The sequence below is a fragment of the Streptomyces sp. NPDC053755 genome, assembly GCF_040677675.1.
Classification (GTDB): domain Bacteria; phylum Actinomycetota; class Actinomycetes; order Streptomycetales; family Streptomycetaceae; genus Streptomyces.
The window spans coordinates 232,278-277,228 of sequence record NZ_JBFASK010000003.1; the positions used below are offsets into that span (position 1 = coordinate 232,278).

General features: G+C 73.2%; 42 protein-coding genes (1 of these 42 only partly in view). 25 read left to right on the forward strand and 17 right to left on the reverse strand.

Annotated elements, in window-relative coordinates; genetic code table 11:
• Together AB0K65_RS05650 and AB0K65_RS05655 are read left to right on the forward strand one after the other, a co-directional pair.
• Window positions 1-91, forward strand: the 3' end of a protein-coding gene (locus AB0K65_RS05650) for a hypothetical protein (RefSeq protein ID WP_365714437.1). 230 nt of this gene lie to the left of the window's left edge; the window shows 91 of its 321 coding nt (coding positions 231-321); its start codon lies off the left edge, out of view; the stop codon is at window positions 89-91.
• A complete protein-coding gene (locus AB0K65_RS05655; RefSeq protein WP_365714438.1) occupies window positions 88-669 on the forward strand; it encodes a DNA-3-methyladenine glycosylase I in 582 nt (193 codons plus the stop codon). Before AB0K65_RS05650 ends, AB0K65_RS05655 begins: the two co-directional genes overlap by 4 nt.
• Window positions 670-734: 65 nt before the next feature.
• Here the strand turns inward: AB0K65_RS05655 and AB0K65_RS05660 are convergent, their stop codons facing one another.
• Window positions 735-1,538, reverse strand: a complete 804-nt coding sequence (locus AB0K65_RS05660; protein WP_365714439.1) for an enoyl-CoA hydratase-related protein — start codon at window positions 1,536-1,538, stop codon at window positions 735-737.
• A gap of 322 nt (window positions 1,539-1,860) precedes the next feature.
• Here AB0K65_RS05660 and AB0K65_RS05665 point away from each other — a divergent pair, with 322 nt between their 5' ends.
• The gene (locus AB0K65_RS05665) at window positions 1,861-2,028 is read left to right on the forward strand and encodes a DUF3117 domain-containing protein (RefSeq protein WP_006346801.1); all 168 of its coding nucleotides are present in this window, start codon (window positions 1,861-1,863) and stop codon (window positions 2,026-2,028) included.
• Between the two features lie 263 nt (window positions 2,029-2,291).
• On the opposite strand, the gene AB0K65_RS05670 is transcribed toward AB0K65_RS05665, so the two are convergent.
• Entirely contained in the window at window positions 2,292-2,957 is a 666-nt protein-coding gene (locus AB0K65_RS05670; protein ID WP_365714440.1) for an O-methyltransferase, read from the reverse strand.
• Between the two features lie 141 nt (window positions 2,958-3,098).
• Here AB0K65_RS05670 and sigE point away from each other — a divergent pair, with 141 nt between their 5' ends.
• From sigE to AB0K65_RS05695, 5 genes are all read left to right on the forward strand, one after another.
• The gene (gene sigE, locus AB0K65_RS05675) at window positions 3,099-3,857 is read left to right on the forward strand and encodes an RNA polymerase sigma factor SigE (protein ID WP_365714441.1); all 759 of its coding nucleotides are present in this window, start codon (window positions 3,099-3,101) and stop codon (window positions 3,855-3,857) included.
• The gene (locus AB0K65_RS05680) at window positions 3,854-4,840 is read left to right on the forward strand and encodes a zf-HC2 domain-containing protein (protein ID WP_365714442.1); all 987 of its coding nucleotides are present in this window, start codon (window positions 3,854-3,856) and stop codon (window positions 4,838-4,840) included. Before sigE ends, AB0K65_RS05680 begins: the two co-directional genes overlap by 4 nt.
• A gap of 239 nt (window positions 4,841-5,079) precedes the next feature.
• Window positions 5,080-6,990, forward strand: coding sequence for a trypsin-like peptidase domain-containing protein (locus AB0K65_RS05685; RefSeq protein ID WP_365714443.1), 1,911 nt, complete (start codon window positions 5,080-5,082; stop codon window positions 6,988-6,990).
• Window positions 6,991-7,081: 91 nt separating this feature from the next.
• The gene (locus AB0K65_RS05690) at window positions 7,082-7,549 is read left to right on the forward strand and encodes a sec-independent translocase (RefSeq protein WP_365714444.1); all 468 of its coding nucleotides are present in this window, start codon (window positions 7,082-7,084) and stop codon (window positions 7,547-7,549) included.
• A gap of 80 nt (window positions 7,550-7,629) precedes the next feature.
• Window positions 7,630-8,259, forward strand: coding sequence for a hypothetical protein (locus AB0K65_RS05695; RefSeq protein ID WP_365714445.1), 630 nt, complete (start codon window positions 7,630-7,632; stop codon window positions 8,257-8,259).
• Window positions 8,260-8,418: 159 nt separating this feature from the next.
• Here the strand turns inward: AB0K65_RS05695 and AB0K65_RS05700 are convergent, their stop codons facing one another.
• Genes AB0K65_RS05700 through AB0K65_RS05710 form a run of 3 tightly spaced genes read right to left on the reverse strand, consistent with a single transcriptional unit; the run spans window position 8,419 to window position 11,460 of the window.
• Window positions 8,419-9,552: an Mrp/NBP35 family ATP-binding protein gene (locus tag AB0K65_RS05700; protein WP_365714446.1), complete on the reverse strand. Its 1,134-nt coding sequence runs from the start codon at window positions 9,550-9,552 to the stop codon at window positions 8,419-8,421.
• A gap of 44 nt (window positions 9,553-9,596) precedes the next feature.
• Entirely contained in the window at window positions 9,597-10,199 is a 603-nt protein-coding gene (locus tag AB0K65_RS05705) for a DUF1003 domain-containing protein (RefSeq protein ID WP_365714447.1), read from the reverse strand.
• Window positions 10,189-11,460, reverse strand: coding sequence for a CBS domain-containing protein (locus AB0K65_RS05710; RefSeq protein WP_365714448.1), 1,272 nt, complete (start codon window positions 11,458-11,460; stop codon window positions 10,189-10,191). The genes AB0K65_RS05705 and AB0K65_RS05710 overlap by 11 nt, the downstream gene beginning before the upstream one ends.
• 188 nt (window positions 11,461-11,648) lie before the next feature.
• On the opposite strand from AB0K65_RS05710, the gene AB0K65_RS05715 reads away from it, so the two are divergent.
• Window positions 11,649-12,431: a hypothetical protein gene (locus tag AB0K65_RS05715; protein WP_365714449.1), complete on the forward strand. Its 783-nt coding sequence runs from the start codon at window positions 11,649-11,651 to the stop codon at window positions 12,429-12,431.
• A 33-nt stretch (window positions 12,432-12,464) separates the two neighbouring features.
• Here the strand turns inward: AB0K65_RS05715 and AB0K65_RS05720 are convergent, their stop codons facing one another.
• Entirely contained in the window at window positions 12,465-12,977 is a 513-nt protein-coding gene (locus AB0K65_RS05720) for a hypothetical protein (RefSeq protein WP_365714450.1), read from the reverse strand.
• Window positions 12,978-13,038: 61 nt separating this feature from the next.
• Window positions 13,039-14,166: a magnesium and cobalt transport protein CorA gene (locus AB0K65_RS05725; protein ID WP_365714451.1), complete on the reverse strand. Its 1,128-nt coding sequence runs from the start codon at window positions 14,164-14,166 to the stop codon at window positions 13,039-13,041.
• 425 nt (window positions 14,167-14,591) lie between these two features.
• Between AB0K65_RS05725 and AB0K65_RS05730 the strand changes: the two genes are divergently transcribed.
• From AB0K65_RS05730 to AB0K65_RS05745, 4 genes are all read left to right on the forward strand, one after another.
• Window positions 14,592-15,176, forward strand: coding sequence for a suppressor of fused domain protein (locus AB0K65_RS05730; RefSeq protein ID WP_365714452.1), 585 nt, complete (start codon window positions 14,592-14,594; stop codon window positions 15,174-15,176).
• 306 nt (window positions 15,177-15,482) lie between these two features.
• Window positions 15,483-16,121: a DUF6758 family protein gene (locus AB0K65_RS05735; protein ID WP_365714453.1), complete on the forward strand. Its 639-nt coding sequence runs from the start codon at window positions 15,483-15,485 to the stop codon at window positions 16,119-16,121.
• Window positions 16,122-16,307: 186 nt separating this feature from the next.
• A complete protein-coding gene (locus AB0K65_RS05740) occupies window positions 16,308-17,168 on the forward strand; it encodes a PHP domain-containing protein (RefSeq protein WP_365714454.1) in 861 nt (286 codons plus the stop codon).
• 656 nt (window positions 17,169-17,824) lie between these two features.
• Window positions 17,825-18,430, forward strand: coding sequence for a MarC family protein (locus tag AB0K65_RS05745; RefSeq protein WP_365714455.1), 606 nt, complete (start codon window positions 17,825-17,827; stop codon window positions 18,428-18,430).
• 104 nt (window positions 18,431-18,534) lie between these two features.
• Here AB0K65_RS05745 and AB0K65_RS05750 read toward each other — a convergent pair whose 3' ends face one another.
• Window positions 18,535-18,687 (reverse strand): hypothetical protein, encoded by a 153-nt coding sequence (locus AB0K65_RS05750; RefSeq protein WP_086024648.1) that lies wholly within the window; start codon window positions 18,685-18,687, stop codon window positions 18,535-18,537.
• A 277-nt stretch (window positions 18,688-18,964) separates the two neighbouring features.
• Here AB0K65_RS05750 and AB0K65_RS05755 point away from each other — a divergent pair, with 277 nt between their 5' ends.
• Window positions 18,965-19,798 carry an NYN domain-containing protein gene (locus tag AB0K65_RS05755; RefSeq protein WP_365714530.1) on the forward strand — a complete coding sequence of 278 codons (834 nt, stop codon included), beginning with the start codon at window positions 18,965-18,967 and terminating at the stop codon, window positions 19,796-19,798.
• A 33-nt stretch (window positions 19,799-19,831) separates the two neighbouring features.
• Here AB0K65_RS05755 and AB0K65_RS05760 read toward each other — a convergent pair whose 3' ends face one another.
• A complete protein-coding gene (locus tag AB0K65_RS05760; RefSeq protein ID WP_365714456.1) occupies window positions 19,832-20,689 on the reverse strand; it encodes an alpha/beta hydrolase in 858 nt (285 codons plus the stop codon).
• A gap of 80 nt (window positions 20,690-20,769) precedes the next feature.
• On the opposite strand from AB0K65_RS05760, the gene AB0K65_RS05765 reads away from it, so the two are divergent.
• Complete coding sequence (locus AB0K65_RS05765) at window positions 20,770-21,774, forward strand: endonuclease/exonuclease/phosphatase family protein (protein ID WP_365714457.1); 1,005 nt, start codon at window positions 20,770-20,772, stop codon at window positions 21,772-21,774.
• A gap of 121 nt (window positions 21,775-21,895) precedes the next feature.
• Here the strand turns inward: AB0K65_RS05765 and AB0K65_RS05770 are convergent, their stop codons facing one another.
• The gene (locus tag AB0K65_RS05770; RefSeq protein WP_365714531.1) at window positions 21,896-24,007 is read right to left on the reverse strand and encodes a DEAD/DEAH box helicase; all 2,112 of its coding nucleotides are present in this window, start codon (window positions 24,005-24,007) and stop codon (window positions 21,896-21,898) included.
• A 516-nt stretch (window positions 24,008-24,523) separates the two neighbouring features.
• Here AB0K65_RS05770 and AB0K65_RS05775 point away from each other — a divergent pair.
• On the forward strand, window positions 24,524-25,258 hold the full coding sequence (locus tag AB0K65_RS05775; protein WP_365714458.1) for a ferritin-like fold-containing protein: 735 nt from the start codon (window positions 24,524-24,526) through the stop codon (window positions 25,256-25,258).
• 32 nt (window positions 25,259-25,290) lie between these two features.
• Here AB0K65_RS05775 and AB0K65_RS05780 read toward each other — a convergent pair whose 3' ends face one another.
• From AB0K65_RS05780 to AB0K65_RS05795, 4 genes are all read right to left on the reverse strand, one after another.
• Complete coding sequence (locus tag AB0K65_RS05780; protein WP_365714459.1) at window positions 25,291-25,560, reverse strand: hypothetical protein; 270 nt, start codon at window positions 25,558-25,560, stop codon at window positions 25,291-25,293.
• A 221-nt stretch (window positions 25,561-25,781) separates the two neighbouring features.
• The gene (locus AB0K65_RS05785; protein WP_365714460.1) at window positions 25,782-26,009 is read right to left on the reverse strand and encodes a DUF3107 domain-containing protein; all 228 of its coding nucleotides are present in this window, start codon (window positions 26,007-26,009) and stop codon (window positions 25,782-25,784) included.
• Window positions 26,010-26,177: 168 nt separating this feature from the next.
• On the reverse strand, window positions 26,178-26,837 hold the full coding sequence (locus AB0K65_RS05790) for a TetR/AcrR family transcriptional regulator (protein WP_365714461.1): 660 nt from the start codon (window positions 26,835-26,837) through the stop codon (window positions 26,178-26,180).
• A 147-nt stretch (window positions 26,838-26,984) separates the two neighbouring features.
• Window positions 26,985-27,200 carry a hypothetical protein gene (locus tag AB0K65_RS05795; protein WP_365714462.1) on the reverse strand — a complete coding sequence of 72 codons (216 nt, stop codon included), beginning with the start codon at window positions 27,198-27,200 and terminating at the stop codon, window positions 26,985-26,987.
• Between the two features lie 136 nt (window positions 27,201-27,336).
• Here AB0K65_RS05795 and AB0K65_RS05800 point away from each other — a divergent pair, with 136 nt between their 5' ends.
• The 7 genes from AB0K65_RS05800 to moeZ all read left to right on the forward strand — a co-directional run bounded on the left by AB0K65_RS05800 (window position 27,337) and on the right by moeZ (window position 36,452).
• The gene (locus AB0K65_RS05800) at window positions 27,337-28,410 is read left to right on the forward strand and encodes an alpha/beta hydrolase (protein ID WP_365714463.1); all 1,074 of its coding nucleotides are present in this window, start codon (window positions 27,337-27,339) and stop codon (window positions 28,408-28,410) included.
• 8 nt (window positions 28,411-28,418) lie between these two features.
• Window positions 28,419-29,858, forward strand: coding sequence for a DUF3152 domain-containing protein (locus AB0K65_RS05805; RefSeq protein ID WP_365714464.1), 1,440 nt, complete (start codon window positions 28,419-28,421; stop codon window positions 29,856-29,858).
• 325 nt (window positions 29,859-30,183) lie between these two features.
• Window positions 30,184-31,854, forward strand: a complete 1,671-nt coding sequence (locus AB0K65_RS05810; protein ID WP_365714465.1) for a DUF3492 domain-containing protein — start codon at window positions 30,184-30,186, stop codon at window positions 31,852-31,854.
• A 13-nt stretch (window positions 31,855-31,867) separates the two neighbouring features.
• Window positions 31,868-33,226, forward strand: coding sequence for a hypothetical protein (locus tag AB0K65_RS05815; protein WP_365714466.1), 1,359 nt, complete (start codon window positions 31,868-31,870; stop codon window positions 33,224-33,226).
• 296 nt (window positions 33,227-33,522) lie between these two features.
• Window positions 33,523-34,482 carry an NAD-dependent epimerase/dehydratase family protein gene (locus AB0K65_RS05820; protein ID WP_365714467.1) on the forward strand — a complete coding sequence of 320 codons (960 nt, stop codon included), beginning with the start codon at window positions 33,523-33,525 and terminating at the stop codon, window positions 34,480-34,482.
• Complete coding sequence (locus AB0K65_RS05825; protein WP_365714468.1) at window positions 34,470-35,210, forward strand: spherulation-specific family 4 protein; 741 nt, start codon at window positions 34,470-34,472, stop codon at window positions 35,208-35,210. Before AB0K65_RS05820 ends, AB0K65_RS05825 begins: the two co-directional genes overlap by 13 nt.
• A gap of 63 nt (window positions 35,211-35,273) precedes the next feature.
• Window positions 35,274-36,452, forward strand: a complete 1,179-nt coding sequence (gene moeZ / locus AB0K65_RS05830; RefSeq protein WP_365714469.1) for an adenylyltransferase/sulfurtransferase MoeZ — start codon at window positions 35,274-35,276, stop codon at window positions 36,450-36,452.
• A gap of 90 nt (window positions 36,453-36,542) precedes the next feature.
• Here moeZ and AB0K65_RS05835 read toward each other — a convergent pair whose 3' ends face one another.
• From AB0K65_RS05835 to AB0K65_RS05845, 3 genes are all read right to left on the reverse strand, one after another.
• Window positions 36,543-38,090, reverse strand: a complete 1,548-nt coding sequence (locus AB0K65_RS05835; protein WP_365714532.1) for an alpha/beta hydrolase — start codon at window positions 38,088-38,090, stop codon at window positions 36,543-36,545.
• A 115-nt stretch (window positions 38,091-38,205) separates the two neighbouring features.
• Window positions 38,206-39,780, reverse strand: coding sequence for an alpha/beta hydrolase (locus tag AB0K65_RS05840; protein ID WP_365714470.1), 1,575 nt, complete (start codon window positions 39,778-39,780; stop codon window positions 38,206-38,208).
• A 121-nt stretch (window positions 39,781-39,901) separates the two neighbouring features.
• Window positions 39,902-42,574 (reverse strand): lysylphosphatidylglycerol synthase domain-containing protein, encoded by a 2,673-nt coding sequence (locus tag AB0K65_RS05845; protein WP_365714471.1) that lies wholly within the window; start codon window positions 42,572-42,574, stop codon window positions 39,902-39,904.
• Window positions 42,575-42,775: 201 nt separating this feature from the next.
• Here AB0K65_RS05845 and AB0K65_RS05850 point away from each other — a divergent pair, with 201 nt between their 5' ends.
• Window positions 42,776-43,132 carry an MGMT family protein gene (locus AB0K65_RS05850; protein WP_365714472.1) on the forward strand — a complete coding sequence of 119 codons (357 nt, stop codon included), beginning with the start codon at window positions 42,776-42,778 and terminating at the stop codon, window positions 43,130-43,132.
• A 173-nt stretch (window positions 43,133-43,305) separates the two neighbouring features.
• The coding region (locus AB0K65_RS05855; RefSeq protein WP_365714473.1) for an ATP-dependent helicase at window positions 43,306-44,951 on the forward strand (1,646 nt) is incomplete at its 3' end.

The following is a 44,951-nucleotide window of genomic DNA, read 5'->3' on the forward strand; positions in this document are numbered from 1 at the left end:
CGCAGAGCTCGCGGAGCGGGACGCGCGCATCGCCGAGCTGGAGGCCGAGCTGGCCGAGACGGCCCGCCGCGGCGGGGAAGAGGAGCGGTGAGCGGCGAGGCGGTCGCGGGCCCGGACGGAGCGCTCCGCTGCCCCTGGGGGCTGTCGACCCCGGACTACGTCACGTACCACGACGAGGAGTGGGGGCGACCCGTCCGCGGCGACGACGCCCTCTTCGAGCGGCTGTGCCTGGAGGCCTTCCAGTCGGGGCTCTCGTGGATCACGATCCTGCGGAGGCGCGACGGCTTCCGGCGTGCCTTCGCCGGCTTCGAGATCGCCGCGGTCGCCGCGTTCGACGAGACGGACCGCGAGCGGCTCCTCGCCGACGAGGGGATCATCCGCAACCGCGCCAAGGTCGACGCGACCCTCGCCAACGCCAAGGTGCTCGCCAGGTGGGAGCCGGGCGAACTGGACGCGCTGATCTGGTCGCACGCCCCGGATCCGGCGACCCGCCCCGCCCCGCTCACCACGGCGGACGTCCCGGCCGTCACCACCGAGTCGACGGCCCTGTCGAAGGACCTCAAGAAGCGCGGCCTCCGCTTCATCGGCCCGACGACCGCCTACGCCCTGATGCAGGCCTGCGGCCTGGTCGACGACCATCTGAAGGACTGCGTCGCCCGAGGAGCGTAAGCGGCCCCTCTCCCGGCCTCACGGGCGGGGGAAGGGCCGGTACGGCAGGCTCGTGATCAATACATCTAGCGGCCCAGGTACTTCGGACGTTCCTTCGCGACGAACGCCTGGACCGCGATCGTGTGGTCCTCCGACGCGCCCGCCCTCGTCTGGAGTTCGTCCTCCTTCTCCAGGGCCTCGGCCAGCGAGTGGTCCGCGCCGTACGCCAGGGACTCCTTGAGCGCCGCGTACGCCACCGTCGGCCCCTCCGCCAGCTTCCGGGCCACCGCGGCGGCCTCCTCGGCCAGGGACTCCGCCGGGACCAGTCTGTTCACGATGCCCAGCTCGTAGGCCTCCCGCGCGCCGATGGAGCGGGGGAAGAGCAGCAGGTCGGACGCCCGGCTCGCGCCGATCAGCCGGGGCAGCGTCCAGGACACCCCGGAGTCGGCCGTCAACGCGACGCCCGCGAACGAGGTGTTGAACGCCGCCGTCTCCGCGACCACCCGGTAGTCGGCCGCCAGCGCGAAACCGAAGCCCGCCCCGGCCGCGACGCCGTTCACGCCCGCCACCACCGGCTTCCGCATGCCGGTCAGCGCCCGCACGATCGGGTTGTAGTGGTCGCGGACCGTGTTCATGGTCGCCCGCGTGCCGGACTCCTTGTCCGTCATCAGCAGACCGATGTGCTCCTTCAGGTCCTGGCCCACGCAGAAGGCCCGGTCGCCCGCCGCCGTCAGCAGCACCGCCCGTACGGCCGCGTCCGCCGCGGCGGTCTCCACCGCGTCCCGCAGCGCGACCTTCGCCTCGACGTTCATCGCGTTCATGGCCTCGGGCCGGTTGAGCGTGATCGTGGCGAGTCCGTCGCTCACTTCGTACAGCACGGTGTCGGCCATCGGCTTCCCTTCGCGTCTTCGCGTCCTTGACCCTCCCCCCGGCGTCGGCGGGGGGACCCCCAGCATGGCGGAGATCACCCACCCCGCACATGTGACCTGCGTCAAAGACATGTGGCGAAGCGGCGGCGAAGTATCGCAGGCCGATCGCCGAAATAGGTGGTTTTGAGAGAGCGCGTTGCACAAGCGATGCATCCCGATGTTGGTCATCGGGTCCTGTGATGCGGGATAATGACCTGGAAGCAATGTGTTCGATGCCGGTGACGCATGCTCCCCAACAGGAGCCGTCGGCTGAGATGAGCTGGTTTCAGGAAGGGGAACGAGCATGGCGGCCATGAAGCCGCGGACGGGCGACGGCCCGCTCGAGGTGACCAAGGAGGGGCGGGGCATCGTCATGCGGGTTCCGCTCGAAGGCGGCGGTCGGCTTGTCGTCGAGCTGACCCCGGACGAGGCCGAAGCCCTCGGCGACGCCCTGAAGCAGGTAGTCGGCTGACGCGACAACGCCAGGATTTCCCGCCTCTGCCCCGGCCCGGTGCCCACCGCGCCGGGGCAGAGGCGTCTCACCGCACGCCTCCGCGGGCGATCGCCCCGGGTGCGACTGACACGACAGCCGGTGACCGGCGCCTCGTCCGCCCCGGGGGGAGAAGCACCCCGTGCTGCGGATCCGGCCGTAGGCGTCCCGCGCTGGGGATCCGCCCAACCCGCCCCGGCGTCCGGGACGGAGCCCTCTCGTGCGCTGGGCGGACCGGGCAGGGCTCAGCCCCGGCGCACCGCGCACAGCAGGCCGTCCCCGACCGGCAGCAGGGTCGGCAGCAGCTCCTGGCTCTCCCGGACCGCCCGCAGCAGCTCCCGTACCCGCAGGACCTCCGCCGGCTGAGCCGCCGAGTCGACCGTACGGCCGTCGGCGAAGACGCCCTCGAAGCAGACCAAACCCCCCGGTCGGAGCAGGCGCAACGATTCAGCGAGGTAGTCCATGCACTCCAGCCGGTCGCCGTCGCAGAACACGAGGTCGTATCCGCCGTCCGCGAGACGCGGCAGGACGTCCAGGGCTCGCCCGGGGATGAACCGCGCCCGGTTCCCGGCGAAGCCGGCCGCGCGGAACGCCGTCTTCGCGGACTGCTGGCGCTCCGGATCCAGGTCGACCGTGGTCAGTACCCCGTCCGGCCGCATCCCGTGCAGCAGATAGATCCCGGACACGCCCGTGCCCGTGCCGATCTCCGCCACCGCCTTGGCGTCCGCCGCGGCCGCCAGCAGGCGCAGAGCGGCGCCGGTCCCCGGTGACACCGAGGGCAGCCCTGTCTCCCGGGCCCGCTCACGGGCCCAGCGCAGCGCTTCGTCCTCGGCGACAAAGGCGTCGGCGAACGCCCAGTTCGTCTGCCGGTTGGCGGTAATGGCCCTCTCCTGTCCCCGTAGTTGGCGCAACGGTGACTGTATCCGCTGCGTTCGGGAACCCGCAGATGGGACCGGGCGTTCCCCAAGGGTGAGGACGCGGAGGGAGCGGCCGGCGAGCCGTCCCCAAATTCGCGTAAAGATTCTTATCCGGAGCTAACGGGCGAGGTGGCTATGGTAGGGGCTCCACTGGACACCACCAGAGCCGACAGGGGAGGTGCGGCTGCGCCTGTGGATCGGGGAGGAGTGCTTCGGCGTCTTCTCAGGTCGGCGGGTGAGCCGAAATCCGTGACCGACACCGCTGACCGTTTCCACACCGCCGACTCCGCACCCACCACCGCGACCTTCGCATCGGATGCGGAATCGCAGGCGTGGACTCCGCCCACATGGGAGGAGATCGTCAGCACGCACAGTGGCCGGGTCTATCGCCTCGCCTACCGGCTGACCGGCAACCAGCACGACGCCGAGGACCTCACGCAGGAGGTCTTCGTCCGCGTCTTCCGCTCGCTGTCGACGTACACGCCGGGCACCTTCGAGGGCTGGCTGCACCGCATCACCACCAACCTCTTCCTCGACATGGTCCGCCGCAAGCAGCGGATCCGTTTCGACGCGCTCGCCGACGACGCCGCCGAGCGGCTCCCCAGCCGGGAGCCCTCGCCGCAGCAGGTGTTCAACGACACCCACTTCGACGCCGACGTGCAGCAGGCCCTCGACACCCTCGCGCCCGAGTTCCGGGCCGCGGTCGTCCTCTGCGACATCGAAGGGCTCTCGTACGAGGAGATCGCCGCCACGCTCGGCGTGAAGCTCGGCACCGTGCGCAGCCGCATCCACCGCGGCCGCTCGCACCTCCGCAAGGCGCTGAAGCACCGCTCGCCCGAGGCCCGGGCGGAGCGCGCGCTGGCCGCCGTCGGCTGGGAGGGCGGGACGGCGTGAGCGGTACTCGTCCTGTCGGCCCGACCCCCGCGGAGCAGCACCTCGGAGACCGGCTCGCCGCCCTTGTCGACGGCGAACTGGGCCACGACGCGCGCGAACGGGTCCTCGCGCACCTCGCGACCTGCGCCAAATGCAAGGCGGAGGCAGACGCCCAGCGCAGGCTGAAGAGCGTCTTCGCCTCCGCGGCCCCCCCGCCCCCCTCCGCCGGGCTTCTCGCCCGCCTCCAGGGGCTGCCCGGCGGGCCGGGTGATCCGGGGGGTGACGACCGTCGGGGGGGACCCTTCGACGACCTCTTCGACCTGCGCGGAACAGGCCCCGGCGGCGGGGTCGCCGGGATGGCGTCCGACGGCTTCGCCACCGCGGCGGCCGTCTCCCCGCACTCCGGCTTCCGCATCCACGAGGTCGGCCCCCGGCACGACCACGACCGTTCCCCGTGGCGGGGGCGGCGCTTCGGCATCGCCGCGGCCAGCGCGGTCTCCTTCGCCGCCATCGCCCTCGGCGGCGCCCTGCCGCTGGAGGCGTCGGTGAACGCCGGTGCGCGCGGGGAGGGCACGGGGAACACCGTGACCCCGCTGCGGGCCGCCGCCACGGGCACCGGCGGCATGGGTTCGGGCACGGGCGCCGGTACGAACGCCGGCACCGCTCCCGGGCGCGGGGCCCGCTCCGGGGAGAGGTCCGCCCCCTATACGGCGACCACCCCGGGAGGCGTGACCTCGGCGCCCGGCACGGTCGTGCCCGGGCCGCTGGTGCCCGGCGAGGCGGCGACCGACGGGGTCCCGGTGCCCGTGGTGGCCGTGCGGCTCCAGGCGCCGCACACCCAGTCGCTGCTGGCGCTCTCGCCGTTCATACGCCCCACGGGGCCCGCCCTCCAGCTGGCCTTCGCGCCGGGACCGCTCCCGGCCGCAGGCCCGACGGTCACCCCGCCCGCGACCTCCCCGACGGGCCCCGGCCCGTCCCCGGCGCCGCTCATCGCACACCGCTGAGGGCTGTCCCGCCCTTCCCGGCGGGCACACGGCGACCGCTACGGCACCTCGCCGCCTTGTCGGATCGCCCGAATACGCCCCCTATGAGGGCGGCCCTCCGCCTTGCGAGGCACCGCATCCGACGCCGAGCGCCGATCCACCGGGGACTACGGCCCTGTCCTGAGGCCCGGACCTGGTTGAATCCAGGCAGGGGCGCCCGACGCAGGGGGCGCGGACAGGTCAGCTGTTGCGGGGAGAGCATGGACGACGGGAAGCCCACCGGCCAGAAGCCGAAGTGGTGGAGCCGGCCAACGAGCACGCCGGACGCGCCGACGGCGGCACCGGCGCCACCGGTCGCGGACGAGGGGGACTTCACCCTCGCCGCGCCCACGAACCCCGACCGGCCCGCCGGAGCGCCGGACGACGAGGGGACCGCGCCGGACGTCGGGGCGACGGCGCCCGGGGGCGTTCCGGCCACACCGGGCGACTCGGCCACGGCCTCGGACGGCCGGCCGGTGGACCTCTTCGGGAAGCCGGACGTGCCGCCGGCGGCCGCAGAGGTCCCGGCGGCGGCCGAGCCGCGGGACGCCCGCCCGGTGGACCTCCTCGCCAAGCCGGAGCCGCCGATGGAGACGGCGACCGCCTCGGCCGAGGCTCCGTCGGACGCCGTGGCGCCGGCCGCCGACGCGCACGTACCGCGGCAGAGCCCGCCGCATCCGGAGCCCTCGGCGCAGCCGCTGCACGAGCCGGACGAGTACCGCACCCCGCCCTACGGCGGACCGGGCCCCTGGGCGCCCGCCCCCCCCGTACAGCGCCCGGCCCCGGCCCAGGCCCACGCTCCGGCCCAGGCCCACGCTCCGACGCCCCCGCAGGCCCAGCCCCACCCCCAGGCCCACTCTCATCCCCAGGCCCAGGCCCCCGTTCCGGCCCCGCCTCCCGCCGGCGCCTCCGTACCGGCGCCGCAGCCCATGGCCCCCCGGCCCGCGGGGCAGTGGGTGCAGTACGACCCCTGGTCCTCGCCGGGCTCGGCCACGGCCGTGGCGACGGCCGGCAAGCGCCGGTCCCGGCGGACGCTGGGTCTCGTCGGCGCGCTCGTGCTGGCCCTGACGACCGGTGTTCTGGGCGGCGCGGTCGGCGCGTACGTCGAGCGCAACGGCGGCATCACCACCGTCGAGCTGCCCCAGGCCGGCGCCGAGGACTCCGGCCGCGCCCCGGACAGCGTCGCCGGCATCGCCGCCAGCGCCCTGCCCAGCGTGGTCACCCTGCACGTCAGCGGCGCGGGCTCGTCGGGCACCGGCACCGGGTTCGTCCTGGACACCAAGGGCCACATCCTCACCAACAACCACGTCGTCGACTCGGCGACCTCCGCCGGCGACATCTCGGTCACCTTCAGCAGCGGCGAGACCGCCCGCGCCAAGCTCGTCGGCAAGGACAGCGGCTACGACCTCGCCGTCGTCCAGGTCACCGGCGTCTCGGGGCTCAAGCCGCTGCCGCTCGGCAACTCCGACAACGTCCGCGTCGGCGACCCGGTCGTCGCCATCGGAGCCCCCTTCGACCTCCAGAACACCGTCACCTCCGGCATCATCAGCGCCAAGGAACGGCCCATCACGGCGGGCGGCGAGAAGGGCGACGGCAGTGACGTCAGCTACGTCGACGCCCTGCAGACCGACGCCCCGATAAACCCCGGCAACTCCGGTGGCCCGCTGGTCGACTCTAAGGCCCGCGTGATCGGCATCAACAGCGCCATCCGCGCCGCCGGCGACGGCACGGGCGGCGAGGGCGGCGGCCAGTCCGGGTCCATCGGCCTGGGCTTCGCCATCCCGATCAACCAGGGCAAGCGCGTCGCCGAGGAGCTCATCAACACCGGCAAGGCCACCCACCCCGTCATCGGTGTCAGCCTCGACATGCAGTTCAGCGGTGACGGCGCCCGCGTCGGCGAGAAGGGCAAGGACGGCTCTCCGTCGGTCACCCCCGGCGGCCCGGCCGCCAAGGCGGGCATCCGTCCCGGTGACGTCATCACCAAGGTCGACGGCCAGCGGGTCCACAACGGCGAGGAGCTGATCGTGAAGATCCGCGCCCACCGCCCGGGCGACCGGCTGGAGCTGACCGTTCTGCGCGGCGGCGAGGAACAGACCAAGACGTTGACGCTCGGTTCCTCGCAGGGCACCTGAGCGCCATGTGGCGGACGCCGCACGGTACCCGCCCGGCAGTTTCGGCGGGTACCGTGGAGCGGGCCCCGGACCCCGTGTAAGGAGCAGCAAGGTGTTCAACGACCTAGGCATACTCGAGCTCGTGACGCTCGTGGTTCTCGCCGTGCTCATCTTCGGACCGGAAAAGCTGCCGAAGGTCATCCAGGACGTCTCGCGCTTCATCCGCAAGGTCCGCGACTTCTCCGAGAGCGCGAAGCAGGACATCCGCACGGAGCTGGGGCCGGAGTTCAAGGACTTCGAGTTCGAGGACCTCAACCCGAAGACCTTCCTCCGCAAGCAGCTGGAGGACAGCGAGGACTTCAAGGAGCTGAAGGAGCTGCGCGGCAGCTTCGACCTCAAGAAGGACATGAACGACGTCGCCGACGCGGTCCACGGCCGTGAACAGGCGACGGCGTCCGCCTCCTCCGTCCCGGCCGGAGCCGTCCCCGCCGCGGTCAACGGCTCCGCCGACGCGCTGACCAAGAAGCAGGACAAGCCGGACTCGACCGAGCGACCTCCGTACGACTCCGACGCGACCTGACACAACCTGGTGCAACCCGGTCGCTATCCTCCATCTGTTGTCCGCCGACGCGGACACGACGGATCGAGGAGGCGGCCGAGATGGAGACCACGAGTCGGGTGGAGGGGAAGCCCGCGGCCCGGCGCACGGCCGAGGGCTATCAGCGCGCGCACTTCGCCTGGTACGGCCTTGACGACGCGTTCACCGGCGAGCGGTGGCTGATGCAGGTCGGCACGGCGGCGGACGGGACCGTCCAGCACGGGTCGATGGGCCACGGCGACGAGCCGTCCATAAAGTCCGACGCGAGCGGGACCGAGAAGGAGCGCTTCGCGGTCGTCGTCACGGTCGCCGCGAGCCCCGTGCGCCGCACGGGTGACGGTACGGGAGTGCTGGACGCCACCACGGTCTCCTCCGCGGCCTGGCTGGCCGGCTCCGGGCTTCTCGCGTACACCTGGCCCGCCCAGATGGACCACACGCTCCGCGACGACTGGCTCGACCAGCAGACCGAGACCGCCTTCGAGCTGGCGGACGACCTGGAAGGCCCGGAGTGGTCGTCGCTGTCGCTGCCCGTGGACGGGGTCCCCATGCCCTTCCACTACCGCGAGTCGGAGTTCGGATGGGTCCTGGCGGGCGAGACCCGGGCCGGGGTGCACATCGGGGCGTACGGGCGGGGCATGAGCGCGTACGGCCTCGGTTTCGCCGCGGTGGCGGACCTCGGCGCGTACCGCTGACGGCGGGAAGAGACACGGCGGGAAACGGCACAGCGGGCGCGGGAGCGCCCGTCCGCCCGTCCGGGCCAGGTCCGCGCGCGGACGCCCGTGCGAGCGTACGAGGAAGGGCGCCGCTCATGGTGAGCGGCGCCCTTCCTCGTGGTGTTCCGGGGCGGGTCCTCAGAACTTGTTGCGCGGGGTGATGCCCAGGCTCATGCCCGACAGGCCCCTCGCGCGGCCGCCCAGCTTGCCCGCGATCGCCCGCAGGGCCGAGCCGGCCGGGGACTCCGGGTCCGTCAGGACGACCGGCTTGCCCTCGTCGCCGCCCTCGCGCAGGCGGACGTCGATCGGGATCGAGCCGAGGACCGGCACGGTCGCGCCGGTCGTCTTCGTCAGACCGTCGGCGACCCGCTGGCCGCCGCCCGTGCCGAAGACGTCCACCATCTCGTCGCAGTGCGGGCAGGGCAGGCCCGCCATGTTCTCGACGACGCCGACGATCTTCTGGTGGGTCTGCACGGCGATCGAGCCGGCCCGCTCGGCCACCTCGGCCGCGGCCTGCTGCGGGGTCGTGACCACCAGGATCTCCGCGTTCGGGACCAGCTGGGCCACCGAGATGGCGATGTCGCCCGTGCCCGGCGGCAGGTCGAGGAGGAGGACGTCCAGGTCACCCCAGTAGACGTCGGCGAGGAACTGCTGCAGCGCCCGGTGGAGCATCGGGCCACGCCACACGACCGGGGCGTTGCCCGGGGTGAACATGCCGATGGAGATGACCTTCACGCCGTTCGCGGACGGCGGCATGATCATGTTCTCGACCTGGGTCGGGCGACCGTCCGCGCCCAGCATGCGGGGCACCGAGTGGCCGTAGATGTCGGCGTCGACGACGCCGACCTTCAGACCGTCCGCGGCCATCGCCGCGGCCAGGTTCACGGTCACGGAGGACTTTCCGACTCCGCCCTTGCCGGACGCCACCGCGTACACGCGGGTCAGCGATCCGGGCTTGGCGAAGGGCACCTCACGCTCGGCCGTCGTCCCGCGCAGGGCCGCGGCCAGCTCCTTGCGCTGCTCGTCGCCCATCACGTCCAGCGTGACGTCGACGCCCGTGACACCCTCCACCCGCGAGACGGCGTCGGTGACGCGCTGGGTGATCGTGTCGCGCATCGGGCAGCCGGAGACGGTGAGGTAGACCGTGACGGCGACCCTGCCGTCGGATCCGATCTCCACCGACTTGACCATGCCGAGTTCGGTGATCGGTTTGTTGATCTCGGGGTCGTTCACCGTCGCCAGCGCTTCGCGCACCGCGTCTTCCGTAGCCATACGGACGATGGTACGGCGCCGACCACCCGGCCCGGAAAGACCCGTCAGCGGTCGGGTACGTCACTTCTGGGATCACCCACGGGAGGGAATAGATCCCGGTGCTCCCGATGGCCGTCCCGGCGCTCCTCCATCTCCTTGATCAGGTCCTGGAGCTCCGACCGGATCCAGTCACGGGTGGCGACCTCTCCCAGGCCCATCCGCAGCGCCGCGATCTCCCGGGTCAGGTACTCCGTGTCGGCGATCGACCGCTCGTTCTGCTTGCGGTCCTGCTCGAGGTTGACCCGGTCGCGGTCGTCCTGCCGGTTCTGGGCGAGCAGGATCAGCGGCGCGGCGTACGAGGCCTGGAGCGACAGGGCGAGCGTCAGGAAGATGAACGGGTACTCGTCGAACTTCAGCGAGGCCGGGGCGAAGATGTTCCACAGCACCCACACGACGATGGTCAGCGTCATCCAGACCAGGAAGCGCCCCGTCCCCAGGAAGCGGGCGATCCGCTCCGAGAGCCGCCCGAACGCCTCGGGGTCGTACTCCGGCAGCAGCCGGGACCGCCGCTCGCGGGGCAGGTCGAGCCGGATGCGGGGCATGGACCGCTCACGGTCGCGCTCCCGCTCGCGCTCCCGTTCCCGGTCCTGGGTCCGCTCAGCCGCCATGCCCCTGCCCCTCGTCGTGGAACTCCGTCTCCCGCCAGTCCTCCGGCAGCAGGTGGTCGAGGACGTCGTCGACGGTGACCGCGCCGAGCAGCGACCCGCCCTCGTCCACCACCGGCGCGGCGACCATGTTGTACGCGGCGAGATAACTGGTCACCGCGGGCAGCGCGGTCCCCGGCGAGAGCGGCGGAAGGTCACTGTCCACCAGTGAGCTGACCAGCGTGAACGGCGGGTCCCGCAGCAGCCGCTGGAAGTGCACCATGCCCAGGTACTTCCCCGTCGGCGTCTCGTCCGGCGGCCGGCAGACGTACACCTGCGCCGCCAGCGCCGGGGAGAGGTCCTGCTGCCGCACGCGGGCCAGGGCGTCCGCGACCGTGGCGTCGGGCCGCAGGACGATCGGCTCGGTCGTCATCAGACCGCCCGCCGTCCGGTCCTCGTACGCGAGCAGCCGGCGCACGTCCGCGGCGTCGTCCGGCCGCATCAGGGTCAGCAGCCGCTCCTTGTCCTCCTCGGGCAGCTCGGAGAGCAGGTCGGCCGCGTCGTCCGGGTCCATCGCCTCCAGGACGTCCGCGGCGCGCTCCTCCTTCAGCTTGCCGAGGATCTCGATCTGGTCGTCCTCCGGCAGCTCCTCCAGGACGTCGGCCAGCCGGTCGTCGTCGAGCGCCGCCGCCACCTCGGCGCGCCGCTTGGGGGAGAGGTGGTGCAGCACGTTGGCCAGGTCGGCCGGGCGCAGCCGTTCGAAGGTGGCCACCAGGTTCTCGGCGCCCTGCCCCTCCTCCTCCAGCGAGAAGCCGGTGACCGCGGACCACTCCACGGTCAGGGTCTCTCCCTTGCGGCGCAACGCCCCGCCCTTGCCGCGCCGCACGAAGACCTTGTCGATCTCCCAGTCGCGGCGGGCCGGCAGCTGCTGGATGGCCACGTCGAGCACGGTGACCTCCTCGTCGCTCTCGACCAGACGCACGCGCCGGTCGAGCAGTTCGCCCAGGACGAGCCGCTCGGTGGGGCGCTGCTCGAACCGCCGCATGTTCACCACGCCCGTGGTGATGACCTGGCCCGACTCGACGCCCGTGATCCGGGTCATCGGCACGAAGACCCGGCGGCGGCTGAGCACCTCGACGACCATGCCGAGCAGCCGGGGCGGGCGGCGGCCCACCCGCAGCATCGCCACGAGGTCCCTGACCCGGCCCACCTGGTCGCCGTTGGGATCGAACACGGGCACGCCGGCGAGGTGGGAGACGAAGATCCGGGGGGCGCCTGCCGCCATGCCACGCGCCTCCTCGGTGCCGCACGATTCGCATCCTTGCTGAGCTTTGCCTGATTCAGGCTAGCCCGTGCCCTTCGGGCGCGCCCCGGCAGAGCCCCCCGTACGGCTGCCTGCGGCCTCGGTCGCCGTCCCGGGTACGCTGCGGACTGCTCCATTCCCCTCCCGCCCCGACACGAGAGGCAGCGCAGGTGGCCGCTCTCCCTCCGACATCGCGTATTCGCAGGGCCGTCCTGCCCGTGGCGTTCGGCGCCGGGCTGACGGCGGTGCTCGCCGGCTGCGCCGCGGACCCGGACGAGGGGACGAACGGGGTCGGGAAGCTGTCGGCCTCCGCCATCGAGGAGAAGGCCCAGTCGGCGGCGGACACGGCGAAGTCGGTGCGGCTGGCCGGGACGCTGGTCAGCAAGGGCGGCACGTACAAGCTGAACATGCGGCTCAAGCAGGACGGCGCGAGCGGCTCCGTGACGACGAAGAACAGCACCTTCGAACTGCTGCGGGTCGGCGAGGCGCTCTATCTGAAGGCCGACGCGGGCTTCTGGGAGCACGAGGACAAGCCGTCGGGGACGCCGAGCGGCTCGGACGGCGACGCCGACAGTGACGCGGACAGCGACGCGGCCGACAAGCTCGACGACATGTACGTGAAGGTGCCGCAGGACGACCCCTCGTACAAGCAGCTGCGCGGCTTCACCGACATGGACCTGCTCCTCGACGGTCTCATCGGCCTGCACGGGGACGTGGTCAAGGGGGACCGCGACAAGATCGGCGGCCTGCGGACGGTCAAGGTCAAGGGCGGCGAGGACGGCGAGGGCGGAACGCTCGACGTGTCGCTGGACGGGACACCCTTCCCGCTCCAGTTCGCCCGGGGCGGCGGGGCGGGCGTGGTGGTCCTCTCCGAGTGGGACAAGGACTTCCCGCTGGAGGAGCCCGCGGCCGGCCAGACCCTGGACTACGGCAAGCAGCTGCCGCGGACCTGACGGCCCGCCCCGCGGCGGGGCGCCGCCGCGCGGTCAGCGCTTGCGGCGCTTGAGGAGCAGGCGAGGGAGGGCGGCCGGGACGGGGCGGCGGGTCGTCGCCTCCGTGGGCAGCGGCACCGCCGCGAGGGAGCCGTCCGGCAGGTCCGTCGTGGAGGCCAGCGGGGTCAGCCGCAGGACCCGGCACTCGCGCGCCCACCGCTCGGGCATCGCCTCGCCGTCGGCGGCGTTCAGCCGCTTGCCCTTCAGCTCGGCGACCGCCGCGTCCCACTCCCGCGTACCGGGAGCCAGCTCGCTCACCGACGCCGTCCAGGCGACGATCCGGCCGCCCTTGTCCTTGGAGCGGACGGTCACCTCGGCGGTGGATCCGGCCACCAGGCCGGGGAGCGGCTGCTCACCGGGGCCGTCGCCCACGACGTGCGCCGCGCCCTCATGCCATACGTGCCACAGCGCCCGCGCCCCGGCCGGGGCGTCGCCCCGGACCCAGATGAGGCCGGACTTCTTGGTGGCCTCCTCGACGAGCGCGGGACCGAGCGGCGTACGTGTCATGACGGGCAGCCTATCGAGAGCCCGCCGTGCCGCGGCCGGCCCGGGCGGCAGCGCACGCGGCTCAGAGCCAGCCGTTGCGCTTGAGGGTGCGGTGGATGGTGAAACAGATCGCCGTGATGCCGAGGAGCACCATGGGGTAGCCGTAACGCCAGTGCAGCTCCGGCATGTGGTCGAAGTTCATGCCGTAGACCCCGCACACCGCCGTCGGGACGGCCACGATCGCCGCCCAGGAGGTGATCTTGCGCATGTCCTCGTTCTGGGCGACGGTCGCCTGCGCCAGATTGGCCTGGAGGATGGAGTTGAGCAGCTCGTCGAAGGCGACGACCTGCTCCTGGACGCGCGCGAGGTGGTCGGCGACGTCGCGGAAGTACTTCTGGATGTCCGGGTCGACCAGCCGCATCGGGCGCTCGCTCAGCAGCTGCATCGGGCGCTGGAGCGGGGTCACGGCCCGCTTGAACTCCAGCACCTCGCGCTTGAGCTGGTAGATCCGGCCGGTGTCGGCGCCGCGCGTGGAGCCCTTGGCGGGAGGGGAGAAGACGTCGATCTCGATCTGGTCGATGTCGAGCTCGACGGCGTCCGCGACCGCGATGTAGCCGTCGACGACGTGGTCGGCGATGGCGTGCAGGACGGCCGAGGGTCCCTTGCACAGCAGCTCGGGCTCGCCCTGGAGGCGGTGCCGGAGGTTGCGCAGCGAGCCCTGTCCGCCGTGCCGGACGGTGATGACGAAGTCCGGTCCGGTGAAGCACATCACCTCGCCGGTCTCGACGACCTCGCTGGTGGCGGTGAGAGCGGCGTGCTCCACGTAGTGGATGGTCTTGAAGACCGTGAAGAGGGTGTCGTCGTACCGCTCCAGCTTGGGCCGCTGGTGGGCGTGGACGGCGTCCTCGACGGCGAGCGGGTGGAGCCCGAACTCCGCGGCGATACCGGCGAATTCGCCCTCGGTCGGCTCGTGCAGACCGATCCACGCGAAGCCCCCGCTCTCCCGCACCTGGCGCATCGCGCCGCGCGGGGTGAGGCAGTCGAGGTCGTCCACGCGGCGGCCGTCGCGGTAGACGGCGCAGTCCACCACGGCGCTGGAGGCGGACGGGTCGCGGGTCGAGTCGTAGGCCGCGTAGGGGGTGCTGGGCTTGCGCAGGGAGGGCCGCAGGGACGGGCGGACCGCGGCACGCAGGTCACGGATCATCGACATCTGGCATGCTCCTTCACGTCAGAGCCGCCGGCGAGGCGTGGCACAGCCCGGAATGGGGGCGTGGACCTGACGTCCTACGTCCGCAAAGCGGGCGGCACCGCGGGATCGCGGTGACGGCGTTCGCTACAGACAGGCAAAGGCGAAGTGCTCTTCCGTCGTGCGCGATGCCGGGGGACCGGGCCGCGGAAAGGGCCTTGGATCACCGGAAACGGGAGAAACGCACCGGGCTCGGGTGCGGGGCGGAAGAGCGGTTGGTACTGCCCGATCGACTTCGATCCACCGCAGCCCCACCTCCTCCGGCCGGTCCCCCGTGGGGGATGACGTGTGACGTGTAGTCGGGAGTCCCGACCAGCGGCCAAGACTATCAGCCGACAGAGGGTCAATCCCGTCCCCTGCCCATTCCGTACGCGCTTTATGCTCGCCGCATGGGACAAGTTCTTGCTCTGGTCGAGGCCCGTTTGCGAACGGCGCTCGGTGAACCGGACGCACGCGCCGCCGTGACGTTCCTCGGCACGGACCGGATCGAGGTGCTCCGCTTCGTCGACGGGGAGGTCGTCCGGTACGCGACGCTCGGCATGTCGGCGCAGCCGATGGCCGACCCGACGGCCGCGCTCGCGGACCCGGTGAAGGGCCCGCGCGCGGAACTGGTCCTCTCGGTACGGGGCGGGCTCGCCGATACCGACAAGGTGCTGCGCCCGCTCGCGGTGCTGGCCTCGGCCCCGCAGGTCGAGGGGGTGATCGTGGCCGCCGGCGCCTCGCTCGACGTCGGTGAACCCCTGTGGCCGGGGGCGCCGTTCAGCTCGGTGCTCGTCGCGGAGTCGGGCGGTCTGGTGGAGGACCTGGAGCTGGACGAGCCGATGGACCCGGTCCGTTTCCTGCCGCTGCTGCCGATGACCTCCAACGAGGCGGCGTGGAAGCGGGTCCACGGGGCGAAGGCCCTGGAGGAGCGCTGGCTGACGCACGGCACGGACCTGCGCGATCCGCTGCGCGCGTCGGTCCGGCTGGACTGAGGAGCCGGACGGCCGGGGCCGGACCGGCGGGATCGGTGCGGCGGGATCGGTGCGGGCGGAGTCGGTGGGGGCGGCTCCGGTGTTTCGGCGCTGGTGCGGGCGGCTCCGGTCGTGGGTGTGCCACTCGCATGGGTGAGCGGTCCACCGGGGTGTCCGGCCGGCGTTTCGGGGGAGCCCTGTGCGGCGGATGCGGGGGATCCGCCGCCCGTTCGGGGTCGTCGTCCGGTCGTCACTCTCGGAATCCCGCCACTCCAGACGGGTGATCGTCCTTGACGTGGACGCGGTGGGGTAGGACCGTTGAGCCCTATGAGGGGCGAACCCAGTTGCCCGAAGTGCGGTGGCCGGGTCAGGGCGCCCGGACTTTTTGCCGACTCCTGGCAGTGCGACACGCACGGCTCGGTGCACCCGCTGCAACCCGTGATTCCGCCCAGCGTCGAAGCCCTCGGTGTCGTCGTGCACCGGGCGCAGGTCCCGGTGTGGATGCCGTGGCCCCTGCCGGTGGGCTGGCTCTTCACCGGGGTCGCGTACGCGGGTGACGACCGCAGCGGCGGCCGCGCGACGGCCGTCGCCTGTTCCGGGCCCGGACCGCTCGGCGGACTGGGGGAGCTGCTGCTGATCGCCGAGGAGCTGGGCGTCGGTCTCGGCGCGCGGTACGCCGGCATCGACGGACCCGACCCCGGCCCCGGCATGGCCATCGACAAACCGGCCCACACCAAGGTGCTGGCCGCCGGCCGGCCGACCCCCCTGTGGCACGTCAACGGCTCCCCGCAGGACCGCGCGGTCTTCGCGGGGGAGGCGCGCGGACTCTGGCTGTGGGCCATCGTCTGGCCCGAGCAGTCGGGACTGCTGATGTACGACGAGCTGGTGCTGACGGATCTGCGCGACGCGGGGGCGGAAGTGGAGCTGCTGCCGTGCGGCGCGCTGACGCCGCGTCTGCTGAAGTGACCGCCCGGGCCGCCGGCCGCGCCTGGGCGGTACGGCGGGCGGAGACGCCCGTCGTGTGACGCCGCTTCCGGTCGGCGTGTTCGCCGACCGCCGCTGTGCGAGGGACGGGTGGGGCCGGCGTGTTCGATTCGCCCGTTATGCTGGAGCGTCCCCCTCGTCCGCCCCGAGCCTCCGGAGTACCGCGTCGTGCGTATCGACCTGCACACCCACTCCACGGCGTCGGACGGCACGGACTCCCCGGCCGACCTGGTCCGGCACGCGGCCGCCGCAGGGCTCGACGTCGTCGCCCTCACCGACCACGACACCACGCGCGGCCACGCCGAGGCGATCGCCGCGCTGCCCGAGGGGCTCACCCTCGTGACAGGTGCCGAGCTGTCCTGCCGGCTCGACGGTGTCGGTCTGCACATGCTGGCGTACCTCTTCGACGCCGAAGAGCCCGCGCTCGCCGCCGAGCGCGAGCTCGTCCGGGACGACCGGGTGCCGCGCGCGCAGGCCATGGTCGGCAGGCTCCGGGAGCTGGGCGTCCCCGTCACCTGGGACCAGGTGGCCCGGATCGCGGGAGACGGCTCCGTGGGCCGCCCGCACGTCGCGGAGGCGCTCGTCGAGCTCGGGGTCGTGCCCGACGTCTCCGGCGCCTTCACGCCGCAGTGGCTCGCGAACGGCGGACGGGCGCACGTGGAGAAGCACGAACTGGACCCCTTCGACGCGATCCGCCTGGTCAAGGCGGCCGGCGGCGTCACCGTCCTCGCGCACCCGCTCGCCGTCAAGCGCGGCGAGGTCGTGCCGGAGGCCGCGATAGCCCGGCTCGCAGAAGCCGGTCTCGACGGCATCGAGATCGACCACATGGACCACGACGAGGCGACCCGCGCCCGGCTGCGAGGGCTCGCCAAGGAGCTGGGGCTGCTGGCCACCGGCTCCAGCGACTACCACGGCAGCCGCAAGACGTGCCGCCTCGGCGAGTACACCACCGACCCCGAGATCTACGGCGAGATCACCCGCCGCGCCACAGGGGCCTTCCCGGTCCCGGGCGCGGGTGGACACGCCTGACTCGAGGCGCGGCTCCGGCTCGCCCCCGGCGGGACTCCGGTCCCGGCCCGGCTCCGGTGCTTCGGCGGCGGCGCGGGCCCCGGTTCTCGGCTTCGGCGCTTCGGTCCCGGCACGGGCCCGCCGGCCCGAGCGGCTCTCGGACGGGTCCTGACGGTCCGATTCCGTGCGGGTCCGGGTCCTCGCGGATTGCGGTCCTGACGGTCCGATCCGTGATCGGCCCGGTTCCTCGCGTGTCGCGGTCCTGACGGTCCGATCCGTGAGGGGTCCGGTCCTCGCGGTTCCCGGTCCTCACGGGTCCGAAGCCGTGACCGGGCCGGGCGCCGACCGTCCCGGGGCCTCGCCGTCCCGGGACCGCCCGCCCGGCCCCTCCCGGCCCGGGTCCGCACGGCCCGAAGCCCTGACCGGTGCGTCCGGGACCAGGTGCACTCGGGTCCAGGTCCGGCGTCGGAGGACCCGTGCCCGGTCGCCGGTCGGTGCGGACCCGGCGTCTTCCGTGCGGGGGCCGGCCGGCCGGACGCCGTCGGCGGGATCGGTTCCGCACCGTCGGTACGCGCCGGCCACCGGCCGCCCCCCGGCCCGCGCCGCCACGCCCCCCACCCCGGCGTCCCTCAGGGGCGCACCCCTCCTCGTACACCCCAACTCGCGCAAGGCTCACCGTGTTCGACGTCGCCGTCTTCGGCTCGCTCTTCCTGACCCTTTTTGTGATCATGGATCCCCCCGGGATCACCCCGATCTTCCTCGCCCTCACCTCCGGCCGCCCGGTCAAGGTGCAGCGCCGCATGGCCTGGCAGGCCGTCGCCGTCGCCTTCGGCGTCATCACCGTCTTCGGCATCCTCGGGCAGCAGATCCTCGACTACCTGCACGTCTCCGTCCCCGCGCTGATGATCGCGGGCGGTCTCCTGCTCCTGCTCATCGCGCTCGACCTGCTCACCGGCAAGACCGACGAACCCAAGCAGACCAAGGACGTCAACGTCGCGCTCGTCCCCCTCGGCATGCCGCTGCTCGCCGGGCCCGGTGCGATCGTGTCCGTGATCCTCGCGGTCCAGCACGCCGACGGCGTCAGCGCGCAGATCTCCGTCTGGGCCGCGATCGTCGCCATGCACGTCGTGCTCTGGCTGACCATGCGCAACTCGCTGCTGATCATCCGCGTCATCAAGGACGGCGGCGTCGTGCTGGTCACCCGGCTCGCCGGCATGATGCTGTCGGCCATCGCCGTGCAGCAGATCATCAACGGCGTGACCCAGGTCATCCAGGGCTCCTGAGCCGCGCTCCCGAGGTCGCCGCGAACGTCACTGCGCCCCCGTACGGATTCCGGTCGACGGAGTCCATGCGGGGGCGCGGTGCGTGAAAGGGGTGCCTGACGGCGTTATGAGGCCGAGGTCTCGGCCGGGCGGATCCAGATGCGCTGGCCGATCGAGGCGGCCTGCTGCACGATCCGGTTGACGGAGGCGGCGTCCACGACGGTCCGGTCGACGGGCGTGCCGTCGATGTCGTCGAGTCGCAGGATTTCGAAGCGCATGGGGCTTCTCCCTTCGTCTGAGTTGATCCTCCATGTGGAGAACTGGGTTACGTACGGCTACAACGGCATGCATCCTGCAAACATTCCCTACGCTAAGGAAAATTTTTGGATGCCTAACTAATGGTGTCACGTGACCTTGGCGGGAGCCCCGTGGCGGGCGGAGAATGAGCCCCGTATGAACGACGCAGAGAACCCCCAGACGCCACCCGTACCGCCCCTCGACCAGCTCCGGGACCTCGGCGCCCGCCTGGAGCGCACCAACGAGCTCCTTCAGCGGATGCTGGCGGAAGTGGCGAAGACTCCTTCTACCCACGCCATCTTCGTCGACGCGGGTTACGTCTATGCTGCGGCCGGGTTGCTGGTCGTGGGCACCGAGGACCGGCGCTCCTTCGACCTCGACGCCGAGGGGCTCATCGAGGCCTTCATCGACAAGGCCCGCTCGATCTTCGCGGACAGCCGGCTCCTGCGCGTGTACTGGTACGACGGCGCCCGGCGCCGCAGCCACACCCCCGAGCAGCAGTCGATCGCCGAGCTGCCGGACGTCAAGGTCCGCCTCGGCAACCTCAACGCGAACAACCAGCAGAAGGGCGTCGACTCCCTCATCCGCTCCGACCTCGAGTCCCTCGCCCGGCATCGCGCCATCAGCGACGCCGCCCTCGTCGGCGGCGACGAGGACCTCGTCTCGGCCGTCGAGGCCGCCCAGGGCTACGGCGCCCGCGTCCACCTCTGGGGGATCGAGGCCGCCGAGGGGCGCAACCAGGCCGAGCCGCTGCTGTGGGAGGTCGACAGCCAGCGCACCTTCGACCTCGACTTCTGCCGCCCCTACGTGACCCGCCGCCCGGTCACGACGTACGAGAACGAGGGCGAGCCCCCGCCCTCGCGCGACGAGGCCCGATTCATCGGCGCCCAGATCGCCGCCACCTGGCTCGGCGAGCGCGGGCGTGACGCGATGGCCGAGCTGCTGCCCGGCCACCCCTATCTGCCCGGGCCGGTCGACCAGGACCTGCTCATCGAGGCGGAGAAGCTCCTCAGCCGGTCCCTGCGCGGCCACGCCGCCCTGCGCAGGGCGCTGCGCGACGGGTTCTGGCAGCACCTCCAGAACCAGTTCTGACGGCGCGGCCCGGGCCGCTCGCCAGGAACGGCCTCAGCAGCGCTCCCAGAACGCGGTCAGCCGGTCGGCCAGTTCCCGGGGGTGCGACACGTTCGGGGAGTGGCCCGCGCCCACCACCACCGTGTGGTGGGCGCCGGTCCTGCGCGCGGCGGCCGCGAGTTCGGCCACCGTCCAGACCATCTCGCCGTCGCCGTACGCGATGTGCAGCGGGACCGTCAGCCGGGACAGCTGGTCCGTCCCGTCCCGGTCGCGGCGCAAGAGCCTCCCGGTGGCGGAGAGTTGGATGATCCGTGTACGCATCCAGCGGCGCCGCAGGAACAGCACGACCTCCGGCGGGTCGACGACGCCCGGTGCCTCGCCCCGGCTGTCCAGCCAGCGCGTCGCCAGCCACACCCGTTCCTTGGGCAGCAGGGCCAGCGCGCCCCGCAGCATCCGCACCCGCACGCGCTGGGGGCGGGCGACCCGGCCGGGCCCCGAGGAGAGCAGCGTGAGCGACCGGAACGCCTCCGGCGCCTGCCACGCCGCAGCCCGGGCCACCAGGCCGCCGAACGAGTGCCCCAGCAGATGCACCGGTCCGTCCCCGAGCGCCACCGCCTGGGCGACGGCGTCGAGGGCCAGCGCCTGCCTGCTGTACGCGGACCGGTGGCGCGGTCCCGGAGTCTCGTGCTGCCCCCGGCCGTCCACGGCCACGGCACGGTAGCCCGCGTCGCTCAGCGGCCCCAGCAGCGCCAGGAAGTCCTCCTTGCTGCCGGTGTAGCCGGGCAGCAGCAGCACCGTGCCCCGCCTCTCGCCGCCGGGCGAGGCGTCCAGGACGGCGAAGCTGCCGCGCCCCGTCAGCAGCCGGTAGGCGCGGGTGCGGGGCGGCAGCGCCAGGGACCGGGGCTTGCTCATGACAGGACTGTATCCGCAGCTGGGAGCCGGCCGACGGGACCGCCCTCTACGATGATCGCTTTCGAACAGGGGAGGGAAATGTGAAGCGCCGACTGCGACGGCTCACGGTCGTCCTGTCACTCTTCGGTCTGCTGCTGACGGGGGCCGCGCCGGCCTCGGCGGCGAGCACCACCGCGACCTACACGGTCTGGCACTGGAACGTCTCGGGCAACGTGATGTGGGACGGGCAGACCGCCGGGGGCATGGTCACCAAGGCCGTGTCGTCCATCAGCAACCGCGACGCGGACCTCGTGTCGTTCAACGAGATCTGTTTCGGCCAGTACAAGGCGATCCAGCAAGGACTGGTCGCGGCCGGCTGGCCCGAGGACACGGGCAACTTCTCCCGCTTCGCCGAGACGCTCGCCCCGCGTGCCGGGCTCTGCGACGGGCAGTCCGGGTTCGGCAACGCCCTGTTCAGCAAGGAGGCGCTCGGCTCCTCACGGCAGTACCCGCTGCCGGCGGACACCCCGACGGCGGCGAAGCCGACGCCCGAGCCGCGCAAGATGCTGTGCGCGCCGCTCGCGGCCCAGGCGCTGATGAAGTTCTGCACCGTGCACATCACCACCAGCAACGTCGTGGGCGCGGGGGAGACCCGGGCCGACAACGTCCGCCAGCTCGACGAGGTCCGGTCGGTCCTGGACGGCTTCGACGCGGCGGGTGAGACCTATCTGATCGCGGGCGACTTCAACGCCCAGCCGAGCTACGGCCGGCTGAACGCGTACTACGCGCCCTCGGTCTCCACCGACAACAACGCGGACAACACCGGCGCCCACCGTGAGCTGGACGACGCGGACCCGGCGAACTGCCCGGGGTACGGCGAGTGGACCGCCGACGCCGTGCCCGGGACGGCGCCGCCGTGCGGGGGGAAGGCGAAGATCGACCACGTCTTCGTGCGGGAGAGCCGCGTCGCCGGTGCCTACAGCGCCGACTCCCTGGCCATCGCGACCGGCTGCACGGTGCCCGACCCGATGGACCCGCCGGCCGACCCGACCCAGTGCTCCGACCACCGGATCGTCGTCGGGACGGTGCCCGTCCTGATCGGCTGACCTCCCCGCAGGGGACGGCGGTCCTCCCCTCCCCGTAGGGGAGGGCCGTCTCATGGAACGACACGGCGGCCCGGCCCCCTCAGAGGGGGCCGGGCCGCCGTGTCGTGGTGCGTCGCGGGCGTCAGCTCTCGGGCTGGGCGGCCGCGGCCTTCTTCGTCGTCGTCCGCCGACGCGGGGCCTTGGGGGCCTCGGTCGTCGCCTCGACGGCCTCCGCCGGGGCGGCGGCCGTCTTCTTGGTGGTGCGGCGGCGCGGGGCCGTCTTCGGCTCCGACGCGTCCGGGGCCTCGGCGGTCACGGTCTTCTTGGCCGCACGGCGCCGGGGAGCCTTGGGGGCCTCCTCGACCGTCTCGACCGTCTCGGCGGCCACGGGGGCCTCAGCCGCCGCGGCGGCCTTCCTGGTCGTACGGCGGCGGGGGGCCTTGGGGGCTTCCTCCACCGTCTCGGCAGTCTCGACCGTCTCGGCGACCTCGGCGGTCACCGGGGCGGCCTCGGCGGCCTTCCTGGCGGTGCGACGGCGCGGAGCCTTGGGGGCCTCCTCGACGACCTCGACCGGTGCCGGCGCCACGGTGGTGGCGGCAGCGGCCGCGGCGGCGGCCGCCGCGGTCTCCGGAGTCTGGAAGGTCACCGTCTCGGCCTCGGGCCGGGCGATCCGGGCGCGGCGGCGGCGCGGAGCCTTGGGGGCCTCCTCGACCGTGTCCACGGCCACGGGAGCCGCCTGGGCGACCGGCGCCTTCTCGGCCACGCGAGCCGCGGGGGTCCTGGCGGGGGCCGCGGGGGCCTCAGCGACCGCAGCGGCGGCGGGGGCCACGGCCGTCGCGACGCCGCCCGTGCGGGTGCGGCGACGACGACGCGGGGTGCGCGGCTCCGCCGACTCGTCCTCCGCCACCGGGGCGGCGGACGGAGCGGTGGTGGCGGTGGTGGCGGCGGTCTCGTCGACCGTCGCACCGCCCCGCGTACGGCGACGCTGGCGCGGGGTGCGCGTACGGGCCGGGCGTTCCTCGGCCGGGGCGGCCGCGGCCGCCTTCTTCCGGCCGCGTCCGCCGGGCTCGCCCAGGTCCTCGAGCTCCTCCGCGCCCAGACCCGCACGGGTCCGCTCGGCACGCGGCAGCACACCCTTGGTGCCCGCCGGGATGTCCAGCTCCTCGAAGAGGTGCGGCGAGGTGGAGTACGTCTCCGGCGGGTCCGGGAAGCCGAGGTCGAGCGTCTTGTTGATCAGCTGCCAGCGCGGGATGTCGTCCCAGTCGACGAGGGTGACGGCGATGCCCTTGGCCCCGGCTCGGCCGGTACGGCCGATGCGGTGGAGGTAGGTCTTCTCGTCCTCGGGCGACTGGTAGTTGATCACGTGCGTGACGCCGTCGACGTCGATGCCCCGCGCGGCGACGTCGGTGCAGACGAGCACGTCGACCTTGCCGTTGCGGAACGCGCGCAGGGCCTGCTCGCGGGCGCCCTGGCCGAGGTCGCCGTGGACCGCGCCCGAGGCGAAGCCGCGCTGGGCGAGCTGGTCGGCGATGTCGGCCGCCGTGCGCTTGGTGCGGCAGAAGATCATCGCGAGCCCGCGGCCGTTGGCCTGCAGGATGCGGGAGACCATCTCCGGCTTGTCCATGGAGTGCGCGCGGTAGACGCGCTGCGTGGTGTTGCGCACGGTCGCGCCCTCGTCGTCCGGCGAGGTGGCGTTGATGTGCGTGGGCTGCGACATGTAGCGACGGGCCAGGCCGATGACGGCGCCCGGCATGGTCGCCGAGAACAGCATGGTCTGACGCTTCACCGGAAGCATCTTGATGATCTTCTCGACGTCGGGCAGGAAGCCCAGGTCGAGCATCTCGTCCGCCTCGTCGAGGACCAGGGCCCTGACGTGGGAGAGATCGAGCTTGCGCTGGCCGGCCAGGTCGAGCAGCCGGCCGGGGGTGCCGACGATCACGTCGACGCCCTTCTTGAGGGCCTCGACCTGGGGCTCGTACGCCCGGCCGCCGTAGATGGCGAGCACGCGGACGTTACGGACCTTGCCGGCGGTCAGCAGGTCGTTCGTCACCTGGGTGCACAGCTCACGGGTGGGGACGACCACCAGCGCCTGCGGCGCGTCGGTCAGCTGATCGGGGCGCGCCCGGCCGGCCTCGACGTCCGCGGGGACGGTGACCCGCTCCAGGAGGGGCAGTCCGAAACCGAGCGTCTTGCCGGTGCCGGTCTTGGCCTGGCCGATGACGTCGCTGCCGGAGAGCGCGACCGGGAGGGTCATCTCCTGGATCGGGAAGGGGGACACGATGCCGACGGCTTCGAGCGCCTCGGCCGTCTCGGGAAGGATCCCGAGCTCTCGGAAAGTCGTAGTCAGGGTGCTGCCTCTTCTGTGAGACGCGGCCTGAGGCGAACGAAGGGGGTCGTACCGTGCCGATTCACTTCCGGCCGGATCGGACACGTCCCGGATCAGTCGGATCCTGGATCGTGAAGATCACAGCCGGGTGGCACGGGACCACTGCCGTCGCTCGAGCGTCATACCGCTTGAGGGACCCTTCCGCGGTGCGCGGGGAGGGCTGTCGGGTCGGAGCCAGTCGGGCCACCGACCGGGCATCCTCATTCATGAGATGGCCCACCGGGTACGTCCGAACGTGCGAAAGCATGTCCGCATACTCAGCAGGCGCTTTATCACTGTACCCCGGATTCGCGCAGGTGTGTTGGGAGAATTCGTAATGAGGGCGCGGTCACAGTGACTGACCAGGGCCTTCCCCCGCCCGGAGAGCGGGCTATTGTGCGCTTCATGGAGACGCCTGACAACGCCACATCTGCCGAGGAACCCACCGGGATCGCCGCCCAGGACTGGGCCACGGCCTCCGCCGAGCCCCAGTACCGCGCCGCGGTCGTCGACCTTCTGGGCGCGCTGGCCTACGGCGAGCTGGCGGCGTTCGAACGGCTCGCCGAGGACGCCAAGCTCGCGCCGACCCTCGCGGACAAGGCCGAGCTGGCGAAGATGGCCTCCGCCGAGTTCCACCACTTCGAGCAGCTGCGGAACCGGCTCACCGCCGTGGACGCCGAGCCGACGGCCGCGATGGAGCCCTTCGCCAAGGCGCTCGACGACTTCCACCGCCAGACGGCGCCGTCCGACTGGCTGGAAGGCCTGGTCAAGGCGTACGTCGGCGACTCGATCGCCAGCGATTTCTACCGCGAGGTCGCGGCCCGGCTGGACTCCGACACGCGACGGCTCGTGCTGTCCGTGCTCGACGACACCGGCCACGGCAACTTCGCCGTGGAGAAGGTCCGCGCTGCCATCGAGGCCGACCCGCGGCTCGGCGGGCGCCTCGCGCTGTGGGCGCGCCGGCTGATGGGCGAGGCGCTCTCCCAGGCCCAGCGCGTGGTCGCCGAGCGCGACGCCCTGTCGACGATGCTGGTCGGCGGCGTGGCGGACGGCTTCGACCTCGCGGAGGTCGGCCGGATGTTCTCCCGTATCACCGAAGCCCACACCAAGCGGATGGCGGCGCTGGGCCTGGCCGCCTAGGCGTCAACAGCGGCTGCGGTCGGCGGCGCTGTTCACGCCGCCGCTGATCGGCGCAGACGGCGCGCGGCCGGACGGATCAGCAGGGAGAGCAGCACCGCCGCCACGGCGACGGCGCCGACGAGGGTCGCCAGGACATGGCCGGGGCCGAGCGCCCCGTGGGTCACCAGAGCGCCGAAGACGGCGCCGAGTGAGCCCGTCGTGAGGACGGCCCCACGTCCGGGGAGGCGGTCGGGCAGCCGGTGCACGGCCGCCCAGGCCAGGGCGAGTCCGAGCAGGGCGGAGCCGAGGGCTTCCAGGAACACGGGATCACCTCGCGTGCGGAGCGGAGCGGGCAATTCGGTCGTAGGCCGTACTACCCGAACCGCTCGCAAAGCAACCCTCCCCGCCCGTCGTCACCAGCACGTTCGGCCGAAGCGCGCCGACGAGCGGGCCGACGGCGGCGCCGAAGGCCGGGCGGACGAACGGCAGACGAAAGGCCCGGCGGACGAGGTCCGCCGGGCCTTTCGCTGTATGGACGTACGTCTCAGAGCGCGCCGAAGCCCACCCGGCGCACCGCCGGCTCGCCGATCTCCACGTACGCGATCTTCTCGGCCGGGATCAGGACCCTGCGGCCCTTCTCGTCCGTGAGGCTGAGCAGCTGCGCCTTGCCGGCCAGCGCGTCGGCCACCGCGCGCTCGACCTCCTCGGCGGACTGCCCGCTCTCCAGAACGATCTCCCGGGGTGCGTGCTGCACGCCGATCTTGACCTCCACGGCTATGTCCCTCCGAACGGTCAGCGTTGCGCGGTTCCCGCGCCGTACGCTGCACACATTAGCCCGGTGAGGGGACACGCACGGCGCAGCCGCTCAACGCCAGGAGCGAACACTCCGGCCGTGCGGGAAAGAGGCCCCCGGGCGGCGGCGCGGACCGGCCGGGGCCGGTCAGTGGCCCTCGGCGCTCAGCTGCCCCTCGGACGGGTGCAGCGGGAAGCCCGCGATGCCGCGCCAGGCCAGTGAGGTGAGCAGCGCCACCGCCTTGTCGCGCGGGATCGCCGACTCGCTGGAGAGCCAGTAGCGCGCCACGACCTGGGAGACGCCGCCGAGGCCCACGGCCAGCAGCATCGACTCGTCCTTGGAGAGCCCCGTGTCCTCCGCGATGACGTCGGAGATCGCCTCCGCGCACTGGAGGCTGACCCGGTCCACCCGCTCGCGCACGGCGGGCTCGTTGGTCAGGTCGGACTCGAAGACGAGGCGGAACGCGCCGCCCTCGTCCTCCACGTACGCGAAGTAGGCGTCCATGGTCGCCGCGACCCGGAGCTTGTTGTCCGACGTCGACGCGAGCGCGGTGCGCACGGCCTGGAGGAGCGCCTCGCAGTGCTGGTCGAGAAGCGCCAGGTAGAGCTCCAGCTTTCCGGGGAAGTGCTGGTACAGCACCGGCTTGCTGACACCCGCCCGTTCGGCGATGTCGTCCATCGCGGCGGAGTGGTAGCCCTGTGCGACGAACACCTCCTGGGCCGCCCCGAGGAGCTGGTTCCGTCGGGCTCGGCGCGGCAGGCGCGTGCCCCGAGGGCGTGCTGCCTCTGTCTGCTCGATGGCTGTCACGCCGCCTCCCAAAAATCGATCCATGCGCGCTGTGGCGTCGCGCCCGCCATCGTACTTTTGGGTAACCCGGCTGTGCGCGGTGCGGACGCAGAATTTCACGGACCGGACGCCGGGAACGGTCGGCAATTCAACATTAAACCGAACAAATCAGCGGTAGTCGTCTTCGTCCAGAGAGACGACGCGTGCCTGTTCAGAGGCGTCCGCCTCGTTGGCCGACTCCTGTTCGAGATGCGTGTGCGGCTCGTCCTCGCGCTGCTGCAGATCAGCGTGCTGCTCGGCCGCGTCGGCCTCGGGGGTCTCCTCGTCGAGCACTGGGTCCTCTTCCTCGGCGAATGTGTCCGGCTCGTTCGGATCGACAGTCATGCGGTTCCTCTCCGGCACGCGGTTCCTTCCCGATGACCCTCTCCTACGAGCGTAGGAGCACACCTCTCGCGGCGCACCCCATCCTGTGACGCCCCACACACGCGCCAGGGCGTGATCGTCTCGTAATATTGCGGCCATGTCGTCGACCGAGCTTCCGGAGACCCGGACCGCCGCCGCCCCGCCCGGGGCGCGGACCCGCACCGTACGGGTCGCCGACGGCGAGGAGTTGCGCTCGGTCGTGCTGCCCGGGCTCACCCTCACCGTGCGCGCCCGGCCGGGCAACCGGCCCGGCCTCCCGCCCGCGCTGTACGTCCACGGACTCGGCGGCTCGTCGCAGAACTGGTCGGCCCTGATGCCGCTGCTCGCCGACCACGTCGACGGCCAGGCCGTCGACCTCCCCGGCTTCGGCGACTCGCCGCCGCCCGACGACTCCGACTACTCGGTCACCGGCCACGCGCGCGCCGTCATCCGACTGCTCGACGTGGAGGGCCGCGGCCCGGTCCACCTCGTCGGCAACTCCCTCGGCGGCGCCGTCGCCACCCGCGTCGCCGCCGTCCGGCCCGACCTGGTGCGCACCCTGACCCTGGTCTCCCCGGCCCTGCCCGAGCTGCGCGCCCAGCGCACCGCCTGGCCGACCGCGCTGCTCGCCCTGCCCGGCGTCGCCTCCCTCTTCTCCCGGCTGACCCGGGACTGGACCCCGGAGCAGCGCGTCCGCGGGGTCATGGCGCTCTGTTACGCCGACCCCGGCCGGGTCACCGACGAGGGCTTCCGGCATGCTGTGGAGGAGATGGAACGGCGCCTGGAACTCCCGTACTTCTGGGACGTCATGGCACGGTCCTCGCGTGGCATCGTGGACGCGTACACGCTCGGCGGGCAGCACGGACTGTGGCGCCAGGCGGAGCGGGTGCTCGCGCCGACGCTGCTCGTCTACGGTGTCCGCGACCGGCTCGTGTCGTTCCGGATGGCGCGCAGGGCGGCGGCGGCGTTCCGCGGCTCGCGGCTCCTGACTCTTCCGGACGCCGGGCACGTGGCCATGATGGAGTACCCGGAGACGGTCGCTCAGGCCGTCCGGGAGCTGATCGAGGCGGAACGGCGGACCGGGCAAGCCGAAGAAGAGGCCGCACCGGCCGAACGGGCCGCACGGGCCACACGGGCCGAGAAGGCCGAACCGGCCGAGCGGGCCGGCACAGACGACAGTGGCGGGAGCTGATCCGGGGCGTGGGACGACATAGTCGGAGGGGGCCCGCGCCCGCTCCCGCCGCCGATACGGCCCGGCGGGAGAGCGCCGGGCAGGGACAAGGGCAGGAACAGGGGCAGGGGCCGGGCCGCCGTCGGCGCTCGCCCGACGAGGACGCCTCCGGCCGGAACGCCTCCGGCCAGGGCGGATACGCCCAGGACGCCCACGGCCGGGAGACATACGGTCAGGAGCCTTACGTCCAGGGCGGGTTCGCCCGCCGCGAGGGCAACGGCCAGGGCTCGTACGGCGGGGCCGCTCCCCAGGGACGGGAGGGATACGGCCGGACGGCGACGGCGTACGGGCAGGCCCTCTGGGACACGCCCGCGCACGGCACCCCGGCCCACGCCGCCCCCGCCGACGCACCCGTACGGGGAGGGCACCCCGGTCACGCCGAGGGCGCCTCACCCTCCGAACGCTACGGCGACTGGCAGGGCGTGCCCCGTACCGCCCCGCAACCCCCGGGCTCGCAGGCCCCGTTCATCCCCGCCCCCCGGCGTGGGACCGACGCCGACGCGACCGCCGGGACGCCCGCGGATCTGCCCGCCGACGAGCCCGCGGAGGACCGGGCCGGGACGCCCGCGGCCAGGAACGGCGGCAAGGGGCGCACCCTCACCGGCATCGCCGCGGCCGCCGTCACCACCGTCCTCGCCGTCGTCGTGGCCGGCCAGGTCGCCGAGAGCGAGGCCGGCGGGCCCCTCGCCCACGCGGCCGACGGGCCCGCCGACCGTGCCGTCGAGGACGGGGCCGCCTCGCGCTCCGACAACCGGATCGTCCCGGCGGAGCCCGCGCCCGCCGCACCCGCCGTGCCCGTCGTGCAGCCGACGTACGAGCAGCTCATGACCCGCCAGTTCCCCATCGACCCGAAACTCCGGGGTTCGGGCGACTTCGAGGCCGTCCCCGGCTTCGACAAGGCTCCCGGCAAGGGGCGCAAGGTGCGCTACCGGGTCGACGTCGAGAAGGGGCTCGGACTCGACGCGAAGCTCTTCGCGCGGGCGGTGCAGACCACCCTCAACGACGAGCGGAGCTGGGCCGGCAAGGGCGCGATGTCCTTCGAGCGGATCTCCAGCGGAGAGCCGGAGTTCGTGATCACCCTGGCCAGCCCCGGCACCACCGGCACCTGGTGCGCCAAGTCCGGCCTGGACACCACCGTCGACAACGTCTCCTGCGACTCCGCCTCCACGTCCCGGGTGATGATCAACGCCTTCCGGTGGGCGCAGGGGGCGGAGACCTTCGGCCCCAAGGCGATGCTCGCCTACCGCCAGATGCTCATCAACCACGAGGTCGGCCACCGTCTCGGGCACGACCACGTGAGCTGCCGTACGCCGGGCGCGCTCGCTCCCGTGATGCAGCAGCAGACCAAGTCCCTCGACGTCGACGGCATCAGATGCCGGCCCAACCCCTGGGTGAACCCGACGGGTTGACGGCCGGACGCCCGTCCGCCCGCGTCCCCTCGCGGACGCCGCGCGCCCCCGCCTTCGCCGCGCCGCCCGGCCGCGCCCGTCGGCCGTCGGGACCGGCGCTGCCCGGACGGCCCTCAGGACAGGCCGAAAGCCTCACGTTGGGTAACCGAAACGCGTCTTAGCGCCACAGAACGCGACCCGGGTGCGAAAGTTACGTGCATTCACCCCTTCCAGTGGCGCGACGGACAACCGTCCATCGCGCTACCGGCTTATCCGCTTACGTTCTTCCCGCTGCGCGTCGCCGTACCGAAGGCGACGGCGACCGAGGGAGATCGGGGTGTTCCCCATGCGGATCGGACTGCTCACCGAGGGTGGCTACCCGTACGCCACGGGTGAGTCCCGGCTCTGGTGCGACCGGCTCGTGCGCGGGCTCTCCCCGCACGAGTTCGACGTCTACGCCCTCAGCGGCAGCGCCCAGCAGGAGGACGGCGGCTGGGTCGACCTGCCCGAGCGGGTCCGCAGCGTCCGCACGGCGCCCCTGTGGGCACCCGAGGACGACGGCCACACCTACGGGCGTCGCGACCGCCGCGCCTTCGCCGGCCACTTCCGCGCGCTCGCCACCGGCATCTGCGCGGACGGCGACGCGGAGGCGCCCGACGAGGCGGGCGGGAGCGAGGCGGCGGACCGGCGCGGAGCGGCGGGACACTCCTTCGCCGAGGGGCTCTACGGCCTCGCCGAACTCGCCCGCGAACGCGGGGGGCTCTACGCCGCCCTCCGCTCCGAACTCGCGGTCCGCACGCTGGAGTCGGCCTGTCGCGCCCCCCGCGCACGCCGGAGCCTGGCCGGCGCCACCGTCCCCGACTACCTCGCCTTCGTCGACCGGCTGGAACGCGCCCTGCGCCCGCTCTCGCTCGACTGGTACGCCGAGGACGCCCTCGGCGCGGTCGACCTGTGCCACGCCGCCTCGGGCGGGTCGGCGGCGCTCCCCGGCCTGTTGGCCAAACGCTTCTTCGGCACTCCGCTGCTGGTCACCGAGTACGGCGTCCATCTCCGCGCGCACTACCTCACGGCCCTCGACGCGCCCGTCTCCGCACCGGTCCGGGCCCTCCTCGCCGCCTTCCACGGACGACTGGCCGCGGAGGTCTACCGCGAGGCCGCGCTCCTCACCCCCGGCAACACCCACGCCCGGCGCTGGCAGGAGAGGTGCGGTGCCGACCGGGCCAAGCTGCGCACGGTCTACCCCGGTATGGACCCGGGGCGATTCGCCGAGATCGGCGAGGACGAGGAGAGCGGCGACCCGGCCACCCTCGTCTGGGTCGGCCGGGTCGAACCGGCCAAGGACCTGATCGCCCTGCTGCACGCCTTCGCCGAGGTCCGCGCGGCGCAGCCCGACGTACGGCTGCGGATCATCGCCGCGCCGGTGCGCGAGCCGGGCGCGGAGGCGTACCTCGCGCACTGCCGGGCGCTCGCGGCCCAGCTCTTCCCGGACGAGGCCGCCGGGGCGCACGCCGTCGGCGAGAGTCCGGTCGCCTTCGAGGAGATCGGCGGCCCCGAGGCGCCGACGCTCGCCGAGGCGTACGGCGCGGGCGCGGTCGTGGTGCTCTCCAGCGTCGTCGAGGGCTTCCCGATCAGCCTGGTCGAAGCGATGTTCTGCGCCCGGGCGACGGTCTCGACGGATGTCGGCGCGGTCGTCGAGGTGATCGGCGGAACGGGGCTCGTGGTGCCCCCGCGCAACCCTCGGGCGCTCGCCGACGCCTGCCTGGCGCTGCTGCGCGACCCCGAGCGCCGTTACCGCCTGGGCGCCGCGGCGCGCGCCCGCGCGCTCGAACTCTTCACGGTCGACCAGAACCTCGCGGCGTTCCGCGGCATGTACCTGGAACTCCTCTCCCACTCGCCGGTGCGCCGCCGGGCCGCCGAGGGCGTCCCCTTCGCCCATCCGGCCGAGGCGTACGTCCCCGGCGCCTGGGCGGACCAGCCGGTGAGCGCGACCGCCGGTGCGGGAGACCCCGATGCCTGAAGGAGGCACCCCCATGCGTGGCCCCGCCGCCCCCACGAGCCCCGGCCCCTGGGACTCCCGCTCCGAGGCACTCCTGGAGACGCAGGCCCTCGCGACGCTCTTCCCGTCACCGGCCACCGCCCCCGCGGACGCGACCGCCGAGACGACCACCGCCCCGTGGCCGGAGCCCTCCGCGCCCACCGCCCCGCCCCTCGCCCCCCGCCCGGAGGCCGAGCCGGCCCACCCGCGGGAGACCGGCACCGTCTGTGCCCCCGTGCACGGCGGCCCGCCCGGAGCGGGGAGCACCCCCGCCGCCGCGCTCCCGCAGCCGGAGGCGGTACGCGGGGGCGCGCCCGCGTACCGGCGGGGGCCCGTCGATCCCGTCAAGGTGCTCATGCACCGGCATCGGGAGCTGTGCGAGCGGGCCGTCGATCCGTTGGAGATCGCCGCAGGGCTCGAGGCGCACGGGGTCACCGACCGGACCGCCGCGCGGTTCCGGCACCGGGACGTGTTCTCGCTCGCCGAGGAGCTGTACGCCCGGGTGCCGCGCGGCGACGGGGCGCCCGCGCGCCCCGAGCCCGAGCCGGGGTCGCGCCCCGGGTGGGCGGGGTGGACGCTCCGGGCCTTCCTGCCCGGCGCCGTCGCCGCCCCCGCCGTCGGCGGCCTCGCGCTCACCCAGGGGTCCCTGCGTTTCGCCGTCGGCGTCGCCGGGGCCCTCGGCCTGGCCGTCGCGCTCGTCGTCGCCGTCCGGGGCGGCCCCCTGCGCGCCGCCGGCCGCACCGCCCCCGCCGCCCACCTCTGGACCCTGTGGCTCCTCGCGTACGTCCTCGGCGGGGACGGACTCCTCCGGGAGACGCTGACCGGCGGCCCCGAAGGAGGCTGGACCCTCACCCCCGGGCCCCTCCTCGCCCTCGCCCTCGCCGTCGTCCCCGCCGCCTGGTGCGCCCACCTCTTCTCCGCGCGAGCCCGCCGCAGGCTCGCCGCCAGCCGAGGCCTGGAGGACTTCGCCGCGGGCACCCGGCCCCTGCTCCTCCTCGCCGTCGCACTCCACACGGCCGCCCTCGCCGCCTTGCTGGGCCTGACCGGCTTCGCGCCCGGCGCCCTCGCCCTCGGCGCCCTGCTCCTGCTCGCCCGGCTCCTCACCGTCCACGGCTCCGCCGACACGGCGGCCAACGGCCTCGCCGCCGCCTGCGCCGCCGAAGCCCTCGCCCTCGCGTCCGTCCTCGCCGCCAGGATCCCCGGCTGCGACGTCCTCGCGGTGCCCGTCCGCACCCTCGTCGACACCTGGGGCCCCGGCGCCCTTCCCACCCTCGTCTGCGGCGCCGCGGCCGTCGGCCTCCTGGCCCACGCCACCGTCGCCCTCTCCCGGGCCTCGGCCCACGCCAACCCCTAGGGGGTGTCATGCCGATCAGGCCGGGCTCGCGTGCCCTGGTGCCGCGCCTCGCCGGGTGCCCGTCGGTCGCCGACGCTCCACGTCGCGTCCCTCCCGCGCCCCGCGATCCGAGGACCCGGACGCCGGAATCCCGCCCGCCGGTCCGGCCTCGTCGCCATGACATCCCCTGAACCCCGACGCACCCGCGGAGCCGACGCCGCGGGCGCGTCCCCCGCGCAGGACCCATTCCAAGGAGACGAAAGAGACATGACCTCCCTACACCCCGCAACGGCCGGTCGGCGAGAAGGGGCCGCACGATGAGGGTGCTGCTGCTCGGAGCCAACGGATTCATCGGCCGCTTCGTCGCCGACCGGCTGCTCGCCGACCCGGCGGTCCACCTCACCGCGCTCGGACGCGGCGACGACGCCGACGTGCGGTTCGACCTCGCCGGCGGCAGCCCCGGCGCGCTGACCCGGTTCCTGGACGCCGTCCACCCGGGCGTCGTCGTCAACTGCGCCGGCGCCACCCGCGGCGGCGCCCGCGACCTGACCCGGCACAACACCGTCGCCGTCGCCACCGTCTGCGAGGCCCTGCGCCGCAGCGGCTGCGGCGCCCGCCTGGTCCAGGTCGGCTGCGCCTCCGAATACGGGCCCTCCCAGCCCGGCTCCTCCACGGCCGAGGACGCCGTGCCCCGCCCCGGAGGCCCGTACGGCGTCTCCAAACTCGCCGCCACCGAACTCGTCCTCGGATCCGGACTCGACGCGGTCGTGCTGCGGGTGTTCTCCCCGGTCGGACCGGGCACCCCCGCCGGCTCCCCGCTCGGCCGCCTCGCCGAGGCCATGCGCCGCGCCATGCAGGCCGGCGACGGCGAGCTGAAGCTCAGCGGCCTCGGCGTGCAGCGCGACTTCGTCGACGTGCGGGACGTCGCCCGCGCCGTCCACGCCGCCTCGCTCTCCGCCGCCCAGGGCGTCGTCAACATCGGCACCGGTCGCGCGGTCAAGCTCCGCGACGCCGCCGCCGTCCTCGCCCGGGTCGCCGGATACGCCGGGACCCTGCACGAGCTGGACGGCCCGCCCCAGCGGCCGGTCATCGGCGCCCCGCGCACCGAGACCATCGCCGAACAGCTGGCCGCCGCGCCCTACCCGTACCCCGACGGCTGCGGCAGCTGGCAGCAGGCGGACGTCCGCACCGCGCGCGACCGGCTCGGCTGGCGGCCGAGGATCAACCTCGAGGAGTCCCTCGCCGACATCTGGATGGAGGCGGCATGCCGCATCTGACCACGAGCGCGGAGGCCGTCCAGGAGATGGGCTTCGGCGTCCCCGGCTACGCCCACCCGCTGCTCGCCCCCGTCGAGTGGGCCGAGCTGACCCGCCCCGGCACCCCCCTGCACTGGGCCGTCCTCAACGTCGCCGAAGGCCCCGGTGCCCGCCCCGACCCGCACTGCCTGGAGGCGGCGGGCAAGCTCCGCAACGCCGGTGTCAGGGTCCTCGGGCACCTGGACCTCTGCCACGGCTCCCGCGCCTTCGGCGAGATCGTCTCGGACGCCCACCGGTTCCTGGACTGGTACCGGGTCGACGGCTTCTACCTGGACCGCTGCCCGACCGACCGGGTGGACCTGCCGGAGGTCCGGCGCCTCACCGCCACCCTGGAGGCGGTGCTCGACGGCGAGGCCCACCTGGTCCTGGCCCACGGCACCCACCCGTACCCCGGCTACGCCGAGACGGCCGACCAGCTGGTCACCTTCTCGGGGCCGTGGACGGACTACCGCTGGTCGCAGGTGGCCGAGTGGACCGCGGACTACCCGCCGGAGAAGTTCGTCCACCTCGTGCACGGGGTGCCGCGCAGCCATCTCGACGAGGCGATGCGGATCGCCCGCTGGCAGGGCGCGGGGACGATCTTCTTCACGGACCGCGGGGATCAGGCGGGACAAAGCGACCCATTCCAAACCCTGCCCGGCTACTGGGACGAAATCGTCTCGCGCATTGGACCGGGTGTCTCGGAATGAGAAGGGGCGTGGCAGTGTTACGGGGAGAACAACCGTACTGACATACCGACCAACGGAGCCCCCGTGTCGCTGCCACCCCTGGTCGAGCCGGCTGCCGAGCTCACCGTAGACGAGGTCCGCAGGTACTCCCGCCACCTGATCATCCCGGATGTCGGGATGGACGGGCAGAAGCGTCTGAAGAACGCCAAGGTGCTGTGTGTCGGCGCCGGCGGCCTGGGTTCGCCGGCCCTGATGTACCTGGCCGCGGCGGGCGTGGGCACGCTCGGCATCGTGGAGTTCGACGAGGTCGACGAGTCGAACCTGCAGCGTCAGATCATCCACAGCCAGGCGGACATCGGCCGGTCCAAGGCCCAGTCCGCGAAGGACTCGGTCCTCGGTATCAACCCGTACGTGAACGTGATCCTCCACGAAGAGCGGCTCGAGGCCGACAACGTCATGGAGATCTTCGGCCAGTACGACCTGATCGTCGACGGCACCGACAACTTCGCCACGCGCTACCTCGTCAACGACGCGTGCGTGCTGCTGAACAAGCCGTACGTATGGGGCTCGATCTACCGCTTCGACGGCCAGGCCTCCGTCTTCTGGTCCGAGCACGGCCCCTGCTACCGCTGCCTCTACCCGGAGCCCCCGCCGCCGGGCATGGTCCCCTCCTGCGCCGAGGGCGGCGTCCTGGGCGTGCTCTGCGCGTCCATCGGCTCCATCCAGGTCACCGAGGCGATCAAGGTCCTCGCCGGCGTCGGCGACCCGCTGGTCGGCCGACTGATGATCTACGACGCCCTGGAGATGCAGTACCGCCAGGTCAAGGTCCGCAAGGACCCGGACTGCGCCGTCTGCGGTGAGAACCCGACCGTCACCGAGCTCATCGACTACGAGGCCTTCTGCGGCGTCGTGTCCGAGGAGGCGCAGGAGGCGGCGCTCGGCTCGACGATCACTCCCAAGCAGCTCAAGGAGTGGATCGACGAGGGCGAGGACATCGACATCATCGATGTCCGCGAGGTCAACGAGTACGAGATCGTCTCGATCCCCGGGGCCCGTTTGATCCCGAAGAACGAGTTCCTGATGGGCAACGCGCTCCAGGACCTCCCGCAGGACAAGCGGATCGTCCTGCACTGCAAGACGGGTGTCCGCAGTGCGGAAGTCCTCGCCGTGCTGAAGTCCGCGGGCTTCGCGGACGCGGTGCACGTCGGCGGCGGCGTGATCGGCTGGGTCCACCAGATCGAGCCCGAGAAGCCGGTCTACTGACCGCTCGCCCTCTCGGCTCCTCCGCATGACGGAAGGGTCCGGACCCGGGATCGGGTCCGGGCCCTTCCGCGTGTGCGGCCCGCCGTCCCGCTATCCGCAGGTCTTCCCGTAGGCCGGGACCTTGCCGTCAAGCAGGTACGCGTCGATCGTCCGCGTCGCGCAGGACGCCGAGCCGTACGAGCCGTGACCCTCGCCCTTGTTGGTGACGAGGATGCCGACGCCCTCGCCCAGCTCCTTCGCCATCCGCTCCGCCCCCTCGTACGGGGTCGCGGGGTCGCCGGTCGTACCCACGACGAGGATCGGGCCCGCGCCCGGCGCGCTCACGTCCTGGTCGGCCCGCTCGCCCGGCACGGGCCAGTTCGCGCACCAGCCGGCCGTGTCCCATGCCAGGAACTCGCCGAAGACCGGGGAGAGCCCGCGGAACCCGGGCAGCAGGGCCCGCGCCTGGGCGGGCGTCGGACGCTCGCTGGAGTCGGCGCAGGAGATCGCCCGCTGGGAGTGGGACTGGGTGGAGTAGTGCCCGGACGCGTCGCGGTCGTTGTAGAAGTCGGCGAGCCGCAGCAGTTCGCCGCCGGAGCCGTTCTCCGCCGCCCGCAGGGCCGAGGTCAGCATGGGCCAGTTGCCCTGCGAATAGAGCGTGACCGCGATGCCGATGGTCGCGAGGCCCTGCGTCAGCCTGCGCTCGCCGACCCGCAGCGGCTGCCGGTCGAGGCGCTGGAGGAACGCGGCGATCCGAGCCGTACCGGCCTTCGGGTCCTGGCCGGTGCTCTTCAGGTAGTTGTCCAGGGCCCGCTGGAAGCCGACGGTCTGGTTGCGGGCGTGACCCGTGCCGTCGGCGGTGGGGTCGACGACCGCGTCGAGGACCGTACGGCCGACGTTCGCGGGGAACAGGTGGGCGTAGGCGCCGCCGAGCTGGGTTCCGTAGGAGATGCCGAAGTAGTTCAGGTCGGCGTCGCCCAGGACGTGGCGGATCAGGTCCAGGTCCCGTGCCGTCTCGGACGTCGTGGTGTGCGGGATGACCTTGCCGGAGCGGCGGGCGCAGCCGGCCCCGAAGTCGGTGGCGTCCCGGAGGAAGGCCGTCTCCTCGGCGGCCGTGTCCGGAGTGAGGTCGACCGTCTTCTCGGCGGCCGCCTGCTCCTCGTCGTCCCGGCAGACCACCCCGGCGCTCCGGTGGACGCCTCGGGGGTCGAAGCCGACCAGGTCGTACCGGCGGTTGAGGTTGCCGTACTCGGCGGCCGCGCGGGGCAGGATGTCGACGCCGGAGGCGCCCGGGCCGCCGAAGTTGAAGAGCAGCGAACCGATCCTCTTCTTCGGGTCGCGGGCCTCCTTGCGGATCAGCGCGATGGGGATGGTCTCCCCGGTGGGCCGGGCGTGGTCCAGGGGGACCGTGACGGTCGCACAGCGCCAGTCGGCCCCGGGCCGCTCGCCGCCCTCGGGCGCCTCGCAGCGCTTCCACCGCGGCCGCTGCCCGGTGAGCGCGGCGGGAAGCCCGGGACGTTCGGCTGCGGCCGACGGCTTGGCGTCGGACGGGGGAGGAGGCGTCGTACGGGAGGCGCCGGGGGCGGTCCCGGCGCTCGTGCAGCCGGCCGCCAGCAGCCCGGTGACGGCCAGGGCGGTCACCCGTACCCGTATCGACAGACGTGGTGTGGACAAGCGAACCCCCGTGACCCGGACCGGAAAACGCCATCCTAGATCGCGTCCGGAGCGTCCCGCCCGGGCCGCGGCGTCCGGCGGGGGCCGGCCCGCGGAGCGGCTACTTGCAGACCGTCCCCGAGGCGGGGACCTTGCCCTGCAGGAAGTAGCCGTCGACCGTGTTCTGGACGCACTTGTTGCCGCTGTTGTAGGCGCCGTGGCCCTCGCCCTCGTACGTCACCTCCACGCCGACGCCCTTGCCCAGCGCGTCCACCATCGCCCGGGTGCCCTCGTACGGGGTCGCCGGGTCGCCGGTCGTGCCGAGGACCAGGATCGGGGCGGAGCCGGGAGCGGAGACGTCCGGGTGCTCCCAGGTGCCGGGCACCGGCCACTGCGAACAGCTCGCCAGGGCCCAGCCCATGAAGTCGCCGAAGACGGCCGAGGCCTCCCGGAACTCAGGGAGCCGTTCCTTCGCCTGCCCGAGGGTGTAGCGCTCCTTGAAGTCGCGGCAGTTGATGGCCGCGTTCGCCGCCTGGATGTTGCTGTAGTGGCCGTTCTCGTCGCGGCCGTTCATGGAGTCGGAGAGCGCGAGCAGCAGCCCGCCGTCGCCGCCGTCGGCCGCTTCCAGGCCCTGCTCCAGGTACTGCCAGAACTCCTTGGAGTACAGCGCCTGCGCGATGCCGTTCGTGGCCTGGGTCTGGGTGAGCTTGCGGTCCCCGATGCCCGCGATCGGCTTCTTGTCGAGCTCGGCGAGCAGCCCGGTGATGAAGGACTCGATCTCGGCCACCGTCGAACCGGGCAGGGCGCACTCGTCGCCGCGCGCCACGCAGTCCTCGGCGAAGTTGTCGAGGGCGAGCTGGAAGCCCTTGGCCTGGCCGAGGGCGCCCTCCTCGGTGCCGGAGGACGGGTCGACGACCGCGTCGAACAGGGTGCGGCCCACGTTCTTCGGGAACAGGTGGGCGTACACGCCGCCGAGTTCCGTGCCGTAGGAGATGCCGAAGTAGTTGAGCTTGTCGTCGCCGAGGACCTGGCGCATCAGGTCCATGTCGCGGGCCGCGTTCTCCGTCCCGACGTGGGGGAGCATGGCCCCGGACTCGGTCTCGCAGCCGCTCGCGTACTTCTTCTGCGCGTCCGACAGGGTGCGTTCCTCGGCCGCGTCGTCCGGGGTGAAGTCCAGGGCGTAGTACGCGTCCAGCTCCTTGTCGCTCTCGCACTCGACGCCCTCGCTGCGGCCGACCCCACGGGGGTCGAAGGAGACCAGGTCGTAGCGGGTGCGGAGCTTCTCGTAGTCCGCGGCGAAGGACGGCAGGCCGGTGATGCCGGAGCCGCCGGGGCCGCCGAAGTTGAAGACGAGGGAGCCGATGCGGTTGTTCCGGTCCACGGCCCGGGCGCGGATCAGGGCCAGCTCGACGGTCTCGCCGTCGGGATCGGCGTAGTCGCGGGGGGCTTTCATGAACGCGCACTCCCAGGTGGCGCCCCCCGGCAGCGGCGAGGGCGAGGGCCCGCCGCCCTGGGCCGCGGAGGGCGGCGGGCAGGGGGACCACTCCAGCTCCTGCGAGGCGAGCGCGGCGAGCGCCGCGGAACCGGTCGGCTTCGCCGGCTCGGCCGCCGTGTCCCCGTCGTCCGAGCACCCGGCGGCGAGCAGCACGGCTGACAGGGCGAACAGGGCGGCGCGCTGCGCGGCGGAGATCGGCATAGAGCCATCGTGGGCCGTGCGGGCCCGCCCCGCGCGGGTGGGTGGGCCACGCGGGTGGCGCAACGGCGGGCCGTGGAGGGGCCCGCCCGTCAGGCGCGGACCGGGCCCGACCCGTCACGGCTCAGAGCGCGCCCCGCTTCGTCAGCCAGTTGAAGCAGAGCCATCCGGGCAGGACGGGCAGCCACAGCGTCAGCAGCCGGTAGAGCAGCACCGCCGGGGTCGCGACCTCCAGGGGGAGACCGACCGCCACCAGGCCGAACGTCAGCGCGCCCTCGACCGCGCCGACACCGCCCGGCGTCGGCGCCGCCGAGCCGAGGGCGTTGCCCGCGAGGAAGACGACCGCCACGCTCGCGTAGCTGAGCCCCTGGCTGTCGTGGCCGAAGGCGCGGATCGAGGCGTCCAGGCAGAGCACGAAGAGACCGGTCAGCAGCAGCATGCCGCCGATGCCGGTGGCCAGCTTCATCGGCCGCTGCAGCACGTCGAGCATGCGCGGCACCACGCCCGCGAACAGCGATCGAAGCCGCGTCGACACGAACTTGCGCATGAACGGGATCGCGGTGACCACCAGGACCAGCACCGCCACCGTGAGCAGACCGGCGATGACCGTCCTCGACGGGGTGAACGACTGCGACTTCTCCGTACCGGTCAGATAGCCGAAGGCGAGCAGCAGCAGGATGTGGGCTCCGAGGCCGAACAACTGCGACGCGCCGACGCTCGCCACCGCGAGCCCCGGCCGTACCCCCGAGCGCTGGAGGAACCGGGTGTTCAGCGCCACTCCGCCGACCGCCGCCGGGGCGACGATCTTCACGAACGAGCCGGCGACCTGCGCCACGACCGTCCGCCAGAACCCCACCCGCTCCGGCACGAAACCGAGCAGGCTCATCGCCGCCGCCACATAGCTCAGCGCCGAGAACAGCACCGCCGCCGCCACCCAGCGCCAGTCGGCCTGGCTGATGGTCGACAGCGGGGTCCGGGCGATCTGCGACAGCAGGAAGTACGCGGCGACGGCGCCGGCGATCAAACTCACCAGGGTGCGCGGCTTGATCCGCTCCAGACGGACCGGCTCGACGGGCGCCTGGGGCCGGATCAGCAGCACCTGCTGACGGATCTGCGCGAGCAGGTCCTCCTCGCGGGCCTCGTCGAGCGCCTCGTCCAGCGCGCGCTTCTCGGCCTGCTTCTCCGCCTTCTCGATCCGCCGGTCCGACTTGCGGTCGATGCGGACGTCCCCCTCGCCGGAGGCCGCCTCCACGCGGGCCCGCTTCGCCGCCTCCGAGGCTTCGAGGACGGCCTCGCGCTCCCGCTTCGAACGCTCCCTGGCCAGTCTTCTGAGCGTCGCGCGTGTGGAGCGGCTCAGCGCGATCGGCTGGAGGAGGGGGAGGCAGTCGGCGATCGCGTCGGGACCGAGGATCGCCACCGCCGCGTCGACCGTCCGCTCGGCGCCGACCCGCAGGCCGAGGGTGGTGAGCAACTGGGCGATGTCCATCCGCAGGACCAGGTCGCCCGCGGCGATCTCACCGCCCCGCAGATCGGTCAGGATGACGTTGCCGGAACGATCCACCAGAATCGCGTCCCCCGCGAGCCTGCGGTGGGCGATCCGGCGCGACTGGAGTGCCCGCACCTGCCGCCAGGCGCTGCGCACCAGCTCGTCGGTGATCTCCTCGTCGTCCAGCGAGTCCAGGGTCCGCCCGCCCAGGTGTTCGTAGACGAGCATCACGGCGTCCGGGCCGAGCTCGGAGGTGGCGATCAGCTTCGGCGCGTTGGCCCCGGCGGCGATCGCCGCGTACGCCAGGAGGGCCTCCTGCTCCAGCGCCTGGCGCAGCGACACGATCGACCGGCGGGTGGTGATCGCGCGCAGAGTGATCCGCCGCCACACGCGGTAGAAGAAGCCGTGCGCCTGCTGCTCGCGGTCGACGACCGTGACGTCGAGCGGTGGCCCCTCCTCCAGCGTCACGATGTAGCGGCGGCCCCGGTCGCCGGAGTCCGAGGCGTCGGGCACCCCTTCCGCGCGCATCGCGGTGACCGGCCGGAAACCGACCCTGCGCAGGCCGGCGAGGAGTGTCTGACCGGTGGGGCGGACGTTGGGCGAGCCGACCGCGTACAGCGTCCCGTACGCCACGGTCCAGCCGATGAGGACGGTCAGGATGATCGAGAAGGCGGTGGTGTACCCGGCCACCAGCATCGTGAACGCGTCGAGCAGCAGGACCATCCACAGCACCACCCGCCAGCGTGGCCTGCGGGCCATGCCGACGGCGGTCATGTACGCGATGACCGGCGCGAGGTAGTTGTGCACGGGGTCCGTGAGCCCGCCGCCGGACTGCGGCTGGGTCAGCGCGTCCTGGATGGTGCCGGGCGCCGCCTTGGCGACCCAGAGGTCGGTGGCGAGGGTGACGCCGTGGGCGAGCACGGCGGCGAGGACGCCGTCGGCGATCCGCAGGCCGTCTCGTTTGATCAGCCGCTCGATGGCGAAGGCGACGGGCACGAGCAGGACGGCGATGCTGGAGACCAGTCCGGCGATCTTGACGAAGACGTCGGGCGCGCCGCCCGCGCCCTTGTTGATGTCCTGCTCCAGACCCGAGGTGGTGCCGTGGGCGAAGGCGGCGATGGCGACGACGAGGGCGATCGCGAGGACGCCGACGAGGAGCCGCATGAGGTCGGAGGGCCGGTGCACACGGGCGGCGAGCAGCGGCTCGTCCCCGGAGACCCGCTCACTGAGCTCGGGGTCGGGCTCGGGCTCCGGTACGGGCTCGGGTGCGGGGGTCGCCGGGGAGGCCGGGCCAGGGGGTGCGCCGGGCATGTCGGGGTGAGCCTCCTCCTCCGGAGGCTGAGCATCGTGCCCCATCACCATGTCCGTCTCTGCTTGTGCCGCTCGCGCCGCGTGCTGGTCTCGGTGTTCTTGTCGCGCTTGGTCTCGTATCACCCGTCACCGCCCGCACGATGGTGGCATGAAGCGGGGCCCGACGGAGGCATCAGGGTGTTGTCGGTGGGGTGAGGCAGGATGGTGCGGATGAGCGCCGAGGAACCTGAGGAACTTCCCGCGTACGCGGAACGGGTGCTGGAGGTCGCCGAGCTGATCCCGCCGGGCCGGGTGATGACCTACGGCGACGTGGCCGAATGGCTGGACGAGGGCGGACCGCGCCAAGTCGGCCGCGTGATGGCCCTGTACGGCGGCGCGGTGCCGTGGTGGCGCGTGGTGCGCGCCGACGGCGCGCTGCTGCCGGGACACGAGCTGCGCGCCCTCGGCCACTACCGCGCCGAGGGCACGCCCCTGCGTGAAGCGGGGCGCGCCGCCGAGGGGCACCTGCCCAAGCTCGACATGCGGCGGGCGCGGTGGGATGGCGGAACTCACACGTGACAGCTTCCGCCAAGGCAGGACGGCGCGGGGCGCGGCGGCGCCGCACGGATGACGACTCGGACGCCGTTCGTTTCCCGTAACGTCGTCGTTCGTCCCGAAGAGGCCCCCGGACGGTCTTCCGTACGGACATGCCTTCAGCACCAGCACACCATCCACCAGGACCGGCGATCCACGTGAGTACCTCCTCCACCACCCGACGTACGCGACGGGCCACCGGCGCGTACCGGCTGGTGCGTACCGCGCCGGCCCCGGTGGATCCCCCTCTCCTGGACGCAGCCCAGCGGGAAGTGGTTGACCACGACGGCGGACCGCTCCTCGTCCTCGCCGGACCCGGCACCGGGAAGACGACGACGCTCGTGGAGGCGGTCGCGGCCCGGATGGACAAGGGCGCGGACCCGGAACGGATCCTCGTCCTCACCTTCAGCCGCAAGGCCGCCGTGGAACTGCGCGACCGCATGGCGGCGCGGCTCGGGGGCGCCCGGCCGCCGCAGGCGACGACCTTCCACTCGTACTGCTACGCCCTGATCCGCGCCCACCAGGACGCCGACCTGTTCGCGGAGCCGCTGCGGCTGCTCTCGGGACCCGAGCAGGACCTCGCCGTGCGGGAGCTGCTCGCGGGCCAGATCGACCTGGAGAAGGCGGGCCTGGGCCGGGTCCGGTGGCCCGACGAGCTACGGGCCTGCCTGACCACCCGAGGCTTCGCCGACGAGGTCCGGGCCGTGCTCGCGCGCTCCCGGGAGCTCGGCCTGTCGCCGGGGGCGCTGGCGGAGTTCGCCCAGCGGGTGGGGCGCCCGGACTGGAAGGCGGCGGCCGGCTTCCTCGCGGAGTACCTGGACGTCCTGGACCTCCAGGGGGTCCTCGACTACACGGAGCTGGTGCACCGGGCCGTCCTGCTCTCGGAGAGCGTGACCCTGCCCGAGTACGACGCGGTCTTCGTGGACGAGTACCAGGACACCGATCCGGCCCAGGTGCGGCTGCTCGCCGCGCTGGCGGGCGGGACGGCGGGGGCGTCCCGCGGGGCGTCCGTGAAGGGCCGGGGGCGGGCGTCCGGCGGGCGCACGGTGGTCGCCTTCGGCGACCCCGACCAGTCGATCTACGCGTTCCGGGGCGCCGACGTCAACGGCATCCTGGACTTCCCCGACACCTTCCGGGGCCCGGACGGCCGGCCCGCGGACGTACGGGTCCTGACGACCTCCCGCCGCTTGGGCGCGCGCCTGCTGGCGGCGACCCGCCTCCTCACCCAGCGCATGCCCCTGCCCCGGCTCCCCGCCGACAAGGCCCGCGCCCACCGCGACCTCACGGCGGTGCGGGGCGGGGGGCGCGTGGAGACGTACACCTACCCGACCGCCTCCACCGAACTCGACAACATCGCCGACCTGCTGCGCCGCGCCCATCTGGAAGACGGCGTCCCGTGGCACGCCATGGCCGTCCTCGTCCGGGCGAGCACCCCGATACCGGTCCTGCGCCGCGCCCTCACCTCGGCGGGCGTCCCCCTGGAGACCGACACCGCGGACACCCCCCTCCGCCACGAACCGGCCGTGGCGCCCCTGCTGCTCGCTCTGCGCGCGGCGGCGACGGGGTCGGGGACGGAACCGGTGTCGCGGGGCGAGGTGGCGGGGGCCGAGGATGCCGGACCGGCTGGGGGGCCTCGGGCCGATGAGACCGCAGCGGGTGACGGGTCCGGCTCCGTAGGGGGCGCCGGCACCGCGGCGTCCGACGGGACCGGCGCCGGGGCGGCCTGGGGAGGCGACGGCGATACGGCCCGGGGAGGCGACGGCGATACGGCCCGGGGAGGCGACGGCGATACGGCCCGGGGAGG

Coding starts and splice junctions, on each gene's coding strand:
- AB0K65_RS05775 (WP_365714458.1), top strand. CDS start 24,524: ATGGAGACGCCTGACAACGCCACATCTGCCGAGGAACCCACCGGGATC.
- sigE (WP_365714441.1), top strand. CDS start 3,099: ATGGTAGGGGCTCCACTGGACACCACCAGAGCCGACAGGGGAGGTGCG.
- AB0K65_RS05750 (WP_086024648.1), bottom strand. CDS start 18,687: ATGCGCTTCGAAATCCTGCGACTCGACGACATCGACGGCACGCCCGTC.
- AB0K65_RS05710 (WP_365714448.1), bottom strand. CDS start 11,460: ATGGCGGCAGGCGCCCCCCGGATCTTCGTCTCCCACCTCGCCGGCGTG.
- AB0K65_RS05665 (WP_006346801.1), top strand. CDS start 1,861: ATGGCGGCCATGAAGCCGCGGACGGGCGACGGCCCGCTCGAGGTGACC.
- AB0K65_RS05825 (WP_365714468.1), top strand. CDS start 34,470: ATGCCGCATCTGACCACGAGCGCGGAGGCCGTCCAGGAGATGGGCTTC.
- AB0K65_RS05840 (WP_365714470.1), bottom strand. CDS start 39,780: ATGCCGATCTCCGCCGCGCAGCGCGCCGCCCTGTTCGCCCTGTCAGCC.
- AB0K65_RS05810 (WP_365714465.1), top strand. CDS start 30,184: ATGCGGATCGGACTGCTCACCGAGGGTGGCTACCCGTACGCCACGGGT.
- AB0K65_RS05695 (WP_365714445.1), top strand. CDS start 7,630: ATGGAGACCACGAGTCGGGTGGAGGGGAAGCCCGCGGCCCGGCGCACG.
- AB0K65_RS05760 (WP_365714456.1), bottom strand. CDS start 20,689: ATGAGCAAGCCCCGGTCCCTGGCGCTGCCGCCCCGCACCCGCGCCTAC.
- AB0K65_RS05725 (WP_365714451.1), bottom strand. CDS start 14,166: ATGTCGATGATCCGTGACCTGCGTGCCGCGGTCCGCCCGTCCCTGCGG.
- AB0K65_RS05660 (WP_365714439.1), bottom strand. CDS start 1,538: ATGGCCGACACCGTGCTGTACGAAGTGAGCGACGGACTCGCCACGATC.
- AB0K65_RS05685 (WP_365714443.1), top strand. CDS start 5,080: ATGGACGACGGGAAGCCCACCGGCCAGAAGCCGAAGTGGTGGAGCCGG.
- AB0K65_RS05730 (WP_365714452.1), top strand. CDS start 14,592: ATGGGACAAGTTCTTGCTCTGGTCGAGGCCCGTTTGCGAACGGCGCTC.
- AB0K65_RS05815 (WP_365714466.1), top strand. CDS start 31,868: ATGCGTGGCCCCGCCGCCCCCACGAGCCCCGGCCCCTGGGACTCCCGC.
- AB0K65_RS05705 (WP_365714447.1), bottom strand. CDS start 10,199: ATGGCGGCTGAGCGGACCCAGGACCGGGAACGGGAGCGCGAGCGGGAG.
- AB0K65_RS05850 (WP_365714472.1), top strand. CDS start 42,776: ATGGTGCGGATGAGCGCCGAGGAACCTGAGGAACTTCCCGCGTACGCG.
- AB0K65_RS05845 (WP_365714471.1), bottom strand. CDS start 42,574: ATGCCCGGCGCACCCCCTGGCCCGGCCTCCCCGGCGACCCCCGCACCC.
- AB0K65_RS05795 (WP_365714462.1), bottom strand. CDS start 27,200: ATGACTGTCGATCCGAACGAGCCGGACACATTCGCCGAGGAAGAGGAC.
- AB0K65_RS05800 (WP_365714463.1), top strand. CDS start 27,337: ATGTCGTCGACCGAGCTTCCGGAGACCCGGACCGCCGCCGCCCCGCCC.
- AB0K65_RS05820 (WP_365714467.1), top strand. CDS start 33,523: ATGAGGGTGCTGCTGCTCGGAGCCAACGGATTCATCGGCCGCTTCGTC.
- AB0K65_RS05735 (WP_365714453.1), top strand. CDS start 15,483: ATGAGGGGCGAACCCAGTTGCCCGAAGTGCGGTGGCCGGGTCAGGGCG.
- AB0K65_RS05755 (WP_365714530.1), top strand. CDS start 18,965: ATGCTGGCGGAAGTGGCGAAGACTCCTTCTACCCACGCCATCTTCGTC.
- AB0K65_RS05720 (WP_365714450.1), bottom strand. CDS start 12,977: ATGACACGTACGCCGCTCGGTCCCGCGCTCGTCGAGGAGGCCACCAAG.
- AB0K65_RS05700 (WP_365714446.1), bottom strand. CDS start 9,552: ATGGCTACGGAAGACGCGGTGCGCGAAGCGCTGGCGACGGTGAACGAC.
- AB0K65_RS05770 (WP_365714531.1), bottom strand. CDS start 24,007: ATGACCCTCCCGGTCGCGCTCTCCGGCAGCGACGTCATCGGCCAGGCC.